At 45.7% G+C, this 55,527-nt stretch carries 59 protein-coding genes and 1 tRNA gene (1 of these 60 only partly in view); 23 read left to right on the top strand and 37 right to left on the bottom strand.

The genetic code is table 11. The features are described from left to right. Positions 1–39 precede the first annotated feature (39 nt). Complete coding sequence (locus CSUNSWCD_RS07405) at positions 40–1,344, top strand: phage portal protein family protein (protein ID WP_009495264.1); 1,305 nt, start codon at positions 40–42, stop codon at positions 1,342–1,344. Between the two features lie 135 nt (positions 1,345–1,479). Then, positions 1,480–2,727 (top strand): phage head morphogenesis protein, encoded by a 1,248-nt coding sequence (locus tag CSUNSWCD_RS07400; protein WP_009495262.1) that lies wholly within the window; start codon positions 1,480–1,482, stop codon positions 2,725–2,727. Here CSUNSWCD_RS07400 and CSUNSWCD_RS11305 read toward each other — a convergent pair. Continuing rightward, a tRNA-Phe gene (locus CSUNSWCD_RS11305) sits at positions 2,726–2,811 on the bottom strand. The genes CSUNSWCD_RS07400 and CSUNSWCD_RS11305 overlap by 2 nt on opposite strands. A gap of 37 nt (positions 2,812–2,848) precedes the next feature. Between CSUNSWCD_RS11305 and CSUNSWCD_RS07395 the strand changes: the two genes are divergently transcribed. Further along, a complete protein-coding gene (locus CSUNSWCD_RS07395) occupies positions 2,849–3,439 on the top strand; it encodes a phage virion morphogenesis family protein (protein WP_009495261.1) in 591 nt (196 codons plus the stop codon). A gap of 101 nt (positions 3,440–3,540) precedes the next feature. Here the strand turns inward: CSUNSWCD_RS07395 and CSUNSWCD_RS07390 are convergent, their stop codons facing one another. From CSUNSWCD_RS07390 to CSUNSWCD_RS07315, 16 genes are all read right to left on the bottom strand, one after another. Then, a complete protein-coding gene (locus tag CSUNSWCD_RS07390; protein ID WP_009495260.1) occupies positions 3,541–3,960 on the bottom strand; it encodes a hypothetical protein in 420 nt (139 codons plus the stop codon). A gap of 12 nt (positions 3,961–3,972) precedes the next feature. Beyond that, on the bottom strand, positions 3,973–4,989 hold the full coding sequence (locus CSUNSWCD_RS07385; protein WP_208853717.1) for an AAA family ATPase: 1,017 nt from the start codon (positions 4,987–4,989) through the stop codon (positions 3,973–3,975). Continuing rightward, positions 4,979–5,164, bottom strand: a complete 186-nt coding sequence (locus CSUNSWCD_RS07380) for an NrdR family transcriptional regulator (protein WP_009495258.1) — start codon at positions 5,162–5,164, stop codon at positions 4,979–4,981. The genes CSUNSWCD_RS07385 and CSUNSWCD_RS07380 overlap by 11 nt, the downstream gene beginning before the upstream one ends. Continuing rightward, the gene (locus CSUNSWCD_RS07375; protein ID WP_009495257.1) at positions 5,161–5,673 is read right to left on the bottom strand and encodes a hypothetical protein; all 513 of its coding nucleotides are present in this window, start codon (positions 5,671–5,673) and stop codon (positions 5,161–5,163) included. The genes CSUNSWCD_RS07380 and CSUNSWCD_RS07375 overlap by 4 nt, the downstream gene beginning before the upstream one ends. 2 nt (positions 5,674–5,675) lie before the next feature. After that, positions 5,676–6,071, bottom strand: coding sequence for a YopX family protein (locus CSUNSWCD_RS07370; RefSeq protein ID WP_009495256.1), 396 nt, complete (start codon positions 6,069–6,071; stop codon positions 5,676–5,678). A 2-nt stretch (positions 6,072–6,073) separates the two neighbouring features. Beyond that, positions 6,074–6,313 (bottom strand): hypothetical protein, encoded by a 240-nt coding sequence (locus tag CSUNSWCD_RS07365; RefSeq protein WP_009495255.1) that lies wholly within the window; start codon positions 6,311–6,313, stop codon positions 6,074–6,076. 1 nt (position 6,314) lies between these two features. Beyond that, entirely contained in the window at positions 6,315–7,448 is a 1,134-nt protein-coding gene (locus CSUNSWCD_RS07360; RefSeq protein ID WP_009495254.1) for a DNA cytosine methyltransferase, read from the bottom strand. Further along, a complete protein-coding gene (locus CSUNSWCD_RS07355) occupies positions 7,445–7,903 on the bottom strand; it encodes a hypothetical protein (protein ID WP_009495253.1) in 459 nt (152 codons plus the stop codon). Before CSUNSWCD_RS07355 ends, CSUNSWCD_RS07360 begins: the two co-directional genes overlap by 4 nt. Beyond that, entirely contained in the window at positions 7,896–8,279 is a 384-nt protein-coding gene (locus CSUNSWCD_RS07350; protein WP_009495252.1) for an ASCH domain-containing protein, read from the bottom strand. Before CSUNSWCD_RS07350 ends, CSUNSWCD_RS07355 begins: the two co-directional genes overlap by 8 nt. A gap of 82 nt (positions 8,280–8,361) precedes the next feature. After that, the gene (locus CSUNSWCD_RS07345) at positions 8,362–8,850 is read right to left on the bottom strand and encodes a host-nuclease inhibitor Gam family protein (protein WP_009495251.1); all 489 of its coding nucleotides are present in this window, start codon (positions 8,848–8,850) and stop codon (positions 8,362–8,364) included. Further along, positions 8,841–9,053 carry a hypothetical protein gene (locus CSUNSWCD_RS07340; RefSeq protein ID WP_034964585.1) on the bottom strand — a complete coding sequence of 71 codons (213 nt, stop codon included), beginning with the start codon at positions 9,051–9,053 and terminating at the stop codon, positions 8,841–8,843. The genes CSUNSWCD_RS07345 and CSUNSWCD_RS07340 overlap by 10 nt, the downstream gene beginning before the upstream one ends. A 110-nt stretch (positions 9,054–9,163) precedes the next feature. Further along, positions 9,164–9,535, bottom strand: a complete 372-nt coding sequence (locus tag CSUNSWCD_RS07335) for a DUF1937 family protein (RefSeq protein ID WP_009495249.1) — start codon at positions 9,533–9,535, stop codon at positions 9,164–9,166. 64 nt (positions 9,536–9,599) lie between these two features. Further along, positions 9,600–9,845, bottom strand: a complete 246-nt coding sequence (locus CSUNSWCD_RS07330) for a hypothetical protein (protein WP_009495248.1) — start codon at positions 9,843–9,845, stop codon at positions 9,600–9,602. Beyond that, positions 9,842–10,720, bottom strand: coding sequence for an AAA family ATPase (locus tag CSUNSWCD_RS07325; RefSeq protein ID WP_009495247.1), 879 nt, complete (start codon positions 10,718–10,720; stop codon positions 9,842–9,844). The genes CSUNSWCD_RS07330 and CSUNSWCD_RS07325 overlap by 4 nt, the downstream gene beginning before the upstream one ends. 121 nt (positions 10,721–10,841) lie before the next feature. Continuing rightward, the gene (locus CSUNSWCD_RS07320; RefSeq protein WP_009495246.1) at positions 10,842–12,962 is read right to left on the bottom strand and encodes a helix-turn-helix domain-containing protein; all 2,121 of its coding nucleotides are present in this window, start codon (positions 12,960–12,962) and stop codon (positions 10,842–10,844) included. Then, positions 12,963–13,187, bottom strand: a complete 225-nt coding sequence (locus CSUNSWCD_RS07315) for a helix-turn-helix domain-containing protein (protein ID WP_009495245.1) — start codon at positions 13,185–13,187, stop codon at positions 12,963–12,965. A 99-nt stretch (positions 13,188–13,286) separates the two neighbouring features. On the opposite strand from CSUNSWCD_RS07315, the gene CSUNSWCD_RS07310 reads away from it, so the two are divergent. Next, entirely contained in the window at positions 13,287–14,123 is an 837-nt protein-coding gene (locus tag CSUNSWCD_RS07310; RefSeq protein ID WP_009495244.1) for a hypothetical protein, read from the top strand. Between the two features lie 278 nt (positions 14,124–14,401). Then, positions 14,402–15,040: a LexA family transcriptional regulator gene (locus CSUNSWCD_RS07305; protein ID WP_034964583.1), complete on the top strand. Its 639-nt coding sequence runs from the start codon at positions 14,402–14,404 to the stop codon at positions 15,038–15,040. Between the two features lie 901 nt (positions 15,041–15,941). On the opposite strand, the gene CSUNSWCD_RS07300 is transcribed toward CSUNSWCD_RS07305, so the two are convergent. From CSUNSWCD_RS07300 to CSUNSWCD_RS07235, 15 genes are read right to left on the bottom strand one after another with little or no spacing between them, the layout of a single operon-like run. Continuing rightward, entirely contained in the window at positions 15,942–17,789 is a 1,848-nt protein-coding gene (locus CSUNSWCD_RS07300; RefSeq protein ID WP_009495242.1) for a peptidoglycan D,D-transpeptidase FtsI family protein, read from the bottom strand. 3 nt (positions 17,790–17,792) lie between these two features. Next, positions 17,793–18,095 (bottom strand): flagellar hook-basal body complex protein FliE, encoded by a 303-nt coding sequence (gene fliE / locus CSUNSWCD_RS07295; RefSeq protein ID WP_009495241.1) that lies wholly within the window; start codon positions 18,093–18,095, stop codon positions 17,793–17,795. Between the two features lie 5 nt (positions 18,096–18,100). Next, on the bottom strand, positions 18,101–18,598 hold the full coding sequence (gene flgC, locus CSUNSWCD_RS07290; RefSeq protein WP_009495240.1) for a flagellar basal body rod protein FlgC: 498 nt from the start codon (positions 18,596–18,598) through the stop codon (positions 18,101–18,103). A 9-nt stretch (positions 18,599–18,607) separates the two neighbouring features. After that, on the bottom strand, positions 18,608–19,045 hold the full coding sequence (gene flgB, locus CSUNSWCD_RS07285; protein WP_002950896.1) for a flagellar basal body rod protein FlgB: 438 nt from the start codon (positions 19,043–19,045) through the stop codon (positions 18,608–18,610). Positions 19,046–19,100: 55 nt separating this feature from the next. Continuing rightward, positions 19,101–19,760 (bottom strand): leucyl/phenylalanyl-tRNA--protein transferase, encoded by a 660-nt coding sequence (gene aat / locus CSUNSWCD_RS07280; protein WP_009495239.1) that lies wholly within the window; start codon positions 19,758–19,760, stop codon positions 19,101–19,103. Between the two features lie 18 nt (positions 19,761–19,778). Then, complete coding sequence (locus tag CSUNSWCD_RS07275) at positions 19,779–21,944, bottom strand: AAA family ATPase (protein ID WP_009495238.1); 2,166 nt, start codon at positions 21,942–21,944, stop codon at positions 19,779–19,781. Positions 21,945–21,987: 43 nt separating this feature from the next. Continuing rightward, the gene (locus CSUNSWCD_RS07270) at positions 21,988–22,299 is read right to left on the bottom strand and encodes an ATP-dependent Clp protease adaptor ClpS (protein ID WP_009495237.1); all 312 of its coding nucleotides are present in this window, start codon (positions 22,297–22,299) and stop codon (positions 21,988–21,990) included. Then, positions 22,289–22,903 carry a TlpA family protein disulfide reductase gene (locus CSUNSWCD_RS07265; protein WP_009495236.1) on the bottom strand — a complete coding sequence of 205 codons (615 nt, stop codon included), beginning with the start codon at positions 22,901–22,903 and terminating at the stop codon, positions 22,289–22,291. The genes CSUNSWCD_RS07270 and CSUNSWCD_RS07265 overlap by 11 nt, the downstream gene beginning before the upstream one ends. Position 22,904: 1 nt before the next feature. Then, positions 22,905–23,117, bottom strand: a complete 213-nt coding sequence (locus CSUNSWCD_RS07260; protein ID WP_009495235.1) for a 2-hydroxymuconate tautomerase family protein — start codon at positions 23,115–23,117, stop codon at positions 22,905–22,907. 9 nt (positions 23,118–23,126) lie between these two features. Then, the gene (gene smpB, locus CSUNSWCD_RS07255) at positions 23,127–23,582 is read right to left on the bottom strand and encodes an SsrA-binding protein SmpB (protein WP_009495234.1); all 456 of its coding nucleotides are present in this window, start codon (positions 23,580–23,582) and stop codon (positions 23,127–23,129) included. 11 nt (positions 23,583–23,593) lie between these two features. Continuing rightward, positions 23,594–24,337 carry a 4-(cytidine 5'-diphospho)-2-C-methyl-D-erythritol kinase gene (locus CSUNSWCD_RS07250; protein WP_009495233.1) on the bottom strand — a complete coding sequence of 248 codons (744 nt, stop codon included), beginning with the start codon at positions 24,335–24,337 and terminating at the stop codon, positions 23,594–23,596. Next, positions 24,337–24,567, bottom strand: coding sequence for a carbon storage regulator CsrA (csrA, locus tag CSUNSWCD_RS07245; protein ID WP_002946591.1), 231 nt, complete (start codon positions 24,565–24,567; stop codon positions 24,337–24,339). Before csrA ends, CSUNSWCD_RS07250 begins: the two co-directional genes overlap by 1 nt. Further along, positions 24,561–25,382, bottom strand: coding sequence for a tRNA pseudouridine(55) synthase TruB (truB, locus tag CSUNSWCD_RS07240; RefSeq protein ID WP_009495232.1), 822 nt, complete (start codon positions 25,380–25,382; stop codon positions 24,561–24,563). The genes csrA and truB overlap by 7 nt, the downstream gene beginning before the upstream one ends. After that, a complete protein-coding gene (locus CSUNSWCD_RS11460) occupies positions 25,379–25,516 on the bottom strand; it encodes a hypothetical protein (protein WP_009495231.1) in 138 nt (45 codons plus the stop codon). The genes truB and CSUNSWCD_RS11460 overlap by 4 nt, the downstream gene beginning before the upstream one ends. Before the next feature lies 1 nt (position 25,517). Beyond that, complete coding sequence (locus tag CSUNSWCD_RS07235) at positions 25,518–27,602, bottom strand: ATP-dependent helicase (RefSeq protein ID WP_009495230.1); 2,085 nt, start codon at positions 27,600–27,602, stop codon at positions 25,518–25,520. A gap of 164 nt (positions 27,603–27,766) precedes the next feature. On the opposite strand from CSUNSWCD_RS07235, the gene CSUNSWCD_RS07230 reads away from it, so the two are divergent. Beyond that, entirely contained in the window at positions 27,767–28,639 is an 873-nt protein-coding gene (locus CSUNSWCD_RS07230; RefSeq protein WP_009495229.1) for a LysR family transcriptional regulator, read from the top strand. Positions 28,640–28,845: 206 nt separating this feature from the next. Here the strand turns inward: CSUNSWCD_RS07230 and CSUNSWCD_RS07225 are convergent, their stop codons facing one another. The 4 genes from CSUNSWCD_RS07225 to sstT all read right to left on the bottom strand — a co-directional run bounded on the left by CSUNSWCD_RS07225 (position 28,846) and on the right by sstT (position 35,757). Then, positions 28,846–31,806 carry a TonB-dependent hemoglobin/transferrin/lactoferrin family receptor gene (locus CSUNSWCD_RS07225; protein ID WP_009495228.1) on the bottom strand — a complete coding sequence of 987 codons (2,961 nt, stop codon included), beginning with the start codon at positions 31,804–31,806 and terminating at the stop codon, positions 28,846–28,848. Positions 31,807–32,102: 296 nt separating this feature from the next. Next, positions 32,103–32,540 carry a hypothetical protein gene (locus tag CSUNSWCD_RS07215; protein WP_034964576.1) on the bottom strand — a complete coding sequence of 146 codons (438 nt, stop codon included), beginning with the start codon at positions 32,538–32,540 and terminating at the stop codon, positions 32,103–32,105. Between the two features lie 175 nt (positions 32,541–32,715). Further along, on the bottom strand, positions 32,716–34,437 hold the full coding sequence (locus CSUNSWCD_RS07210) for a M3 family oligoendopeptidase (RefSeq protein WP_009495225.1): 1,722 nt from the start codon (positions 34,435–34,437) through the stop codon (positions 32,716–32,718). A 15-nt stretch (positions 34,438–34,452) separates the two neighbouring features. Then, entirely contained in the window at positions 34,453–35,757 is a 1,305-nt protein-coding gene (sstT, locus tag CSUNSWCD_RS07205) for a serine/threonine transporter SstT (protein ID WP_009495224.1), read from the bottom strand. Between the two features lie 142 nt (positions 35,758–35,899). On the opposite strand from sstT, the gene metK reads away from it, so the two are divergent. Further along, entirely contained in the window at positions 35,900–37,102 is a 1,203-nt protein-coding gene (gene metK, locus CSUNSWCD_RS07200) for a methionine adenosyltransferase (RefSeq protein WP_009495223.1), read from the top strand. A 264-nt stretch (positions 37,103–37,366) separates the two neighbouring features. Next, positions 37,367–37,834 (top strand): hypothetical protein, encoded by a 468-nt coding sequence (locus tag CSUNSWCD_RS07195; RefSeq protein WP_241091494.1) that lies wholly within the window; start codon positions 37,367–37,369, stop codon positions 37,832–37,834. A gap of 11 nt (positions 37,835–37,845) precedes the next feature. Here CSUNSWCD_RS07195 and CSUNSWCD_RS07190 read toward each other — a convergent pair whose 3' ends face one another. Continuing rightward, positions 37,846–39,147: an apolipoprotein N-acyltransferase gene (locus CSUNSWCD_RS07190; protein WP_009495220.1), complete on the bottom strand. Its 1,302-nt coding sequence runs from the start codon at positions 39,145–39,147 to the stop codon at positions 37,846–37,848. Here CSUNSWCD_RS07190 and yajC point away from each other — a divergent pair. The 15 genes from yajC to cysK form a co-directional block, all read left to right on the top strand. Further along, on the top strand, positions 39,120–39,410 hold the full coding sequence (gene yajC, locus CSUNSWCD_RS07185) for a preprotein translocase subunit YajC (protein ID WP_002953039.1): 291 nt from the start codon (positions 39,120–39,122) through the stop codon (positions 39,408–39,410). The two genes, CSUNSWCD_RS07190 and yajC, sit on opposite strands and share 28 nt — an antisense overlap. Further along, entirely contained in the window at positions 39,403–40,983 is a 1,581-nt protein-coding gene (secD, locus tag CSUNSWCD_RS07180; RefSeq protein ID WP_009495219.1) for a protein translocase subunit SecD, read from the top strand. The genes yajC and secD overlap by 8 nt, the downstream gene beginning before the upstream one ends. Next, complete coding sequence (gene secF, locus CSUNSWCD_RS07175; RefSeq protein WP_009495218.1) at positions 40,984–41,955, top strand: protein translocase subunit SecF; 972 nt, start codon at positions 40,984–40,986, stop codon at positions 41,953–41,955. Between the two features lie 9 nt (positions 41,956–41,964). Then, positions 41,965–42,303 (top strand): DUF6394 family protein, encoded by a 339-nt coding sequence (locus CSUNSWCD_RS07170; protein WP_002946615.1) that lies wholly within the window; start codon positions 41,965–41,967, stop codon positions 42,301–42,303. A gap of 8 nt (positions 42,304–42,311) precedes the next feature. Beyond that, on the top strand, positions 42,312–44,783 hold the full coding sequence (gene leuS / locus CSUNSWCD_RS07165; protein ID WP_009495217.1) for a leucine--tRNA ligase: 2,472 nt from the start codon (positions 42,312–42,314) through the stop codon (positions 44,781–44,783). Between the two features lie 3 nt (positions 44,784–44,786). Continuing rightward, the gene (locus CSUNSWCD_RS07160; protein WP_009495216.1) at positions 44,787–45,320 is read left to right on the top strand and encodes a putative periplasmic lipoprotein; all 534 of its coding nucleotides are present in this window, start codon (positions 44,787–44,789) and stop codon (positions 45,318–45,320) included. After that, entirely contained in the window at positions 45,310–46,845 is a 1,536-nt protein-coding gene (locus CSUNSWCD_RS07155) for a GGDEF domain-containing protein (protein WP_009495215.1), read from the top strand. Before CSUNSWCD_RS07160 ends, CSUNSWCD_RS07155 begins: the two co-directional genes overlap by 11 nt. Then, entirely contained in the window at positions 46,845–47,999 is a 1,155-nt protein-coding gene (locus CSUNSWCD_RS07150) for a folylpolyglutamate synthase/dihydrofolate synthase family protein (protein ID WP_009495214.1), read from the top strand. Before CSUNSWCD_RS07155 ends, CSUNSWCD_RS07150 begins: the two co-directional genes overlap by 1 nt. Continuing rightward, the gene (gene mfd / locus CSUNSWCD_RS07145; RefSeq protein WP_009495213.1) at positions 47,989–50,946 is read left to right on the top strand and encodes a transcription-repair coupling factor; all 2,958 of its coding nucleotides are present in this window, start codon (positions 47,989–47,991) and stop codon (positions 50,944–50,946) included. Before CSUNSWCD_RS07150 ends, mfd begins: the two co-directional genes overlap by 11 nt. After that, positions 50,943–51,704: an ATP-binding protein gene (locus CSUNSWCD_RS07140; protein ID WP_009495212.1), complete on the top strand. Its 762-nt coding sequence runs from the start codon at positions 50,943–50,945 to the stop codon at positions 51,702–51,704. The genes mfd and CSUNSWCD_RS07140 overlap by 4 nt, the downstream gene beginning before the upstream one ends. Next, a complete protein-coding gene (locus CSUNSWCD_RS07135; RefSeq protein WP_009495211.1) occupies positions 51,704–52,519 on the top strand; it encodes a TIGR00282 family metallophosphoesterase in 816 nt (271 codons plus the stop codon). Before CSUNSWCD_RS07140 ends, CSUNSWCD_RS07135 begins: the two co-directional genes overlap by 1 nt. Before the next feature lie 133 nt (positions 52,520–52,652). Beyond that, positions 52,653–53,321 carry a 3-methyladenine DNA glycosylase gene (locus CSUNSWCD_RS07130; RefSeq protein WP_034964602.1) on the top strand — a complete coding sequence of 223 codons (669 nt, stop codon included), beginning with the start codon at positions 52,653–52,655 and terminating at the stop codon, positions 53,319–53,321. Positions 53,322–53,329: 8 nt separating this feature from the next. Then, on the top strand, positions 53,330–54,415 hold the full coding sequence (locus CSUNSWCD_RS07125; RefSeq protein ID WP_009495209.1) for a DegT/DnrJ/EryC1/StrS family aminotransferase: 1,086 nt from the start codon (positions 53,330–53,332) through the stop codon (positions 54,413–54,415). Beyond that, on the top strand, positions 54,408–55,301 hold the full coding sequence (locus tag CSUNSWCD_RS07120) for a Gfo/Idh/MocA family protein (RefSeq protein ID WP_009495208.1): 894 nt from the start codon (positions 54,408–54,410) through the stop codon (positions 55,299–55,301). The genes CSUNSWCD_RS07125 and CSUNSWCD_RS07120 overlap by 8 nt, the downstream gene beginning before the upstream one ends. 101 nt (positions 55,302–55,402) lie before the next feature. Next, positions 55,403–55,527, top strand: partial view of a cysteine synthase A gene (gene cysK / locus CSUNSWCD_RS07115; protein WP_009495207.1) — the start only. The gene runs 787 nt beyond the window's last position; only the first 125 of its 912 coding nucleotides appear in the window; it begins with the start codon at positions 55,403–55,405; its stop codon lies beyond the right edge, outside the window.

Genomic DNA, 55,527 nt, shown 5'->3' with positions numbered 1-55,527 from the left:
AAAACGTTTTAAAACGCAAATTTACGAAAAGGATATAAAGTGAAAAAAACGGACGCGATAAAATATATGCTAGGGTCGCTACGGCCCAGAGGCGATTATTCAAAAACCGATATTCAAAACTATAGCGAGCTTTCAAGCGGCAAGATTAGAGCCGCGCTACTAACCAAAAACCAGCAAGAGATGTTTTCCGTATTTAGCCTGATCGAAGACAAAGATAGCTCCGTGGGCGCCGAGTGCGAAAAAAGAATATCGTCTATCACAAACAAATTCTTTACTCACTCGCTGGGAGAAGACGAGAATGAAAACATAGAAGAGCTCATAAAAGCAAGCGTCGAGGCTAGAGTTTTCGGTTTTAGCTTGATTGAGTTATATTTAAAAGACGACGCGTCGCTTGGTGTGTCTAAAGTGGACCGGGAGTTTATACGATTTGAGGAAAACAAGCCTCATCTAAACGTCAAAGGCAAGGACGTCGTAGCTAAGCCCCCTTTTTATATCTCTATCACGGCAAAGCCCGTATTGCTAAAGGTTTTATGGATAGTCTACGCCAAGCACTACGTGCTAAGCCAGTATCTTAAATTTACCGAGTTTTTAGGGGTGCCGCCTCTTATCGGCAATAGTGCCAGCGGAGACGAAAAGGTTATCTCGCTTATGGCCGAAGCATTTAAAAACTTGCGTAGCGGCTCATACGGGGTATTTGGACCAAACGATACGGTCAAGGTTTTAGAGGGGCGCGGATCTCAGGCCGATTTTATGGAGTTCGTTCGCTACTGCGACGGCGAAATAGCGAAAGTCATAAACGGCTCCGTGCTAAGCTCCAACATTAGCTCGACGGGCAGCTTTGCGATGAGCAAGGTACACGACTATAACCGCAAAGAGATACTCGCCGGCGACGTCAAATTTGCCGCCAGAGAAGTGCAAAATTTTTATAAGACGTTCGGCAAAAAAGCCGATTTAAATATCCAGATAGAAAAGGATAGCGATCTACTCCAGCGCGCGCAGGTGCTATCCATCCTGCATCCTATGGGCTACCAGATGAGCCCAAAAGATATGGCTAAAGAATTCGATCTGCCGGAGCCTGTAAATAATTCAAATTTTAAACTCGAAAAAAACGCTAAAGAAAAGCGGTTGTTTCTTGACGAGATAGATAAGGCGGCTTTTAGCGCAAACACCAAAGACGAAGAGGCCCAGATAGAAAAAGCCATCTTGGATATCGTTAAAAACGCGGATAGTTTCGAGGAAGTTTATGAAAATATGCTGCAAGCTTTTCCCGGCGCGGATATTGACGCTATCGAGGATACGCTCGAGAAGATCATCGCAAACGCGCATATAAAAGGGATGTTGTGAGTAGCAGGCGCGAAGCTAAGTTAAAAATGAACAAAAGGGAACCCGCCGCAAGGCAGGGCTTTAGGGGTTTTGAAAGGGCGAAGCCCTTCATCGCAAGGGCCGGCTTTGCCGGACCGCGAAGTCAAAAGGCATGTTGTGAAATTTGACTTTTATGCCGAGCCTGCAAAGGTAGTCGAATATCTCAGACAAAAGCGCCCCGAAGTGCATTTTGATTACGACGAGATCATGCACGGCGCTCATCATAGGGCGTTTACCGTAGCCAAGATCACGAAGCTGGATTTACTTTCAGACGTTCAAGAAAGCCTAGCGTATGCGGCCGAAAACGGACTTGGGTTTGAGGAGTGGAAGAAAAGTTTGTTGCCCACTCTCGCTAAAAAAGGCTGGCTTGGAAACGTAGACGCCAAGGATCCCAAAACCGGAGAAATCAAACAAATTTACGTCGGATCTCGCAGGCTTAAAAATATCTATAACACCAATATGCGCGTAGCTTACGCCGTGGGCGCATACGAAGAGGCGATGAACTCGGACGCCGAGTTTCTACGCTACACTGCCGTGCTCGATAGCAAAACCAGAGCCTCGCATAGAGCCTTGCACGGCGTTGTCTTGCCTAAAGACCATCCGTTTTGGGATACGCACTATCCGCCAAATGCTTGGAACTGCCGCTGCAAAGCAAGAGCCTACACGAAGCAAGAGCTTAAAAGCAGAGGCTGGAGCGTTACCGAAAATATCCCGAGCGTAGAGCCGCATCCGGACTGGGCGTATAACGTAGGCAAAACGGATAATCTTGATGCGGTATTTGCGGACAAAGTAGAAAAGCTAAAAGACAAAGCCGTTTCAGAGGACTTCTACGAAAATGCCAAGGCTTTTTTGGGCGAACTCGAGCATAAAAGAAATCTATACGTATGGCAAAGCGGGCTTGATGAAGCCGTAGAACAAATCATCGTCAAAGGCGATCCTAAAACACCCATAAATATGGTGCAAGTCGGGCTTTTGAGCGAAGCTATCGCAAATGCCGCAAGTAAAATTTTAGGGCTGGACGTAAATAGCGGCGGCATAATATTAACAAAAAAGCACCTATCGCACGCAAGTCCTAAGCGTAAAGAAGCCTATGCTCACGCCTTTAGAGTAGAGGAGATAAAGCAGATCGTATCGGTGCTAAATGACGAAGCCAAGGCTTACGCGGATCTTCGCGAAAAGCATAAAAATATAATATTCGTTTTTGACGACGACAAGGACGAAACCAAGATAAATTTGATCCCGATAGAAATCAGCAAGATAATCCATAAATTTAAGCAAAGCAACTATGTAATAACACTTGACAAGACACTAAAAAGCGAGTTTGAAAAAGAGTTGAGAGAGGGAACTATAATAAAGATAAAATAGCCAAAGGCGGGAGTCGAACCCGCGATAGCCGCTCCGCCTTTTGGGCGGCACGTTCGTACTACACTCACTGACGCCATCTTTGGCTATTTCTAGACGTATTATACCACAAAAAAGGATAAAGATGCCCGTAGAATTAAAAGGCCTTGAAGAGATCCAAAGAAAGCTTAAAACACTAGAATCCAGTCTGGATGAAGCGGGAATGCGGCGCAAGCTAAACACGATAGGCGGCATGATAAAAAACTCCATAATGGAAAGTTTTGAAAACGAAACGAGTCCATTCGGGCAAAGATGGAAGCCGTTATCGTCGGTTACGGCCTTTGCAAATTTCGGGGGCGGCGGGATAAAAAACGTCAAACGGGGCAGGCAAAACGCCTACTATAAAAACGAAAAAAAGCAAAAGAAGTCTTTTTTAAGCGTATTTGGCGCGGGCGGCAGTAGGAGAATTTTAGTGCTTTCGGGGGCGCTTGCCGGGCATTGGGTCGTAAGAGCTAGCGCAAAGAGCGTTACGGTCTCAAACAATAGCTCAAGCGGCGGATTTGCTTACGGGCTTACGCATCAATTCGGCACCGCCAGAGCCGGCAGGCATAGAAACGTCCATATCCCGGCTCGTCCTTTTTTACCCGTGGACGGTAGCGGAAATTTAGAGCCTAGGCTCGCAAAAGATATCAATGATTATCTAAAAGAGGAAATCATAAAAGAGTTTCAAAGATAGGTGTTCGCAGGTTTAAATTTTAAGATTGCGAACACCTGCGCCGCTTCAAAAGCCCTTTATTTCGAGTTTTTAAAACAAGTGTTCGCATTTTGGTTTGTTTTTTACATGAGCCCTTTGGTAACCCAATTTACCAAAAGACCCGAAGCGATGTCGCCGAGCGCATCAAAACTCATGCTAGTAAGGCTCTCTTTAAGCTTGTCGCCTATGCTTTCGCCCTCTTTTAGCGTTTTAGGTTCGGCCTTTAAGGCTACAAGCCCCTTTAGGCTTAGTCTAGCAAAAGAATATAGGCCGCCGTTTGCCTCGTGTTTTTCGTAATAAACTATAAAACCCTCATCGTATAAGAACTCTATGCACTCGCAAACGAACTCGGCGTCTACGCTCTCAAAGGATTTATCCTTGAGGGCTAGTATTTCGTCTACTCTCAATATGATTTTAGTCGGAAAATTTTTTGCCAAATGCGCCAGTATAAGCCCTATACATATATCAAAATGTTTTAAATTATCCATCCTAAAGCCTTTCATCGTTTCTCCTTATTATATCAGTTTATAGTTCACGCTATTGCCCGCGCCGCTAAATTTATCCCAGTATATGCCGCAAAACCTCTCTAGCGTTCTTTGCGTCGCGCGGTCGCCTTTTGATATGCCAAGAGTTTTATAAATTTTGTTTTGATTAAGGGGGCCGCCCGATAAAATCTCTTTGATATTTTCAGCTCTATCTAGCTCTTTTTGAGAGATTTCTAGACTTGTGGGATCCGTTTGCGTTAAAGCGCATTCGACGCAGCGGATATTAAACGCTGATTTTTCGACGTTTAAACGGCGTTTATAAGGCTCTAGAATAAAATTTAGCTCGCCTTGTTTTGAGGGCATAGTCGTAGCTTCCCACACTTCGTCTACGCTATTTATGAGTGAGCTGCTGCCTCTTATGTTGCCGCCGGCCTTGGTGGCGTGAGCTATCACGATGAGCGTGCCGCCGGCTCTTCTTATACGCTTACAAAAGGTTATGAGTTTATGAATCTTTGCCTCGTCGTATACGTCTTCACCCAGAAAAAACGAGAGGCTATCTAGGATAAAGAGGGCTTTATCGTAGCCTTTTTCCGCGTTATCCTCGATGGATTTAAAAATATCGCTCATCCCGCTTTTAGCATCGTCCATAAGATCTGCGTTTACGTAGGTCATAGACCCGTCAAGCTCCCTTATGACGCGGTCGTATCCTCTATCTTTTATGAGCTGGGCCCCGTTATCGGCATCGAGGTATACGCTCTCAAAGCCCATTTTAGATAGGTGCTTGGCTAGCGCGAAACATAGCCACGTCTTGCCTAGTCCGCTTCTACCCCAAACTATGTTTATGCTTTTTTCTAGCAAAAAGCCGGGGAGTAAAATTTGCCTATCTTCAAGAGCGCAAAGCTCGTCGATACTAGGAGCGTTTAAAAAATCAAATCTATTTTTACTCCGCGGACGAATAAAATCCGTCCTTGCAGCGGGGAGTAACAGCCCTCTCGACCCACCTAAAGCACATCGGGGCGTGTCAGCCCCGCCGTAATTATCGCTCATCGTCTTCCTTTAAAATTTCTTTTACGTATTTTTTTAAGTCGTCGTCTATTTTTACTATCTCCACCGTCACGAACGTGGCTCCGCACTGCGGGCACTTTCGCCACCTCTCGTTTACGGTGCTTTTTATGGTGCTGATCACCTTTGTTTTTTCAAAGGCGCATTTAGGGCAGATCACCGCTTAACCTCTTTATCTTTCTTAAATTTAATTATCTTTTCAAGCCCGGTGATTATCTTTGTGGCGTCCCCTTGCCTTATCTTTGGCAAAAGATCTATTTTAGGCACGAGTACGCGCGTTTGCTTAGCGATAAATTTCATCAAAGAAAACTCGTCCATGTTTAGCTCTGCTGCCTTGGCCGCGATGAGATTAAACTGCTTGCGGCTTATCTTTTTATCCGCCTCGCCGCTTTGTTTTTTGCTTGATTTGTTTGCGTCTATGCGCGCATTTGCGACCAAATTTCGCCCCAAGGTATCGGGTTTAAAATCAAGCCTATCGGGCACGTTGCCAAGCAGTATATCAAGCGCCAAATTTAGCTCGCCGATACTAAGATCCTTTGAGCTTTCGACGCCAAATCTCAGCTCTAGCCAGTCTTGCCACGCGTGATTGCGCTTGATTTCCTTGTATAAGGAGTTAGTGTGTATCCTATAAAGTAGCTGTTTTCTATAGACGTCTTGGTTTTTGGTCATTTTTACTCCCCTCTTAAAAGTTCCGGGTTTTTGTAGATATTGCCGACGACTTCATAGCTAAGCATCGTGGCTTGATTTAGGTGCGGACGTCCAGGCTTTTCTTTTATTGGCCTTGCGATAAAACCAAAGCTTGCGTCGTGCCACTTGATTATGTAGTCGGTTTTATCTTTGTTGCTATGGTGACGGATGATGTCGTCCTCGTAAATTTTTACGTCGTTTCTATCTTTTGAGCCGATGTATTGCATAAGCTTAACTTCGCGAGTATGAAAATATACCCTAAGCGCCCTTTCGTTTTTTCTCTTTATGACCGTTGCCGTTTTAAAAGTAAAATTTATCTCTTCTACGATATACATCTCTCCTTCGATTTTGTCCCAAACCCTATATTCAATCTCTCTCATTTTTACTCCTCGTCGCTTATCTCGTCTAAAATTTGCCTAAATCTGTGCTCGTCGGTTTCGTTGAGCAACTCGGTCAAAAGATCGGCTCTAGCGGCTTCTTCGGTCTGCCACGCGGCTTTTCGGCATTGTGCCAAAGATCTAAATACTTCGCGGCCGCCGTAGTATTCCACGGCTTCATCGACGTGGACGTCAAGGCTACGAAGCGCTTGCGCCGCGGTTTTGTAGAATCTGTGGTATTTCATCTCACGCCCCTAGTTTAAATAGTTTATCTTTGGCTTTTTGAACCCGCCTAAATACCATCTTTATAACATTCACGCTCATAGCGTTGCCCGCTTGTTTGTAGGTTTGCGTATCGCTCGTCACGATCTTAAAGTTTTCGGGGAAACCTTGTAAACGTAGGCACTCGCGCGGAGTAAGTTTTCGTATGCGCTCGGCTTTTAAAAGATTGTTTCGCTCAAAGCCGCTCGAGCTTATCGTAGGGCATGTCTCCAACTCGTATCCTTGATTAAAACCTCTTGCCTTTTGCAATATCTTTGGCGTATGTCCGCCGCCCGTTGCGGTAGTCAGCGTCGGAGCTATTCCGCAGGTATCATATATGCGCCTTATGCTCTCGTTTCCTTTTGCGTCAAGCTCGCCGACGACCTTGATAAAAGTGTCCGTCCTGCGGTGTCCTGGATTCGTTGTTATAGTGGTCGCGATACCTTCATTTCCGCTTCTAGTCTCAAATTTGCCGTTAAATTTTGGATGTTTGCTCTGGAAATACGCAAGGGCCTTGTCGCTAAGAAAATATTTTTCATTGACATCTCGATCGAGATAGTCCGATAATTTGCCGCAGCCCGTCTCGGGCGCATAAGAAAAGGCGTAATATTCGTCTGCGTTCAAAAACCCCACGATATACAACCGTTCTCTATTTTGTGGGATGCCGTAGTCTTTGGTATTTAAAATTTCGGCGTGGCAGTGATAGCCTAGCCCGCGCAAAGCATCTAAAAATCTTTGATAGCTTTTGCCGCCGTTGATTGACAAAAACCCTTTGACATTTTCATAGACAAAAACGCTAGGGCGCGCTTCACTAACCACGCGGTAAAATTGCCATATCAGGTTGCCTCTTTCGCCGTCCTCGCCTGCGCGTTGCCCTGCGATTGAAAAGTCTTGACAAGGACTGCCGCCGATCAAAATATCTATTTGCCCGGCGTAAGCTCTAGCGTCAAGATCGCAAACATCCTCATAAAAAACTATCGGGGCGTCGTGATTGGCCTGGTAGCTTTGACGTGCGAATTTATCTATCTCGCAGGCAAATATCGTTTTTACATTATCAAATACTTCGCGAGCGGCAAACTCGGGCGCGCCGATACCTGAAAAGAGAGTGGCGAGGTTCATATCGCGTCTCCCGCGTATACACTTTTCCCGCTTTCTAGATCGGCGATGATACGCTTTCTTATACGCTCAAAGCCTAGCCTTATGGATGGATCTTTAGCGCGGTTCTCAAAGCTACCGTTACTTAGCTCCTCGTATGGCTTCTTTTCTTCTTGCATGGCTTTAGTATCGCGCGGCAGGCGGTAGATCGCCTCGCAGTCTATCTCGCGAAAGATTATGCCCGCTTCCTTGATCGCGACAAGATTATCAGCCCAAAACTCTCTTAGCTTGGCCTTGATGTTTTCTTTGTTTAGCTCGAAAATTTGCTTTGCGGCGGGGTGGGAAAATACGAAATGCAAATTTATACCGTTTATCTTTGCCCATTTTAAAAGCTTAGCATCGATGATCCCCTCTATGCCGTATTTGGCTAGCCTTTGGACGAGCTGGTATTTTGCGATACCGGGAGCCAGTTCAGGCATTTGTATCCTTTAGATATACGAAATTTCTAGGAGCTGTTTTTACTCCGAAATATCTTATGTTTTGAGGTTTTTTGTATCTGATCGGCTCTTCTAAAAAATACCAAGAAGCATATTTTTTATCCTTAAAATATTCGTCGAATTCTTCTTTGGTAATTCCAGAGCAGTCCAAATAGCAAGCCCACACCGCTTCTTTGTTTTCGCATCTATCGGCTCTTTTTACTTTTACCTCGCCGACTACCTTTTTTATCGGTGCCGTGGCATACAAAAATATCCTATCGTTAGCGACGGACGCTAACGCCTTTCTATATTCTACTCGTTTTGTGCCGTCGAGTATCATGTCTGCAAATTTGGGCTTTACTGATAATAAAATAGCCATTGTTTTTCCTTAAATTTAAACCTTTTAAAAAGCCTTTAATATCGTTTAAAAGGCTTTTTAAAGGGCTTAAAGCCCTTTAAATTTAGACGTTTGCGCTTTGCAAATTCTCTATCTTGGTTTCTATGCGGAAGTTATCCTTTACGACGCGCTTAAGACCTAGTTTAACGAGCTCGGCGTCTCCTAGTTCCACGATAGCGTCTTTGTTTATGGTCTCTTCGTACGTGATGCACTCCTCGAGCTTATAGCTTTTTAGAGCCTTTATGAGCTTTTCTACTTTCTCTTTTATGCGCGGCAAGGACACGCTTTTGCTTAGCTTGTAGCCTATCTTTCCAAAGGTAAATTCTTTGCTGCGCTTTTCTGCAAATTCAGCCTTGTTTTCCTCGCAAAACGCCGTTATTTGACTCTCGATATATTTTTTCTCGTTATCGAGCTTTTCTACTTGCGCCTTTCTTGAGTCTTTTATCTCGTTGCATTTTAGGGTTATCTCGCCGTTTATATCGGCAAGCGCCACCTCAAGCTCGCAAATGCGCTTTAGCGCGCTGTCTACGTCTGTAAATGTTTTTATTTCCATCTTTTGCTCCTTATTTTTGCTTTTCTTCTATTTGCTCTTATTTCTTGGCTTTTGTGCTTTGAGCCGTTTGTTATGAGGCTCCTCGCAAAGGCCGCCTTGCTTCTTCTTGTTTTGGTCGGCGTTAGCGTCGGCGCTCCGCCTAATGTACTCGTATCGTTTAGCGCTAGGCTTATACCCGCTAGCATCGACACGGCTTTCATCATTTTTACTCCTTTCAAATATGCTAAATTTCATCGCAAATTTGAGCTTGCAAACGTATCCGTAGATCGTGCAAACGGGCAAATTTGCCTTGGCTTTTCTTACGATTAGCACCTTACATCCAAAGCACCAGCTCGGCCGAGCCGTTTTTATTAAGCTTTAGCTGGCTTAAGCCTAGCTTTTTGGCGTACTCAAGCTCTGCTGCTATGCCCTTGGAGTCTTTTACGTCCGGATGATCGCAGACGTATATATGATCGCACTCTTCAAGCATCTTTAGCCCAAGTTCTAGGGCTAGCTCTCTTTGAGTGTTTTCGTCAAGCTTACCCGATAGCTCTAGCACCGCGCTTACGGGCTCGTATCCTGCGTGCATTATCTTTATACACTCCTGCCTTGCGATGTTTTGAGCGAGATAATCTCTCATATCGTCTTGGCACTTTAGGGCGCCGTAAGGCGTAGCTACATAGACGCGCTTTTGAATCTCTTTCATTCATTCTCCTTTCTTCAAATTTGACTTTATCGAGCCCTAAAAATAGAGCTCTGTAAAACCAAATTTACGCCGCCGTATCGACGACTCTTAGGCTGGTTTTTTCCATGATCAGCGCGCCGACCTGCCTAAAATAATCCCTCGAGTAGTAGGCCTTTTTGCCCCTTATCATGTCTCTTGCGGCTTGGTAGCCGTTGCCGCGCCTGATGCCCCATACGTTGCCTTTAGCGTTTATTCTCATTTCAAATCCCTTCTCCCTCATCCTACTCATAAACTCCTCCAGCCTTTTTGCTTGCGTCGTTTGCGTTCTCATAGCACGTCCTTTAGTTTTTTAGTATCTCCGCCGTAAAGCTCCAGTAGGTCATCTAGCGCATATTTGACCTCGCGCAGGTTTCTGCACTTTTTCCAAACCATAGCCGCTTCCTCGTTTGAGATCATTACTCCGCTTTTTTCAAAAAGCATTATCACTTCGTTTTCGCCGAAATTACTTAGCGCGTGAGCGGGCTTTCTGATCCTAGTTTCTACTTGCTCGTGAGAGCGGGCTATTTGCAGATCCAGCGCCTCGGTGCCCGCTAGCACGATAGGACATAGAGCGCACTCTTGTATGTGGCGGATCTGCTCCAAGCTCTTTTCGCTTAAGAAATTCGCCTCGTCTATCACGATCACCTTGCCGCCTTTGCTTAGCTGCTCTTTTATGGCTTTCATTAGGTGTTGTTGCGATCTTGAGGTGGGTTTGGCGCCTATACTTTCCGCTAGCTCCTCTAGTATCTCTTTTTTGCTTATGCCGTCGTATGCGGTTATCATCACGCTTTGAGGCATAGCAGCGCATACGGCTCTTAGCGCCGTAGTCTTGCCCGTGCCGCTTTTGGCCGTGATTTTCATCAGGGCCTTTTGGCGCACGGCCTTTATTACGCTAGCTATCACGGTTATCGTGTTGTTAAACGGGATGATGTCGGCTTTCTCGCAAATTTCGTCGTATTTCGAACTGATTTTGAGCTGCTTCGAATTAAAAAACGCCGCTATCTTCTCCTCTACCTCGGCCTTTCTCTCGCTTGAGAGTTTAAAATCTCCCCATCCGTTGATCGCAAGCGTCACGTAGGTATGATTTTTTATACCCAGCACCTCGGCGAGCTTTCTAAAGCTGCCGCCCGATCTTTGATACTCTTCAAACTGCGTTTTTAAGTCCATAAAAACTCCTTAAATTTTTAGTGTTCGCATTTAAAAATAACACATATGCGAACACTTGCACCGCCACAAAAGCCCTATATATCGACCTTTTAAAACAAGTGTTCGCAAATATCTTATTTTTTTATCCCTCTAAGCTCTTGATCGCGTCCGCGGGATCGGGTAGGTAGATGACGTTGTTTCCTACGGAGGCCTCTTGCTCTATCTTGCTCACCACCTTGGCTTCATCCTTTTTAATAACCTCGGCCTTGCCTTTTCTTGCCTCTTTGAGTCTTCTTTCGGCATCGGCCTTATAGTATCCGTCCTTCTCGTTTTGTAGCGAGCGGATATACGCTTTGGTCGGGCGGATAACGCGCTTTTCGTATTCTTTTTGCGCCGCCTTGACCTCTTCGGCGGACATTTTGGCTACGTCTTGATTCACCACGTCGCAGATATACTCTCCGTCTTTATAGACGTGATAGACGCTGGCGTCGTCTATATTTTCGATGGTTTCGAGCCTATCGCCTATTTTTGCGTGCCTAAACACTTCAAGGTCGGTAAATTTAAGCCCGTTTATGCTAAATCCCTCGGCCTGCAAGATTTTTTCTTCGCTTCTTCCGAAAACCCTTTCGTCAAAGCTGAATTCCTCTATCTCTTCGCTTCCTTTGAAGCTCTCGCACCACCTATCCATCATCGTTTGCATCTGATCGCGCGTCATTAGGTTTTTGATGTTGGTTTTAGCTCCGCTTAGCATCGCGGCCTTATCCTCGGCTTGCTTTTCCCTCAGCGCCCTATCGCCTACGTTATGGCCTAAAAAGCCCGGTAAACCCTCGAAGAAATCCTGTATCTCCTTATGACATCTTTCTATCTTTCCTTTTGCCTTGCCGGTAAATTTAGGCGCTTTTGCGTATTGCACCCCAAGGCGCTTTAGCACCCCTTGGAAGTGCTTACCCACATAGTCCTTTCCATGGTCGCCTTTTATGTATCCTGGTCGCCCCATCTCTTTAAGCGCTTTTTTCAAAAGCCGCACGTTGGCATATCCGTTAGGACTGTCGCACAGGTCGTATACGCGCATTTCGCCGCCTACGTCTATGATGCCCACGGCCGTATAGCGCACAGGCTCGCCATTTTCGTCAAGGCACATGAAATCATACGGAGTAGCGTCTACTTGCCACTCCTCGTTTACCTTGAGGTAGTTGCGTTTTATGGATATGTTTGTGTTTAGTCCGTCCCTGCCCGCGCGTAAAAAGGTCCTGACCTCGTAGTCCTTGCTGGCTATATTTGAAGCGTGGCGCAAAAAGGTCGAGCGGCTAATATCGGCGCTAAGAGGCGCGAACATATCAAAATATAGCCCCTTAGATAGCGCGTATCTGCGGCAGTATTCCATCCACCAGCTAGTCTTTTGCGCCGTTCCGATGGACAGTATCGCGTCCTTTATCATTTTTACGTTAGCTTTCGACGTCCCGCCTCTTTTATCTTCCAAGGCCTCGCCGCCTTTTTGGGCAAACTCTTTTTGCCAGCGGTATATGCTCTTTTCTTTTGCCCCGAAAGCCTGCGCCGCGGCCTTTACGCCGTATAGCTTGGCGTAGCCTAGGACTTCTGACTTATCTAGGGCTTTGCGAGCTAGAGCCGCTCTATTATCTTCACTAGAACTATGGTGGCGCAGATCACGATTAGCGACGGCGTCGAGATTTTTATTTTTCCGCCCAGCAGCAAGGTCGCCGCTATGATCCAAACCAATACTTCCACTTTTTAACTCCTCTAGGTTAGAGACCGTATAAACGGCGTTTACTTCCTCATTTCCTTGACTTGCGCCAGTATCCCGAGCACCACTAGCCCCACGGCTCCTATCGCGCCTACTAACAAGATCGTTAGCGATAGCAGCATTATTATCTCGCCCGCTTCCATACTCTTCTCCTTTAACGAACTTTAACGGACGGACGGATGCGTTATTTCCCAAATTTACCCTAAAGGCCTCATCCGCCCGTGAAAATTCGCTAAATTTTACGGCTCTATATCCGCACTCTTGTGCGTTATCTGGCAAGTATACGTCTATATCTTTATCTATTTTTCCGATATTTATCGCCGCATCGACACCGGCGATCTCCACCGCAAACAGTAGCTTCACGCCTCCGCGGCTTCTCGCGCCCGCGCCCTCTATGCGGATGAATGGGTATTTAGCGGAATTACGCCTGGTAGCTTCTTTGAGAGCGCTCAAAGAGACGCAAAAAATCTCAGCAGCCGCGGCAGTTTCGACGTATATCATTTAGCTGGCCTTACTCTCTTCTCGCTCGCTTTTTAGGGCGCTCGGAAGTTCTTTGATTATGCCCTCGGACAAAAGCGCCTCAAACACCTTTCTTGAAGTCGCATGGTTTTTCTCGCCTAGCACCTGACCGTTTATTACCATATAGGTAGTGCGCTCGCTGAGATCGTGTTTTTTTGCCCACTGCCTTATGCTTATGCAGTTATCTTTGAAATACTGCTTTATCATTCGCGCTCCTTTCTTGTTTTTTCATTGTTAAAGTAAAAATTTTAAGTCCTTGCTCGCTATAATGTTTATTAACTATAAGAACCGCAAAAGGAGTTTTTGATGTTTGGTTTTTTAAAATGCCGCGCCAAAGCCGCAAACGATAAGTGCCCTGAAAAATCAGCGATCGATCTGGACATTCGCGATAAGAATTTAGCCGCAAAAAAGATAGAAAACTACGAAAAAAATTTAAAACTAAATCTTGAAGCCAAGCGCAAAGACTTAGATAATATAACTACCTCGATAATCCCGTTTCAGCTTACCCTGATAAGGATGTTTTTATGGCTATCGTTTAGTTCCTTGGGTGCCGTTTTTTACTTCGTAAAACCTGACAGAATAATTAATGTATGTCAAGCGTATTTTTTAGTTCTTATTTCGCTAACCGTTATCTGCACGGCGATCGTCTGCTTGATGGCTATTAAAGAAAGCGCCGATAGACCCACCGCGCACCTTGATAATAACTATTTTCGAGACAATATCAATCAAGACGATTATGAACACGTCAATGGATTGATAGCTATGCTTGACGTCACGACAAAAGCTTTAGACATCGCCGCAAAAAGCATGGCTAAAGCCGGTAAAATGCTAAGACGCGCTATATATCTATCTCTTGCTACATTGTTTTTTATTTTTTCTCTCGCAGTCGTTTCTATATATCCCATGAAAGGAGGTGAAAATATGGCTGAAGAACAAAAAGACGTCAAAGTTAGTACCGATTTAACCAATGATACTCGTCCGGCTTTTAAATCCGTTGCAGAGATTAAGCCGGCCGTATTGCAAGCAAATAATCGCGAAAGCATCAATAACGAGTCTTGGACCGAAGGTGGCGGCTACAATATCACGTCAAGCGACCAAAACCAGACTGATACCGCGACATCCGGCGATAAAGACAAAAAATAGCCTTCTTCTCCGCCCTCTGGCGGAGAACTATTCATCAAACAAAAACGCATAGCTGCATAGTACGAATACTATCCACCAAACAAAATCGTCCATAGGATCTCCCTTTTTACCTTAACAATGAAAATTTAAAGAACTATTTTTCAAACCTTTGAAACTTTTAATCTCAAATGAGATATAATTTTTCGAATGTTTGAAAGTATTATATTCGCTTTTTACGAATAAGTCAATAAAAATATTCTTAAAATACGAATATTTTATCAAAATATAGAGGTGAGCGCATGGCAGCAGGGGAAATATTGGATAGAATTTATGAGATTGTAGGTGTAAAAAACAGAAATCAGCTATCACAAAAAATAGGTAAAACGCCGTCTACAATTGCGGGCTGGATTGAGAGAGATAAGGTGCCCATGGATATTTTGTATAAAATAGCCGACGAATATGATACTTCTATGGATTTCCTGTTGGATGGTATTCGTAAAAACGAATATAATGCCGATGAAGTGGTAAATGGATACTGGATAAAAAAACTAAATCAAAAGGTCGGCGCGGGTACGAGCGTAGACATAACGGAAGTCGACGTTATAGACGAGGATGAGAGGTTTTTTGTTCCTGCCACTTTCTTTAAAACTATAATGAAAAATGAAAAACTACGTATGGCGCAAGTAGACGGCTATTCGATGGTGCCGATGCTTCATCCCGACAACTGGGTTATTTTTGAAAAAATGAAAGAATTTAAGGGCGACGGGCTGTATGTGATTATGTACAACGACAATCTTATGGTTAAAATACTTCAAAAAACGCCGCGCGGAAATCTATATATCAAAAGCACAAACAAAGACTATGAGAGTTTTGAGTTGGACGAAGATACTTGCGGATCTTGCCAAATTGTCGGCAAGGTGATAAAATGTATCATTTAAGATATTTCTACAATGATGATTAATCCAAAAAATCCATTAAGACACATGCTTTTTTAATTAAGACACATTAAGGCACATTTTTTGTGTCTTAATGTGTCTTAATGCCAAAAACTTAAAAAAGACACTCCGAATTTTGCGGTGCGGATACAATGGCTCATAATGGCGTATTTGGGGCGAGGGCTAAAAATTTAACCGTTTTTTGTGCTTTTTTGCTTAAACGATATAACGCCCATTCTATCGCTGCTCTAAACACTTTTTTACGCTTTTCTAACCGCTGTCGCCAAAGTGTATGATTTTTGTCAACTGTTCGCAACCCCTTTCAACACTTTGTCAATTTCATTGAAATGAGAAAAATCTCATCTCAAACCCCCACCACTACGCACTTATCTCGCTCTTTTTTCTTTGACCTAAAATTCTCATTTCATACGATAATTTACAAAATCGCGAGAAATTCTGCGCGCTGTTTTATGCGGCGTTCACGTGCCCATAAAGATTGCCCAAGCGACGGTTATTCGCCCAGTTTGCATGTTTGCGTTTTTATACAAAAATCTTTCAGTTTAATTTATATAATTTGTAAGGATGTGCTTGGATGCGTTGTATGTGATACGAAGTTGCTTTATTGGATTCATTATGGGTAAGAGTAAAATGACGCAAGAGTTGCATTTGTCTAATGTAGTATTAAATTGGGAGTAAATATAGAAATGTGATAAAACTAAAAAATAAAATCATGAAAGTATTTTTGCAGCTACGCTTGATTTTATCATTTGCCGTATTGTGATATTTATCGCTAGGCAAGGCGGCTGTCGGAGGAGGAGGGACGTAAAGATTTGAGCATAGATAAGTATTGAAACGTATTTAAATAGAGTGTATCAATATTAAATGGCATATAAATGCGTGAAAGTTAATTCTTTTTTTGTTTATTTTTGGAATTTGATTTTGTATTTTTTTTCTCTGTATTTTCTGCGGGCGGAGCAGCCTGCTCTAGGGTTGTCAAATTTTCATCCGGTTTTAAAAATCCCTCTTCTACCATCAACTCTATGGCCGCTTTAAATGTCGGTAGCGCACTCTGGGCGCCAAAATAATAATACGGCTTCTTTGGCTCTCTGGCTAAAACTCCTATCGTGTAGCTGTTGCCTTGTGAGTCGTTAACAAATCCAAAAAACGAGCCGTTATAGGTATTTGCATAGCCTCCGGTCGTGGCGATATGCGCAGTGCCTGTTTTGCCGCCGATTTCTAGTCCCTCCACTTTTGCTCTTTTGCCAGTACCGATTTCAACGGTTTTTATTAAAATATGTTTCATTCTTTCGGCTGCTTCTTGGCTTATTGCTTCGACGGGTTTAGGGTCGTTTACGACGAAAAATTTACCGTCTTTATAGAGCGAGTCTACGACCTTTGGCGTTACCATTACGCCTTTGTTATTAAATACGTTATACGCCTTTAAAAGCTGGATAAAAGTCGCCTGCAAACCGTATCCATAGCTGATCGTGGCTTTGTAAATTTGTGAATTTAGCTTGGCTGCTGGCGGCATATTTCCAACTTGCTCGTACGGCATGTCGATGCCTGTTTTTTGCATGAAGCCGAAATTTAAAAGCCCTGAGTAAATTTGAGAACCGTCTAGACGCTGGGCGATCTGTATCATGCCGATATTTGAGCTGTATACGATGATATCCTCAGCCGTGAGAAATGGCTCTGGGTGCGTGTCTTTTATCGTGCGTTTGCCTAGCTGGTAGACGCCGTTGTAGGTGTTTATTCGCTCGAGCGGATTGATTTTATCATTTGCTAAAAGAATGGCGAAAATAAACGGTTTAAATACCGAACCGACCTCGTATGCATACTCGGTTGCCGAGGAGTTTAGCGATTTGTAGTCTTGTTTTCTGATATTTGACGGGCTGTAGCGTGATGTGCTGGCAAGCGCTAGTAGGCCACCAGTTTTTGAGTCCATGACGCCTACTATTATCTCTTTTGCATTTAAAAATTCCTTTTTTTCGTCAATGATTTGCTCTAGCCTAGTTTGAAATTTTAGCGAGGCGTTTAGGATGATATCGTATCCGTCCACGCGGTTAGCTAAATTTGAATCGCTGGTTAAGATGATGTTGTTTCCGATATCTTTCGGGCCTATCAGTTTGGCATCTTGGATCGAGGAGATGTAGTATTCGTAGGCTTTTTCTACGCCTTTTACGCCCTCTGTTTTGGTGATACCGTCTTTTTCGACCTTTTTTACGTAGCCTATCATTGGCGTGAGCGCGTCGGCTGCGACGTATTGTCTACTTTCGCCGCTTTCTATTATGCTCATATTACGCAGTATCGCAGCTCCTGTGCTAGGGTCTTCGTACGGGATAAAGATTTTTTTTCTATACAGCTTTTTTGATAGCTCCTGTAGATACGCCGCGCCCTTGGCATCGATCTTATAGGATAGCGTAACGGCGCCTTTTTGGCTGTTGATGATTTTAGTTACGCGCTTGATATCGTCGCCGCTATATATACAGTAAAGCTTGATAAATAGATCTTTTTTATCGGGGTCGATGTTTCTAGTATCTACCATCACTTTGTAGAGCTTTTGGCTGCCGGTGATACTAAAGCCGTCTTTTGTTATTATGTTGCCGCGTAGGGCCGTGTTTATGTCGCTAGTTTCTAGTTTTGGCAGTCGTCTTTCGATATTTGCGCGGTAAAAGATAACTACCAAAAATATGCAGATGAAAAACAGAATAAACGCAAATAAAGCGATTGTTTTTGATTTTCGCTGATTCAAGGTTTAAATTTGCGTTCTTGAGATTTCTTTGTATGCGCTTAGGGCCTTGTTGCGGATCTCTAGCATGAGTTTCATCGACGTATCGGCCTTGCCGATGGCGATGGCTGCTTGATGTAGATCTTTTACCTCGCCCGTAGCTAGATCGGCGATGGCTTTGTCTGCGTTTATTTGTATCTCGTTTAGCTCTTTTAGCGAGCTATCTAGTACGTCGCCAAAATTTAACTCGCCTTTTTGATTTTGTAGAGTTTTTGCTTCTTTTTTTTCAAACGGTGAAGCGACCGAGCCGATTTTATCTATATTTGTCATAAAATTTAACCTTGTAATAATTCTAACGCGCTTTGAGCGATCGTTTTAGCCGACTGAAATGCCGAAACGTTTGCCTGATAGGCACGCGTGGCTTCGATTAGATCCGCCATTTCGATGACGGGATTGATGTTTGGGTACGCTACGTAGCCCCTCGCGTCGGCGTCTGGGTGAGACGGATCGTATTTTAGCTTAAAATCCTTATCGTCGCGCACTATCTTGTCAACTACGACGCTCATTATAGCAGGTTTTGCGTCTTTTGTATAGAATTTATCGTCTAACGGGTTCTCGTATTCGAGCAAGTTATGTTTTTTCGCCACTTCGTTGTTTAGTACGCTATCAAAATCAACCGCCTTAAATATCACCTCGCGGCGTCTATACGGACCGCCTTCCGCCGTTCGCACAGTATTTGCGTTGGCGATATTGGAGCTAATGACATTCATTCTAAAGCGCTGGGCGCTTAGTCCGTATCCGCTGATATCAAAGTCGCTTAAATAATTGCTCATAATCTATCCTTAAATTTTACTGCTAGCGTCGATCACGTTTTTAAATATCTGGCCGCTTTGCCTCATGGCGCGATCAAGTGCGGTTACCATTATCGCGTTTTTGCTAAGCTCAGTTGTTTCCACGTCTAGATCGACGGTGTTTGCGTCGTTTCGTGCCATGTGTCCGTCGCGTAAAAATATCGTCGCCCCGTTTGACGCCGGAAAATCCACGCGAGGAAAGTGCGCACCGTCTGTTTGCGCGAGTTTTAAAATTTTATTTTCGTCTTTGCCGTAGATCTCTTGCGCTGTTTGCGATAGGGCCGCTTCAAACGCGATATCGCGGGCTTTGTAAAAAGGCGTGTCGATGTTTGCTATGTTGCCAGAAATCATCTGCTGGCGTAAATTTCTGCTTGCCAGCGCGCTTTCTACGAGCGGTTTTGATTTTGAGGTTTGGATGCCTGCGAACATTTTCTTGCCTTTTTCTTTAAATTTTACGAGATAATAAGCAAAAGACGTTCCAAATTTAGGCTAAATTTTTAAATTCGCCAAACCCGCTAGGCTGATTTTTTAGTTCGTTAAATTTGGATAAAAACTCGCTTCGCCTCATCGCTTTTGCGCCCATAAATTTTAGATGATCGTTCATAACCTGGCAGTCGATGAGAAAATCAAACGGCTCTAAAGCGCGGCAAAGCGAGATGAGGGCGACTTTTGACGCGCCGGTTTTTAGACTGATCATACTCTCTCCGCAAAAGACCTTGCCAAAAATTTGCCCGTAAAGTCCGCCCGCCAGCTCGCCGTCCTCATAAACCTCTACGCTATGCGATATGCCCAGACGATGCAAATTTACGTAGGCGCGCACGATATCTCCCGATAGCCATGTGGATTCGCGTTTTTCGCGCTCGCTTTTGCAGATTTTTAGGAAATTTTCAAAGTCGTAATCAAACCGTACTTCAAATTTTTTAAGCGCGGATTTTATGCTTTGTTGCACGTGCACTTCGCCTGGAATCAGCACCGCGCGCGGGTCTGGCGACCACCAGTATATGGGCTCGCCGGGCAAAAACCACGGGAAAATGCCTTTGTCGTAAGCTTGCAAAAGCGCCTGCGCGCTTAGATCGCCGCCGAGGGCTAGAGGGGAGTTTGCTGGGGCTTTTGCGGGGTCGGGAAAGTTATAGATTTTTTGCAAATTTGACCCCGCGACCGCTTATTTTGTGGCTTCAAATTTAAACGCCAGCTCGCCGTTTTTTAGCATGATATTTGCGACGCCGCCGTTTTTTAGCACACCGAAAAGTATCTCGTCGCTAAGCTTGGTCGAGATCTCGTCTTGGACCAGGCGTTTTAGATTTCGCGCGCCGAATTCTTTACTATAACCCTTTTGCCAGAGGTATTTTTTAGCTTCGGCGGAGGCTTTTATGACGACTTTTTTCTCGGCGAGGCTTGAGTTTATCTCGTTAATGATTTTTTGCGCGATGAGGCCTAGCGCGTCCTCGCCAAGGTCGTTAAAATGCACGATTTTATCGATGCGGTTGCGAAACTCAGGGCTGAAAAATCCCTTTACCGCCGAGTCCGCTTTGCCGCTTTCGTCCTTGCTAAAGCCCAGCGTCGGCGCCTCTTTTGAGCCCAAATTTGAGCTCATTATGATGACGGCGTTGCGAAAATCGCTCTTTGCGCCCGTGTTATCCGTGAGGCTCGCGCTGTCAAAAATTTGCAAAAAGACGTTTATCATCTCGTCGCTAGCTTTTTCGATCTCGTCAAATAAAATCACGCTATAAGGGTGCTTTTTAACGGCGTTTGTGAGTATGCCGCCTTCTTCAAACCCGACATACCCCGGAGGCGCGCCGATGAGACGCGAGACGCTATGCTTTTCCATGTATTCGCTCATATCAAACCGCTCGAAATGCACGCCCAAATTTCGCGCTAGAGCCGCGCTTAGCTCGCTTTTACCCACGCCGCTTGAGCCTGTAAATAAAAATACTCCAACGGGCGCGTTTGGCTGCTTTAGCCCTGCATACGAGCGCTTGATCGCCGCTACTAGAGCGTCTATGGCTTCGTCTTGACCGAAGATTTCAGACTTTAGCCTTTGTGCTAGGTTTTTCAAATTTGCCGCGGCGTCTGATTTTAGATTGGTATCTGGGATATTTGCCATCTTGCTCAAAACCGTGCTTAGATCGGACATTTTTACGGTTTTGCTTCTGTTTTGCAGGGCTAGAGCCGCGCCGACCTCGTCGATTAGATCGATGGCGCTATCTGGCAAAAATCTATCGTTTAGATATTTTTTAGCTAGCTCCACGCTTTTAGCTAAAATTTCGTCGCTAAATTTGACGCCGTGAAAGCTCTCGTATTTGGCGCGAAGCCCTTTTAGGATCTCGACGCTCTCGTCTGTGCTCGGCTCTACGACGTCGATTTTAGCAAATCGGCGCGAGAGGGCTTTTTCTTTTTCAAAAAAGCTGCGATACTCTGCGTAAGTCGTCGCTCCGATGCAGCGCAGTGAGCCGTTTGCAAGCGCTGGCTTTAGTAAATTTGACATATCAAGCCCGCCGCCGTTTGTAGCTCCCGCGCCCACGATCGTGTGGATCTCGTCGATAAAAACTATCGCGTCCTCCTGCTCGGCCACCTCGTCCATCACGTCTTTTAGACGTTTTTCAAAGTCGCCGCGGTATTTCGTACCAGCTATCATCGCGCCGATATCTAGTGCGAAAATTTGCGCCTGTTTTAGGCGTTGCGGCACTTCGCCGTTTGCGATTTTTAGCGCAAGCCCCTCTACAACGGCGGTCTTGCCCACGCCCGCTTCGCCTACTAGGATTGGATTATTTTTCTTGCGGCGGCTTAGTGTTTGCATTAGCCTTACTAGCTCGTTTTCTCGCCCGATAATCGGGTCTATTTTGCCCTTGGCGGCTAGTTTGGTTAAATTTGACGAGTATTTGGCAAGGTTTTGGAAGTTTTTGGCGCGAGCCTGCTTGTCGTCTTTTGTTGATTGCTTGATCTTTTGCGGATCGACGTCGTAAAATTCTAAAATTTTAGCCCCGTACGTGTCGCCTCTGGCCGCGATTTTAAAGAGCAAATCCCTGATACCGACGTTTTTATCTTTTAGCTCTGTGTTTAGCTCTTTAAAAATTTGTTCCAAAAGCACCGTCATGCGCGGCTGTTTGTGGTGCGGCACCTGCTCGTTGGTTTGCAGTAGATAGTTTTTTAGATCGCTTTTTAGTCCCTCGACGTCGGTTAGACCCGCGTCGGCTAGGATATCTCTAGTCTCTTCGTTTAAATTTACCAGCACGAAAAGCACGTGCTCGCTGGTTAGATACTCGTGAAAATTCGAGTAGGCAAACTGCCCGGCCTTTTCCAAAAGATAGCTTAAATCCGAGTCAAACATCATTTCCTCCTCTTTGCGCCTTTTGCGCGCCCATTTTTGCGGCCTATTCTTCCTCGACGACGGCCTTTAGCGGGTAGCCCGCGGCGGCGGCGGCTTTTAGCGTTTGGTTTTGTTTGGTTTGGGCGATCTCTTTATTGTAGATGCCCGCCACTCCGCTGCCTTCGTTGTGGATTTTTAACATCACCGTTACCGCGCTTTGGGCTGTATGGTGAAAAATCTCGACCAGCACGCTCACGACGAAATCCATACTCGTAACGTCGTCGTTTAGTAAAACAACCTTAAATTTACGCGGAAATTCCGGTTTTTCCTTTACGTCTATGCCGTGCTCCCGCTCGGTGGCGGTTTTAGCGGGCATTTTTTATTCTCTCAAAATCCTTCGTCATCGCGTCTAGATGGATGCCGCCTAGGTAGTATTTCACGCCGAATTTTCCACTATCTACGTCGGTTAGCTCCTGATATACGCCACCTTTTAGCACCATTTTTATCGGCACGCTCTCGAGTCGCTCGTATTTTATATCCTCTAAAATTTGAGCCGAAAGCTTGTCATTTGTCTTTATGTCGTTTGAGATAAAGTAAAAGGCGTTGTATTTTTGCGCGAAATTTTCTACTACGTACTCGTTCGTGACGTTTTCAAAGTGCGTTAGCCCCACGATCGTAAAATCGTTTAGATTGTCGATCTGAAATTTGGTGAGATCGGGAGCTTCTTTTTGACACGGCGGACAAAACGTGCCGAATATATCAAACATCAAAATTTTATCCTCGTCGCCCTTGATAACAAATCCTCCTTCGACGCGCTTTAGCGTGAGGTCTTTGCCAAACACGCTCTTTAGCGCGATCTCCTCGCCCGTTTTATAGCCCTCTATCTTTACGGGAGCCTTCGCCGTCTCGTCCTCGCCGCAGCCTGCTAGAAATACCACACAGGCCAAAGCCGCCAAAATCGCCTTCATAGTTTTTTTCATATTATTTTCCTTGTTTTGATCTTAGTTCGGTTATGCTTTCGCCGCCAAATCCGTAGTCGTCAGTACTAACTTCCTCTATCACGACGACGGTTCTGCTCGCGTCGCGCTTTAGCGTATCGCCCAGCAGTTTCGTTACGCCGGCTATGAGCGCGCGCTTTTGCTCGGCAGTTACGGCTTCTTTTTCTTTTGTGATTTTTATATTTACGTACGGCACCGATTTTCCTTAAGCATATTTTTTCATCGCCGCGCGCGCTTCTTTGTCGGCTTCTTTGCGTTTTATCGTCTCGCGCTTATCGTGCAGGTTTTTACCTTTTGCTAGCGCAACCCGCGCCTTTACGATGTTTTTATCGTTTAGATAGAGCGCTAAAACCACTAGCGTGAGGCCATCTTGCGTGACTTGACCGAAAATTTTATCTATCTGCTTGCGGTGCATCAGTAGTTTTCTCGGAGCTCGCTCGTCCGGGCGAAACGCCGAGTGCGTCGTGTTTAGATGGCTGATGTGCGCGTTTAGCAAAAACAGCTCGCCCTTTATCACGCGCGCGAAGCTATCTTTTAGATTTGCTCGGCCCGCCCGCAGAGCCTTTACCTCGCTGCCCTTTAGCACGATGCCCGCTTCGAAGGTCTCGATGATGCTAAAGTCAAACAGAGCCTTTTTATTTTTGGCTAAATCCTTACCCATTTTTTACCTTTTTATTTTAAGAAAAACACGCTCGCGCCGCTACCGCTTAGGAAAAAATCCCTAAATTTATCCATCTGCGGATAAATTTTAAAACACGGCGCAAAAAGATCGTTTAGTTTGTGATTTTCGTATCGCTCCAGCAGCTGCGCAGTCGTCATTTCGCGCATTTTTACCGCCAAATTTACATCGATACTATCCATAAAATTTGCCCTAAATTCGCCGTAAACCGCGGGCGTCGAGCAAAATACGTCAGGCGTTAAAATTTCTATGGCGGACACTTCGTCTTTAAACTCGCTTATTATCTCGCCGATACCGCCGACATTTGCCGCCTCGAAATCGCTAGCGAAAAACGCCACGTCCGCTCCGATATTTGCGCCTATTTTCATCAAATTTTCGCGAGTTAGTTTTAGATTTAACTCCTCGTTTGCCATCTTTAAAAACGTAGCCGCGTTTGAGCTGCCTCCGCCCAGACCCGCGCCTAGCGGGATTTGCTTTTTTATCACGATTTTATGCGATACGAAAAACTCGTCCAGCTCGTTTTTAAAGCCCGCTTTTTCAAGCTCAAATTTGGCCTTTAAAACGATATTGTTTTCGATATTTTCGTTATCGCACTCAAGCGTGAAGCCGTCCGCTTTTTCAAAGAAAATTTCGTCGTAAATCTCGCGCCGCAAAACAAAGCGAGAGACGATCTCGTGGTAGTTGCCGCGAGTGCCGACGATCTTTAAAAAGGAGTTGATTTTCGCGTAGCTTTTCATTATTTTACGATTTTATCGCTGAGCTCTTTTAGGCTCGCTTCGCCCGCGCCGTTTAGGGCTTGTTTGTTTTCCGCCGCTACGTCTTCTACTAGCTCCGAGCGCAGGATCATCATATTTTTAGGCGCGTCGATGCCGATTTTTACGCCGCCTTTTGAGATGCCTACAACCGTGATTTTGATATCGTTTCCCAGCATTATGCTTTCGTCTTCTTTTCTTGCGAGTATTAGCATTTTTCGACCTTATTTAGTTTATATGTTACGGTTTCGTCTTTGATTTCAATGATACTAAAAAATTCATCAAAGTTTATTAAATATAGCCCCTCGGCGCCAAATTTTAGCCCCTCGGCGCTCAGTTTTTTGCCCAGCATTACGTCTGCGGGGTCGCCTAGATATTCGTTTCGCGGCAATGAGATAAAATCAAGCGGATTTAAAAATCGCTCGTTTTCGTAAATAAATTTACCTTCGCTCACGCGTTTTAGCGCGCTTAGAGTTGCTTTTACGCCAAGCTTTGCGGCTAAAATTTGAGCATACGAGCGCACGTACGAGCCCTCGCTAACGCTAATGCGAAAGCTCAAAAAAGGATGCATATACGCAGTCAAATTTACATCAAAAACGTTCATCGTTTGGCTTTTTAGCTCAAACTCCTCGCCAGCTCTTGCTAGCTCATAGGCGCGCTTGCCGTCTATGTGCTTGGCGCTAAATTTGGGCGGTACGTAGGCGATCTCGCCTTTTAGCTCGGCTAGCGCCGCTTTTATGTCGGCTAAATTTAACGGCGGACAAAGCTGGATTTCCTCGATGTTTTCGTTGTCTAAGCTAGCGCTAGTTGCACCCAGCCACATGGTCGCTTCGTAAATTTTGGGCGTTTTATCTATGTAGTTAAAAAGCCGCGTGTGATTGCCCAGAGCCACGATGAGGCAACCGCTGGCAAATGGATCAAGCGTGCCGGAAAAGCCCGCTTTTTTGACGCCGTATTTACGCTTTAGCCTGCTTAAAAAATGATTTGAGCTTATGCCAGCTGGCTTGTTTGCGACAAAAAGCGCGTTCATTTAAATTTGACCTTTGGAGGTTGCGTTAAATTTGCGTTGCTTTTTAAATTTAAGCATAGAGCGTCAAATTTGAGCGCATAAATTTGATCAAATTTAACGCCGCATTTGGCGCGACTAGCCTCAAATTTACCCATTTTACACCGCTTTTTCGACGAAGCTAGACATTATCTCACGGCTGATTCCGCCGAAATTTATCGTTAGTTTTAGCTCTTTTTTGATCTTCGTTACCGCCGTCACGCGCCCGATGCCAAAAATTTTATGCTTGACGAGGTCGCCTTTTTTGTATTCGCCGGCGGTCTGCGTTTGCGTCTGGATGATGAGGCTACCGCTGCAAACGCCGGCCTCGCTTAAAAATCTGCTCTTTTCTAGCCTCGTTCGCTGACCTTTGTAAAAGCGCGAATTTACAAAGCTTAGCGTTAGCGTTTTTTTAGCGCGGGTGATGGCGACGTAGGCTAGTCGTCGCTCCTCCTCGATGTCGCTGCCGTCGCCAAGGAGCGGGAAGAACCCTTCCTCAAGCCCGATAACGAAAAGATGCTCGAACTCAAGGCCTTTGCTAGCGTGGATGCTCATGATCGAGATTGCCTCGCCGCCGATATTATCCTGCTCGCTTTGCAGCGCGATCTCGTTTAAAAACTCCTCGATAGAAAAGCTTGGGTTTTGCTTGATTTGATCCTTGATCGTAGCGTAAAACTCGTCTATGTTCGCCACGCGCTCGGCGCCGTCAGGCAAGCTCTCGTAGTATTTTTTGATGCCGAATTTGGCTTCTAGTTTATCCACTAGCTCATAGGGCGAGTCGCACTCTTTTAGCTCTCTTAAATTTGCCGCAAATTCGCCAAGGCTTGAGACGATCTTTTTGCTTAGATCCTTGTCGTTTTCGTCCAGGCTAGATATCGCTTCAAATAGCGAAAATTTATGCTCAAAGGCGATCTTTTCGATCTTTGCGAGGCTTACTTTGCCTAGGCCGCGTTTTGGGCGGTTGATGACGCGCTTTAGCGAGAAGTCGTCGTTTTCGTTCGCGACTAGCCTTAGGTAGCTGATGACGTCCTTGACCTCGGCACGCTCGTAGAATTTAACTCCGCCGACCATTTTGTACGGGATTTTTTCTTTGGTTAGACCTTCTTCGAGCGAGCGGGAGAGGGCGTTTATGCGGTACAAGATTGCGATATCGCTAGCCTGCGCGCCGCTATCAAGCAGCTTTTTGATGCGTTTGGCTACCTTTAGGCTCTCCATCGTTTCGTCGTCTGATTCCATTAGCGCGACGTCCTCGCCGCCTTCTTTGGTACTTTTTAGCTCTTTGCCGAGGCGGTTTCTGTTGTGATCGATGAGCTCGTTTGCTGCGCGTAAAATTTGACTCGTTGAGCGGTAGTTTTGCTCTAGTCTTATGACTTTTGCGTCTTTAAACTGATCTTTGAAATTTAATATATTTTCGATTTTTGCGCCGCGCCAGCCGTAGATACTCTGATCATCGTCGCCAACGACCGCGATATTTTCGTGCGTTAGGCAGAGTTTGCGTAGGAGCTTGTACTGCAAGTCGTTGGTGTCTTGATACTCGTCCACCATCACGTAGGCGTACCTGCGCGAGATCTCGCGCGCTAGAGCGTCGTCCTCGTCTAAAATTTTATAGCTAAGGCAGAGCAGGTCGTCAAAATCCACGAGGTTGTTTGCCGCCAAGTACTCCTCGTAGAGTTTGTAGATATTTGCCAGCTTTGCGTGGTAGCCGTCTTTGAAATTGTGCCCGTTTGCAAACATGCCGCCGTGATTTAGTACCTCTTCTACGCTTAAAAGCGAGTTTTTAAAATTTGAGATCTCGCTAGCTAGCACCGAGGTCGGGATATCGCCCTCAAAGCCTTTTAAGATACGCTTTTTATCGTCCGTGTCGATGATTACGAAGTTGTTTTTGCGCTTTAGGCGGTCGATGTAAAATTTCAAAAACAAAAGCCCGAATTTGTGGAAAGTGCAAAGCAGCGGAGTGAAATTTTTACCTGCGTCGCCTAGCATTTTTAGCGCGCGGGTTCGCATTTCGCTTGCGGCTTTGTTGGTGAAGGTTAGCGTTAAGGTATTTGACGGCGGGATGCCAAGCTTGCTTATGAGATAGGCTAGGCGAGTGGTGATGGTTTTGGTTTTACCGCTGCCGGCCCCGGCTAAAATCAGCATCGCTCCGTCGGTATGCGAGGCCGCCTCGCGCTGGCTTTCGTTGAGTTCGTCTAGTAAATCGGGCATTAAATTTCCTGCTTTATTTATTAAAATGATTAAATTCTAACAAAATAAGCTTAAAAATGGCCGCTGATTTAAATTTGGGTCTGATTAAGAGCGTTTTCAGATATAAATCAATACAATATTAAAAAGATGATTTTATAAGCTGATATAATAATAAGGAGCCCGATATGATCAATGATTTTAGTAAATTTTATACCTTTATGGAGATAGTGAAAGAAAGAAGTTTCTCAAAGGCTTCAAGGGCTCTAGGTATCTCGCAGCCCGCAGTCACCTTGCAGATGAAAAAGCTCGAGGAGATGCTACAAACCACGCTAATAATGCGTAAGAAAAACGGCATCGTCCTAACTCACGAGGGCGAGAAATTTTATAAGCTTTGTACTCAGTTTGAGAGCGCTATGTTTCGCTTTAAAGACGAGTTGGCGCGTATAAAAACGGACAAATTACCGCTAGTAATCGCCACCACGCAGCTCATCGCCGAAGCGGTCATCTCGATACTGCTGGATAAAATCTCGCAAAGCGTAGGCAGCGAGCTAGACATCAGGATAAAGGAGCAAAACGAGCTCATAAACTACCTAAAAGACCGCCGCAGCGACATCGCAATCATCCTTGAGCAGTCGCTTGATAGCAGCTTGCTCGTTAAAAAGCTATTTGACTACGAGCTTATTTTGGTTTCAAATAAAAAAATCGCCGAAAGCGTGAAGCCTGAGGAGCTTATCAAGTTTAAATTTATCAAAGATAGGACGCGAACTTATCTGGATGATATCTTGCAAAAACACGGCGTGGACGCGCATGCGCTTGACGTGGCGTATTCGCTAGACGGCTCGATAATGGTCTGTCGCGCGTTGGCGTCAAACCATGCCGATACGTACGTGGCGTTTTTGCCGAGATTTTTGATCGAAAACGAGCTAAAAAACGGCAGACTATTTGAGATAAATATCGCTAAATTTAAGCTCACTCGCTCGGTCTATGCCGCCGCGTTAAAAGAAAACGAGGAAGTGCTACATAAATTTCTAAAGATCAAGACTAGTTTTAATTTTTAATTCGCTTTAGCGTACGCGCCAAATTTGAGCAAATTTAGCTTTTTGCGGCGCCTAAATTTAAATACTCTCGCGTAAAGCCAAATCGGGAGCAATCTGGGTTTGGCGATTTTTATAACTTCAAATTTACGGTCAAATTTAAAAGTGAAAAATGTATAAAAATAAAATCAAGGAGACGGGCAAAGAGCCCGTCTGAATAAGAATGCGGCTTAAAACGTAAATTCCCAGTTTAGTCTGAAATTTCTTCCCGCAGAGTAGAAGCGGTTGATACCTAGTCCCGTGGTTCTATCGATCATGTTCATGGTGCCAAACGGCCTTATGGAGCGCGCAGCGTCCCAAGTGATGTATTTTTCGTTGGTTAGGTTGTAAACGCCCAGTCTAAACGTCAAATTTTTAATCGGGCGCACGTAAGTTACGACATCTACTAGGGTGTAGGCGTTGCTTCGCCATTTAGAGTGGCTGTTTGTATTGTACGGGTTGCCGTATGGGTCGGTGTCTAGGCGCCAGAACATATTATAGGTGTCTTTTGCTTTTTTAGATGCGACGTTAGTTACGTAGATGTCGGCGCCGAATTTATCCGCCGGGCTTGCGTATCCTAGACCATAGATCGCAGTGGTCGGCTGGATTGCGTTCATCGGTACTTTGCCGTCGTTACCCGTTTGTACTCTGCCTTTTTGCATCGTTAGCTTGTAGCTAGCGTGAAAGCCCTCTAGCGCGTCTGAAATTTGACCAAAATGCAACATAGAGTTTATCTCAAAGCCGCGTACGGTAGCCTTGCTGCGGTTTACGTTGCCGTATAGCGCAAAAGGTATGGTATTTCCGCCGCCGCCCGTGGCATAGCTTTTAGTGCCTAGAGAGATTAGGTCGATAAAGTTATCGTATTTGGTCTCAAAAAAGCTAGTGGTTATAAAGCTTTTATCCTCATGTAGCGTCAATGCAAGCTCTTTTGTTTTAGCTATTTCAGGTTTTAGATCCGGGTTTGGTTGGATGGTAAAATCAGGATGCTTAAACGCTAGATATAGTTCGTCTGTGGTCGGTGCTCTAAAGCCTTTGGAGTATTTTAGCTGCACTCTAAAGTAATCCAGCGGATCGATGTCGGCTCCGATAGCATAAGAGCTATTCGTAAATTTTTTATCCCTAGCGATGTATTTTATATTTGCTAGCGCGTTGTTTGGCGCTTCTTGCTTCCATGCGTCGTGGGCTATTTTCCACTCGTCTCTATCTGCGTAGTCCCACCATTTTGGCTCTGGGCTAGGATTATACGGTACGAAAAGACCTAGCACCATATCGTCCGGGATTTTAGGCGTAGAGCCCGGGATGTAGTTTGGTTTATATTTTATCTTGTCGTAGCGGTAGCCTAAATTTATCCCCAACCAGTCGTTTACGCGCATATCGTCGTTGAGGTATAGTGCGCCTTCTTTTGTTTTAACGGGGATTAAAAACGACGTGAGCGGTTCGGTTCTAGGGCAAAGCGCGTAAAGTAGCGTTAGCGGCGCGTTTTCGCACGTATACGGCGTACCGGTAAAATCCGTACCTAGAGTCTTAGGCGCCCACCATTGGTTGCTTGTGGTATCGTAGCCTTGCTTATTTGTCATGGATTTTTCGGTTTTAGCAAAGCTTAGTCCGTATGCGATATCGTGCTCTACGTCGCCGGTTTTGGCGTATTTATTAAAGTCTAAGTTAAACTGCTTGGTGTTTGTGTCTAGATCTCGCTCTTTCCAGTCGCGGCTTATGTAGCCTTTGCCGTACGGAGTGATGAGATATCCGCTTTCTGAGCTTTGTTTAAACGTCTTACCTGTTCGCGCGTCGGTGTAGCTTTTATCTAGCGGGACGGTTGATTTTATGTATTGCTCGGTGGCGTAGTCGTATTTTAGCACGTCGATATTAGGCTTGGAGCAGTCAAATACGGAGCAGTCCAGCCACGTGTTGCCGACATTTTGACTAATGCTAAAATTTTTCTGATCATGGACGGTTCCTTGGCTATCTACGAGTCTGTTTACCCACATTAGCCCGCCGTACTGCGGATCTACTTCTTGGGTTCTTTGCAAGGTTACTTCGCCGCCATATTTATCGACTACTTTGTTGTTTTTAACCTGAAGTCCGATAGGGTTTGAAATCTCAGGGCAGTTTTCGCCTGCTTGGCAGTGCTCTTCGGTTCTGGCGCGAGATTTGATTTTTTGGTTGGAGTATGTAAATTTCATCGTATCCCACAACGGAGTTTCACTAAAATTTTCATAGGCAAAAGCGCGATTTTTCCTATCCATCATATCGTCGTTGTGTCTTAAGCCCCTGCCGATAACTTCATCTGCGTTACTAGAAAGAGTGAGCGTATAAGAGAGATCGTTGCCTTTAGAGGTATTTTTGTAAGTATCGGACATAAATGTAAATCTATGCTCCTCGTGAGGTTGGAAGCCTAGCTTAATGAGGTTGCTCGTCTTTTTGATGTAGTACGGGTCGGCCTTTTCTCTGGTTCTACCTAGCACGCTGCCGTCATAGTCTTTGTAGCCGTAGTTTTCCGTTTCGTGATGTCTGCGTTTGGTTTGTACGGCCATGATGTCAAACCACTTAAACCTACCGGCTAAGGTATGCGAGTGCATGGTTTGGTTATCGGCTGTGTTGTAACCGCCCTTGTAGCCGTAAAAATAGTCCTTATCCAGCAAAAGATCCCTTGCGTCTTTTGTTTCAAACATCACGGAGCCGCCCAGAGAGCCTGAGCCCGTGCGAACGGAGTCTGCGCCTTTTGAGATGGTGGCTTGTTTTAGCGTTTCAAACTCTACGCCGTTGCGGGTGTTGTTAAAGTTTCCGTATCCTTCAAATAGCTCTTTAAAACCCTGCGAGCTTAGCGTTTGAGCCTGATGTAGGCCGTCTACCGTGATAGCTACGCGGTTTTCTTCCACGCCTCTTATTGCGTAGCCGCTCTGGCCGAAACGCCCGGCCTCCACGGTCGTTATGCCAGTTTCGTATCGCACTAGGTCTTTGTTATCAGAAACTTGCGTTTTAGTCAGTTCTTTGGAGCTTTTTACGCTTTGGCCGACCTTTTTTTGTAGCGGATCGCTTTGCGCCTCCGCTTCGCCGCTAACCGTTACTTCTTTTAGCTCGACTTCGGCTTCTTTTGCATTTAAATTTGACAAAAGAAGCAAAGTGGCAAGAGAAAATTTAAGATGATTCATTTCCGTCCTTATTAACGATAGTTTTGATATTCATTTGCTATAAAGACGAAATGATAATAAATATTTGTTTATACTTTGATTAAAAAATTAGAATTTAGTTTAAAAATTATAAATCAATTTTTTATATTAAGAAATCAGGTGGTTATTATTAGTGAAACCGCTGTAAATAAGATAATATTTTGCTTAAGCAAATTTAGTAAATTTAAGATGAAGCCTGTATCTGTCGAAAAGCAAATGCAAAGCGCAGTAAGCGCTATAAAGCTGCTTATTTGAGCAAAACGGCGGGTAAATTTTGTTCACTTTTTAAACAGATCTTTATTGTTTGGGTTTGACATTAGCGCCGACAACGACTTTTCGAGTTGATTTTTTTGAGATTTGTAAATGGAAAAATTTACCAAAATCGGGCTGTTTTCAACTAAAATTTGCACGATCGCTCCAAGCGGAAAGCTAACGACGCTGGCGAAATTTTCTTTGCCAAATCCCGCCTCAAAGCTTAACTCGTCCGGAGTTAGCTTGGCGCTGCTAAAAGTATAGCCCGCAAGCGTAAAGACAATCACGGGCGCCGTAAAAGTGCTCATAATATACTCCGGCAGCTCGGGGTTAAATTTAACCAGATCAAGGTTGGCCATCGCCGAAAAGGAGCGGTCGTTTTTTAACAGATACTCCACGCACTCAAAAACGTGCTCCTTCATCATCGCCGCAAATCTCTCGTCGTCTAAAATTTCATCAAGCATTTTGCCTCCTTTTGTACATTTTCTCAAATTTACCGCCCATCGCCGCGCCGAATTTAGCTTCAAATAAACGCAAAATTTAGCTTCAAATTTATTGCTGTCCCTGACTCGGTTCTCGGCTAGTCAAATTTGACGCGCTTTTAAATTTACGTTTTAAAGCGCATCAAATTTGCGTTCGCTACGCTTCTTTGCAAAACTCCTCCACTAGCTTACTAACCTCGTTTATGCCGATCTGCCAAAATGCCGCGTCCTCGATATCAAAGCCAAACATCCTGACCAGCTCTTTTGGCGAGCGCGAGCCGCCCGCGCTTAAAAACTCGGTGTAAATTTGCACGAAATTTTCGCATTTGCCGCTTTTATAAAGTCCAAAAATAGCCAGCACCAAAAGCTGTGCGTAAGAGTAGGCGTAGCAGTAAAACGGCGTGTGGATAAAGTGCGGGATATAGCTCCACCAAATTTTATAGTAGTCGTTTAGCGCGACGCTTTTGCCGAACATTTTGGCGCTCTCTTCGAGCCAAATTTTATTTAGCTCCTCGGCGCTGATCTCGCCATCATGCGCGTGAACTCGGCGCTCAAAGGTCGTAAAGTTTATCTGGCGGTAAAGCGTGGCGAAGATATCCTCGATCTTGCCAGCGAGTAGGGCGGTTTTTTCTTTGCCTTTTAGCGTGCTTTTGACGTGATCGAAAACCAGCATCTCGCAAAACACCGATGCCGTTTCTGCCGTAGTTAGCGGCGTGTCGGCGTTTAGAAATCCGACGCTTTCATAGGCCAGATTTTGATGCGCGGCGTGACCTAGCTCGTGCGCTAGCGTGAAAAGATCCCGCCTCTCGTCGGTGTGGTTTAAAAGCACGTATGGGTGGGCTTTTGCGACGCCTGATTGTGAAAAGGCGCCGCCTCGTTTATTTTCGGCCGGATAGACGTCGATCCAACCCTCTTTAAATGCGCGAGTGGCTATCTCGCCGAATTTCGGGCTAAATTTAGAAAAAGTCTCAAGCACGATTTTTTTGCATTCGTCAAATTTGTAAACGCTCTTGCTCTCGCCCAGCGGTGCGTATCTATCGTAGTCGTAGAGCTTTTTAAAGCCTAAAATTTTGCGCTTTTTCTCGTAAAATTTAATCGGCAGATCAAAGCTCGTCTCAGCGGCCTTTATTAGCGCGTCCACGCTGGCTTTGGTCGTTTGGTTTGAGAAATGCCGCGGACTTTCTGGTAGATCAAATTTCCTCAGCTCGCAGCTAGTTTTTAGGCTGGTTTTTATCATATTATAGATGTAGCTAAGCAGATGCTGCTGCGGCGCAAGACCATCTGAAAGGCTCTTTGCGGCTGCTTTTCGCTCGGCCCTGTCGGGGCTGTGAAGCTTGGACAGGATCTCCTCTTCGCCTAGCATCTCGCCTTTAAATTTAAACTTAAGCGCGCTTAGCGTCTCGTCAAAAAGCCGCGAGAAGCCATCCGCGCCCGTGTTTGCCGTGCGCAGTAAAATTTGCTCCTCTTTTAGGCTTAGCTGGTGGGCTTTTTCTTTTGCGATACTATCTAGATAGTAGCCAAGTCTTTGGCTTTTAGCGATGATTTTGTTTTGCCTAGCTTCGTCAAATTCGTTAAATTTAAGCTCAAAAAAGAGCAGATGATTTTGCGCTTTTGAGCTTAGCTCGTCAAATTTGGCGTAAAACGCGCCCTTTGAGGTGTCTTTTGAGAAAACTAGGCTCACATAAATTTGTACGCGAGCGATGTTTTCTAGCAAATTTTCATACTCGTTAAGCGCGGAGAGAAACTCCTCGTCGCTTAAATTTAAGAACTTATCCGAGTATTTCGCCTCAAATTTTTCGCACTCGCTTTGTAACGAAAGAGCCGAAGTCTCCAGCTCTTTTTCATTTTTAAAAAGCGGGGTCAAGTCCCAAACGTTCATTTTGCGGCCTTAAATTTACTCTATGGTCTCTGAGGCTACGGCAGTGAAAAGCACGTCTGAGGCGCTATTTACGGCTGTTTCTACCGAGTCTTGTATCACGCCGATGATAAATCCTACGCCCACAACCTGCATCGCGATGTCATTACCGATACCAAATAGCGCGCAAGCAAGCGGCACGAGTAGTAGCGAACCGCCCGCGACGCCAGAAGCCCCGCACGCGCCAAGGGCCGAGATAAAGCAAAGTAGTAACGCGTCGCCAAAATCAACCGTGATAGACGGGATCGAGTTTACCGCCGCAAGCGCTAAGATACCGATAGTTACGGCTGCGCCGCCCATGTTTATAGTGGCTCCTAGCGGGATAGAGATCGAGTATAGCTCCTCTTTTAGGCCTAGTTTTTTGCAAAGCGCCATATTTACGGGGATATTTGCCGCAGACGAACGAGTGAAAAACGCCGTAACCGCGCTCTCTCTGACGCAAGTCATAACAAGCGGATATGGGTTTTTCTTGGTAACTACAAACACCATCGCAGGGTAGACGACGAAGGATACGAAAGCCATGGAGCCTACTAGAACTAGGATCAGTTTTAGGTAGCCTGCAAGCGCTTCAAAGCCCGTCTCGTGGATGCTGATAGTAACTAGACCAAAGATACCAAATGGCGCCAAGCGGATGATAAATCTAACGATTTTAGTCACGCCGTCGCTAACGTCTTGGAATACTTTTTTGGTTTCTTGCGTGCAAAATCTCATCGCGATACCGCCTCCCACGGCCCAGGTGATGATGCCGATGTAGTTGCCGCTAGAAAGCGCGCTGATAGGGTTTTGAACCATCTTAAAGATGAGGTCTTTTAAAACATCGACGATGCCTTGCGGAGCGCTCATATTTGCACTCTCGACGCCTTTTAGCACAAGCTCCATCGGGAAAAGAAAGCTAGCTACAACCGCTACCACGGCAGCTAGAAAAGTGCCGACTAGGTAAAGCGTAACTACCTTTTGCATGCCTTTTGCGTGGCCGAATTCTTTTACGATAATAGATGCCGCAACTAGTACGAAAACCAGGATCGGAGCGATAGCTTTAAGCGCGCCGACGAAGAGGTTACCCAAAACGGCGATAGAGTTTGCGACCGAATTTGCTACGTCGGTTAGGTCTTTTTTTGCTGCGGCTAATTGAGCTGCGTCGCTCACGCCTTTTGCGATTAGCTCGTTATATGGAGCCGACTGATAGTGCGTCCAAAAGCCGATAACGGCGCCTAGAGCTATGCCGATTAAAATTTGAACGATCAAATTTCCGTCGGCGAACCTTTTTGCTAGTTTGCTAAACATTCTAGTGTCCTTGCCTTAAAATTTAATATTAGTTTAGGATTATAGCCGAATTTGCGTGGAATTTACAAGCTTTGAGCGAGATTAATTTGAATTTTATTATGAAATGTTACAATTGCGAGATTAGTTTTCATAAAGGAAAAGCATGTATTTATTTACTTCTGAGGTTGTGAGCCCGGGTCACCCGGATAAATGCGCCGACATCATCGCCGACAGCATCGTAGATACGATCTTGATGCAAGACCCAAACGGTCGCGTCGCTAGCGAAGTTTTTGTCGCGGGTAAAAACATTATAATAGGCGGCGAGATAAACTCTAAGGTCAAGTTAAGCTTTAAAGACTACGAAGGTATCGTTAAAAACGCATTGGCTAAAATCGGCTACGACGGCAAGTCTAAATTTACGAAAGAGCAGTGCCTACACCCAGACGACGTCGAGATAAAGGTTTGCATAAATCAGCAAAGTGCGGATATAAATCAAGGCGTCGATCAAGAAGGCGGCGAGATCGGCGCTGGAGATCAGGGCATAATGTTTGGCTTTGCTAGCTGCGAAGCAAACGAGTATATGCCAGCAGCCATAACCTACGCCAGGATGCTTTGCGATAAGGTTTATAAATTTGCCAAAGCTAATCCCGATAAGCTGGGCGTCGATATCAAAACTCAGGTTACCGTAGACTATGGCACCAAAGACAACTTTGAAAACTGCAAGCCTCAAAGCATCCATACTATCGTTGTTTCGGCCCCTTGCGTCGAGACGATGAAGATAGAGGAGCTGCGCGCTCTAGTGCAAACTCTCATCGACGACGCTGGTTTGCCAAAGGGTCTTTACGATAAAAGCAAAACGCTCATCTACATCAACCCGACCGGCCGATACGTAAATCACAGCTCGCTTCACGACAGCGGACTAACCGGCCGCAAGCTCATCGTAGATAGCTTTGGCGGATATAGCCCGATAGGCGGCGGCGCGCAAAGCAGCAAGGACTACACGAAAGTCGATCGCAGCGGCCTTTATGCGGCGCGCTGGATAGCTAAAAACATCGTCGCGGCCGGCCTTGCTAAAAAATGCATCGTCCAGCTAAGTTACGCTATCGGTATGGCAAAGCCTACATCTGTCAGCGTCGATACGATGGGTACGCAGATCGCGGGCGTAAACGACGATATGCTGTCAAATTTCGTTAGCGAAAATTTCGCTCTCACTCCGCGCTGGATCACGAATAAATTCGGCCTAGATAAACCTGGCAAGGATACGTTTTTATACGCTAAAGTAGCAGCCAAAGGTCAAGTCGGAAACGCCAAATATCCGTGGGAAAAGCTTGACGCGGTTGATACTTTCAAGGCTTTGATTAAATAAATCCTCAAGCCCGCTAAATTTGAAGCGGGCTTAAATTTACCCTCAAATTTAAGGCTTCGTATGAAATTTCATCCCGCTTTGCGTCTTAAATTTACTTCACAAACGCGCGGCAAAATTTAAAGAGATTTCAAATGCAAACAGAAGCAAGCCAAAACGGCAAAAACAAAACGCTCGGATTCGTTTTGCTCGGGCTTTGCGCTTTTTATTTTCTTTGCGCGCTGGGCATTTTTGTATTGCCTTTTTGACGTGCTGGCTCGTTCCTCTTTGGCACGAGATTTCGTTGAGCTCACGCTTAAAATTTACCCCGCAGTAGAGCGAGCCTTTACTCATACCGATTTTACGCAAAAGGCTGCGTTTTGTATCGCTTATATGGGGATCATCAAGGTCGTCACGCTTGTCGGTTTCGTCGCGGCTTGCTTGCTGTGCGGCAGTAAAGAGAATAAAGCTCGCGCGGTGAAACAAGCAAGAAAAGAAAATCCGGTAACAAGATTTATTGTTTCGATTTTTGCTGCTTTGTTGGCTACATTTTTTATAAATTTGGACTTTAACGGCACTTATATCGGTTATCGCAATCCAAGATACTCGTCTGAATACGAATGGGTGTTGAGGTCTCCCGGCGAATTGTTTTGGCAGATGACGATTGATTTTTGCGTTTTGTGCGGCGTGGCGGCTTTTATTATCTATACGGTAGCGGCTATTTTAGCCGTATTCTACAAACGTAAAAACGCCTAAATTTAGCAAATTTATCTGAAAAATTTATCGAGTAAGCCTTGTTTTGGCGTGATTATCTCAGACGGCGAGCCGTTTACGCTGTGATAGATGGCTTTGCTGTATTTCGTCGCGTAGTATCTGAGTAAAATGCGCTGTAAATTTGGCTCGGTGCTAGGCACGAACCAGCCGTTATTAGTAACCGCGATCATTACGTCAAATTTGCCCTCAAATAGTTCGTCCCGCGTCGCTTCGTAGCAGATCGCGTTTCTGATTTTTACGCCCTCTATCTCGTAGTCGCTAGGAGCGCTCGCCGTTTCAAAATCCTTCGCGCCGCCGAAAAATATCTTATTTATCAAATCTCGCGCAAACGATGGTAGCGGGATCTCCTCGCCAAAAGGCACGAGGATAAATTTATCCAGCCGCCCCATCTTACCGCGGTCAAAGAAAAATGCCGAGTTGTAGTTGGCGCCGTTTTCGCGAGCTAGCGCGCCGGCGACGATAGCGATCTTTTGCGATTTTTCCAGTAGTTCGGAGGTCAAATTTCGCTCGTGCGTCATATAGACGGGGAAGGCGCTCTCGGGCAAAATAACCGCCCTAAATCCCGCACTTATCGCCTCATCTATGATAGCTAAATTTTGATTTATAAATTCGTTTTTTAGCTGCTTTTGCCACTTTAGCTCCTGCGGCACTTCGGTGGTTGTTAGCTTGATCTCAAGAGGCAGAGTTTTAAAATTTGGCGTACCATACTGCACCGCGCATGCTAAAAGCGCGGCAAAAGCGATAAATTTGAGGCGGTTTTTGACGTAAAACAGGCACAAAATCGCGGCGAAAATAAATGCAAGGGCGAGCAAATTTGGCGCAAAAATACCCGGCACAAAAACGGCCTCTAAATTTAGCCAGTTAAAGCCGAATGGATGGATGTTTGAAACTAAAATAAGCAGCAAAGCCTTTAGCCAAATTTGAGCCGGAATGCCTGCTATCAAAAAAAGCGCACCGTAGATGATCCCGATAGCTAAAATTTCAAGCGGGATGAGGTAGCTAAGCTCGTAATAAACGAGGCTAAAGCTGATCCAGTAAAACCACAAAATCCCGATAAAAAATCCCGTCCAAAAAAAGCCGTGTCGGCCAAATTTAAGTAGCAAATAAAAGCCCGCGATCGCAAAAAACGGCGAGATAAACTTTAAAATTTCGCCGCCTAAAAGATCGGCCAGTATAAAATTTGAGATTAAAATCGCGCCGACAAAGGCTTTTATTATAATTTTAGTGCTAAAATAAGGGCTTAAAATTTTTTTTATCAAGGAACCCCATGCAAGAAGGAAATTTCGTAGCTTCATTACTGCCTCTAGTCGTGCTTTTCGCGATATTTTATTTTTTGGTTATCAGACCGCAGCAAAAACAGCAAAAAGCTCATGCCGCGATGCTAGCCGCACTCGAAAAGGGCGACAAGATCATAACTAGCGGCGGACTAATCTGCGAGGTGATAAAACCGGAAGAGGATTTTATCAGAGTTAAGCTTAACGACGACGTAATCGTGCGCGTTTCACGCGAATTCGTCGCGAGAAAAATAGAAAAAACAGAGACGAAAGCAAATGCGTAACGGCAAAATAACGTATAGGCTGATCATCTTTGCTTTGGCTTTGATTTTCGGCATTATCTTTTCCGCGCCGTCTTTTACGGACAAGCTAGGCGGATCTAAAATCAGCCTAGGTCTTGATTTACAGGGTGGACTTCATATGCTCCTTGGCGTCGAGACCGAGGAGGCCGTGCACTCAAAGATCAAATCCATAGCCGCCAGCGTGAACTATTTTGCGAAAAAAGAGGACGTTTTGATCGATAGCTTTAAGATCCGCGAGGATAAGGTGGACTTTGAGCTACTAGACGCAGACGAAGCCGCTAAAATCGATGGCATGCTAAAAGATATCAAGGGTCTTAACGTACAAAAAGAGGGTCTAAAATACTCTGTCGGTCTAACCGACGCCGAGAAGGCCGAAACTATCGAATACGCGATAAACCAAGCGGTCGAAACGATCAGAAACCGCCTCGATCAGTTCGGTCTAGCAGAGCCTACCGTTGCAAGGCAGGGCAAGGATAATATCCTAGTCGAGCTTCCGGGCATCAAAACGGCAGCCGACGAGCAGCGCGCTCGCGATCTCATAGCAAAAGCCGCGCACCTACAGCTAATGGCCGTCGATGAAAAGCGCCAGTCGCAGGCAAACTCTATGAGCGAGGCCGAGGCTGAGAGCTACGGCGACATCATCTATCCAGACGTCAAAAATGCTCAGATAAAATACGTTGTAAAAAACATCCCCGTCCTCGACGGAGCGATGCTAACGGACGCTAGAGTGGCATTTGATCAGCGCACGAACGCGCCTATCATCAGCTTTACTTTAAACGCCGAGGGAGCTAGAATTTTTGGCGATTTTACCGGTGCAAACGTAGGCAAGCGACTAGCTATCGTGCTTGACGGCAAGGTGTACTCAGCTCCTTCGATAAACGAGCGAATCGGCGGCGGAAGCGGTCAGATAAGCGGCGGATTTAGCGTAGAGGAGGCTCACGACGTAGCTATCGCGCTTAGAAGCGGCGCTCTTTTGGCTCCCGTAAAAATGCTAGAAAAGCGAAGCGTAGGACCAAGCCTTGGTGCTGATAGTATAAGACAATCTATGATCGCGCTAGCGTCGGCTTCGGTTTTGGTTGTGCTGTTTATGATAGCTTATTACGGATTTAGCGGTATTTTGGCAAATATCGCACTTGTCGCAAATATCTTAATATTAGTCGCTGTGATGGCGATGTTCGGCGCTGCTCTAACGTTACCGGGAATGGCCGGTATAGTGTTAACCATCGGTATGGCAGTCGATGCCAACGTCATCATAAACGAGCGTATCAGAGAGCTACTGCGCGATGGAGCTAGTATCGCAACTAGCGTGAAAAAGGGCTATGAAAACGCGATGAGCGCTATCATTGATGCAAATTTGACCACGCTTATCACCTCGGTAGTGCTTTACGCCTACGGTACGGGACCTGTCAAGGGCTTTGCCGTGACGATGGGTATAGGTATCATCGCTTCGATGATAACGGCGATCTTAGGTACTCACGGTATGTTTGATACGATTATAAATAAAATAGAAAAAAGCGGCAACACGCGGTTTTGGTTCGGTTATAAAAGGGTATAAATGCAATTTTTCTCAAAGGCACATGTTTATGATTTTATGAGCAAGCGCTACATCGCGCTCGGCATATCTGCTGTACTATTTTTTGGTTCGCTTTTTTTGATGGCGACGAAGGGCTTTAACTACGGCATCGACTTTTCTGGCGGTACGCTCATCCAGGTGAAATACGATAGTGCAGTCTCTTTAGATAAAATTCGCGCAGCTTTGGCAAAAAACGAAGCCTATAAAAACGCGAGCGTTACGGAATTTGGCTCGGCGGAGGAAGTTACGATTAGATTTTCGGGAGCAAGCTCAAATTTAGGTAGCGACGTCGGAGCTAGCGTAGCTGAGCTTTTAAAAGATACGGGCAAATTTGAGATCCGCCGTACGGACGTGGTCGGGCCTAAAGTCGGCGACGAGCTACGCGAAAAGGGAGTGATGGCGCTTGCGATCTCGCTCGTGGGTATTTTGATCTACATCGCGTTTAGATTCGAGTGGAGATTTGCGATGGCGGCGGTTGCTTCGGAGATTCACGACGTCGTGATCACGATGGGCGCGATCAGTTTTTTTGCTATCGACGTAAATTTGGACACTCTCGCGGCGATCCTTACGGTCGTGGGCTACTCGCTAAACGATACGATTATCGTTTTTGACCGTATCAGAGAAAATATCAAAAGCAGCAAGAGTACGCATCTTGATACGATAATAAACGAATCAGTCTCCGCGACGCTAACTAGAACGATACTTACCTCGGGCACCACGCTCATCACGGTCGTCGTGCTATTTTTGTTCGGCGGAGATATGATACACGGATTTTCTTTGGCGTTGATAGTGGGCATAGTCATCGGTACGCTTAGCTCGATATTTGTCGCTGCGCCTATGCTTTTGTGGTTTAAATTTAGCGTGGAGAAATATCGCGCGATGGAAGCGGAAAAGGCGCGCGTACAAAGAGAAAAAGACAAGCAACGCGCGATGTTTGAAAAAGGCACTATATAAGGAGAAGCGATGAACTGGGGCAAGGTTGTTTATATATTTTTCGCGCTTATGAGCCTGACGACAACGGCGGGGTTTTTGTATGATAAAAACGAGATTGCGCTATTTGTAGCGGCGAGCGTAAACGTGATCTCGACGCTGCTAAAAATCGGCGTCAAAAACGTCTTTGCCGCAGAGCTTTTTGCTAGCTCGCTGGTGGCTGATTTGCATCTTATTCCGGCTTTTGTGCTGCTTCAGGTAAACGGCAACGCGCACATGGCGTATTCGCTATCGATCGGCGCCGCGATAGCAAACGTCTTTTCTTTGGCGCTTGTTCTGGTCGAGTCCGGTAAGACGCAAGAAGAATTTTAGGAGTAAAAATGAGTGAAAATTTAAAATACGAGCCGGCGAAAATAGAAAAAAAATGGCAAGAAATTTGGAGTAAAAACGGCGAATTTGAGCCCAAAGACGACTATAGCCTGCCTAAAAAATATATCCTAAGCATGTTTCCGTATCCTAGCGGACGTATCCATATGGGGCACGTTAGAAACTACACCATCGGCGATGCCTTGGCTCGCTACTACCGCAAGCACGGCTACAACGTCCTTCATCCGATCGGCTTTGATAGCTTTGGTATGCCTGCAGAAAATGCAGCGATAAAGCACAAAATCCATCCTAAAATTTGGACTTACGAAAATATAGACTATATGCGCGGCGAGCTTGAGACGCTAGGACTTAGCTTTTCTAAAAAGCGCGAATTTGCGACTTCTGATCCGCTTTATACTAAATTTGAGCAAGAATTTTTCATCAAAATGTATGAAAAAGGGCTGGTTTACCGCAAAAGCGCGGTCGTAAACTGGTGCGAATACGACCAGACCGTGCTTGCCAACGAGCAGGTTGAAGACGGATGCTGCTGGAGATGCGGAAACGCCGTCATCCAGCGCGAGCTACCTGGCTACTACTTAAAGATCACCGATTATGCGCAGGAGCTACTGGACGACCTAAAGTGCCTTGAAGGCAAATGGCCGTCCCAAGTGCTCACGATGCAGGAAAACTGGATCGGCAAGAGCTTTGGCTTAGAGTTTAAATTTGAGCTTGACGAGGAGTCGAAGCAAATTTTAGAAGACGGCGAGCAGATAGAGGGGTTTGGGGTATTTACTACCCGCCCGGATACGATTTACGGCGTTAGCTATGCAGCTCTAGCGCCTGAGCATAAGATCGTAAAGAGGCTACTTGACGGCGGTAAGCTTGAGGTGGCCAAAGCCGAGAGAATCAGAAAAATTTTAAACCAAAGTCCGCGCGAACGCCAAGCTAGCGAAAAAGACGGCCTGTTTTTAGGTATAAACGTCGTGCACCCGCTAACCGGAGAAAAAGTTCCGGTTTGGGTGGCAAATTTCGTCCTAGCAGACTACGGTAGCGGCGCGGTTATGGCGGTGCCGGCTCACGACGAGAGAGACTACGAGTTTGCGAGTAAATTTGACCTGCCGATAAAGTGGGTGGTTAAGCCTGCGCAGGGCGAATTTGAGGGCGGCAAGGCGCTAACGGAATACGGAATATCTATAAATTCGCCGCTCATAAATGGTCTTAGCAGTGAAGAGGCAAAGCTAAAAATCATAGAAAAATTTGAAGCGGATAAGATCGGCAAACGGGTCGTAAATTTTAAAATCCGCGACTGGGGTATCTCTAGGCAGCGCTATTGGGGCGCGCCGATACCGATGGTGCACTGCAAGTGTTGCGGCGTCGTGCCTGAAAAGATCGAAAATCTGCCAGTGACGCTACCTGATGACGTGCAGATAACAGGCGAGGGAAATCCGCTCGATAAACACGAGAGCTGGAAACACGTCAAATGCCCAAAATGCGGCGGCGAGGCCGTTCGCGAGACCGATACGATGGATACGTTTTTTGAGAGCAGCTGGTATTTTGCTAGATACGCGAGCGACGAAAAAACGTGGCAGGAACGCGCATTTGACGCTAAAAGCGTGAATTATTGGATGAATGTGGATCAGTACATCGGTGGTATCGAGCACGCGATCTTGCACCTGCTTTACGCGAGATTTTTCCAAAAGGCCTTACGAGATCTAGGCTACCTCAGAGACGACGAGCCGTTTGAGCGCCTGCTCACTCAAGGCATGGTGCTAAAAGACGGCAAAAAAATGAGCAAAAGCAAGGGCAACGTGGTTGATCCAGATGACATCATACATAAATACGGCGCCGATACGGCGAGGCTTTTTATTCTATTTGCTGCGCCTCCGCAAAAAGAGCTTGAGTGGAACGACAGCGCGGTTGAGGGCGCGTTTAGATTTTTAAACCGCTTGTACGAACGAAGCACGGGTGTAAAAAAATGCACGCAAATCCCGCAGATAGTGCACGCAAATTTGAGCAAAGAAGAAAAATACGCGCGTATGAAAGTTTACGAGGCCCTTAAAAAATCAAACGACGTTTATGAGGAAAATTTTACCTTTAATACCCTAATCGCTGCTTGCATGGAGGCTCTAAACGCGGTAAATGCGCAGGATAATCAGGATGTGACGACAGAAGCGTTTTTCATTATCTTAAATTTGCTCGAGCCTATCGTGCCGCACATTGCAAACGAGCTTAGCGAGCAGTTATTTGGCAGGGCGAATTTTACGAAAATAGAAATTTTAGACGAGGTTTTCGAAAAAGATAGCTTAAATTTGGCTATTACCGTTAACGGCAAAAGGCGCGGCGAATTTGAAGCACCAAGCAGCGCGAGCGATGACGAGGTTTTGGCTCTAGCTAGACAAAGTGCGGCTAAATGGCTAGAAGGAAAAGAAATAATCAAACAAATTTACGTAAACGGCAAACTCGTAAATTTCGTAATAAAAGGCTAAATCGTGAAGATAAAAATTTTACTACTTTTGGCGACTTTCATCTTAGTGGGATGCGGCTATAAGCCCGTCTCAAAGATCACGAACGACATAATGGGCGACCGTGTATACGTAAACGTATTGATAAGCAAAGAAGAGCCTAAAAACAGCGTTTGGATCAAAGATAGCGTACTAGAGGGTATCGTAACAAGGTTGGGCAAACGCATAAGCTACGATAAAAACGAGCCAACCACCATAACCGTCTCGATCAAATCGCTTAATTATCAAGCGTTGCTTTTTGATGAAAACGGCTACGTAACATCATATAAAGCGATACTAACGCTAAATTTCGATACTAAACTAAAAGGCGGTAAGACGTTATCAGTGGCTACTTCCGGTGAGCATGACTTTACGGTTTCGCAAAAGATAAAGGATACGAGATTTGCAGATGGCGTCATTAGCGAAGGAGATAAATATAATGCCATAAAAGAAGCTTCTCAGGAGGCTTTTGATGAATATATCGCCGTGCTTGCGGTAAAAGGGCTAAAAAATGGCGACTAGCGTCAGCCAAGTCATAAAAGAATCAATCCAGACTATGAAAGAGCGCGGGCTCATGCTAACTCCAGATAACTACGCCGAGGTTTTTTGCGAGATAGCGAAAAAAAACGGCGTAATAGTGCCTGATTGCCAGAAGCTTGAAAAATACTCGGCTCGCCTAAACGACGAGCTTAAGGCGCAACTAAAACAAAAAAACGTAAGAAACTTAGATGAGCTTTTTGCTTTTATGGCCGCTAGGCTAAATTCGCCCGGCCTTGCCGAGTATCCAAAACTAATAAATGCGCTCGTAGCTATGAATAAAAAGGTTTTTCAAGCCGTAGCTTCGCTGCATAATAAGAATGCTAAAAATTTAGCCGAAGCAAGCTCGGAAGCTCTAAATAGAAGACTAGATGCGCAAGCTATAGATAGAATAAAAGATAAATGGTTCGATTTTTTAACTGATTACGACGATAGTTTTTTGAAAAGATTGGGCGTTTACGGCGTTAAAAATTTTAGTGACTTAAAAGATATCGTTGCTGAGCTTGAAGATGTTTTGACGAAAGAGCAGGCTTGTGAAAAACTAGTTCCGCTCGTATCGGATATGCTAAGACCTTCTATTACCGATAAAATCGACGGCGAGATAGAAAAAGTAAATAAAATTTTAAAAAGCGATCCAAAGCTTTTAGAAGATTTTACCATTAGAAAAAATATAGAAAATTTGACTAAAAAGCGTATTGAGCTTGATAGGGCTGAAATATCAACAAGGGTCGGAGCGCTAGATAAGGTTTTAGACGGTATAAGCGGGCAAATATCAAGTCTAATTAATAGCTCGTCTAAGAGTTCAAGTCAGATGCAATTTATAAAAAACGATCTAAATTCTATAAATTTGAGTGAAGATAGTTTTGAGGGAATCAGAGATAAATTAAAAAATATCGCCGACACCCTAGATGTAGAGGTTAAGCAACTTGGAGAACAAATGCTAAATGATCAGCAAACTATAAAAGAGTTACAAGCAAAAGTGAGTAAACTAGAAGTAGAGCTAGAAAGCGCAAAAGCCGAGAGCAAAGAGGATTTTTTAACTAAAACCGCGACAAAAAAAGCACTAATGGAAGAGCTTGGGCGGCTGGAGGTTGATTTTTTACAACAAAATGCCGACTACGCCGTGTGTTTTTTTGACATAGATCATTTTAAAAATATAAACGACGTATACGGCCACGACGCCGGCGACGTGATAATAGCAAGCGTAGGAAGGGTGCTTAGGGGCAACTCTAGGGAAGCCGATTTCGTCGCTAGATACGGCGGCGAGGAGTTTGTGGTGTTGTTGCCGGGGTTTGATATGGCGCAGAGTATAGAGTTTGCGGATAAGGTGCGCGATGTGCTAAAAAACTCCAAATTTTTATATAAAGACGAACGTATTAGCGTTACGGTGAGTTGCGGCGTTGCGATACGCAGCCAAAATCAAAGTCAAGCGACCGTATTAGAAGCTTCGGATAAAATGCTATATCAGGCTAAGCAAAACGGCAGAGATCAGGTGATGCCTAAAATTTAATGAAACTAGAATATTTTTTAGAAAACAAACCCCTTTTTTATAAGGAAATCAACCGCGCGCGCATGCCAAGCGCCTTTAAATTCGTGCAGGGCGCGTTTAAAATACCAAAAATCATCCATCTAATCGGCACGAACGGCAAGGGTAGCACGGGACGATTTCTAGCACAGATGCTCGCTCGCGGCCATAGCGTCGGACACTATACGAGCCCGCATATTTTCGAGTTTCGCGAGAGATTTTGGATGAACGGCGCCGTAGCTAGCGCAGATGCGCTCGAAACGGCTCACGAGAGGCTGATTAAAATTTTGCCTGTCGAAGTAGCGCGCTCGCTTTCGTATTTCGAGTACGCGACGCTACTTTGCGCTCCGCTTTTTGAGGGGTGCGACTTTTTCGTCTGCGAGGCTGGCGTTGGGGGAGAATTCGACGCTACGAACGTGTTTGACAAGCGTCTTAGCCTCTTTACTCCGATAGGTTTTGACCACACGGCGCTGCTTGGCGACACGTTAGAGCAGATCGCGACGACTAAATTTAACGCGATGGCGGACGTTGCTTTGATGAACGACGAGATGGGTGAGCTTTGCGTCGGTATCGCTAGACAAATCGCCGCTAAAAAGGGCGTAACGCTCAAATTTGCGTCCGAAAATTTAAGCGACGATGATAAAAATGAGATTAAAATTTACGCGGAAAAATTTGGCTTGCCCGAGTTTTTGCGCTCAAATTTGACTCTCAGTTCTTCAGCGTTTAAGGAGCTTGGGTTTAGCTTAAATTTAGCAAATTTAGGCGCGCTAGATCTAAATGGACGCTGCGAAAAGATCGCGCCAAACGTAACGATCGACGTCGGGCACAACGAGATGGCGGCGCAGGCTCTCGTGAAAAGATTTGAGGGCAAAAAGCTAAATTTGATCTTTAACGCCTTTGCCGATAAGGACATAAAAGCCGTCCTAAAGGCGATCAAGCCGATCGTTAAAAAAACATACATCATCGAGTACGAGGCGCCGGGCCGCGAGCTAGCGACGGCGCAGGTGAAAGAGGCTTTACGCCAGCTTGATATGGAGTTTGCCGACTTTACGGACGTGCGCACGGACGAGGAGTATCTGGCGTTCGGGTCGTTTTACCTCGTGGAAGCCTTCCTAAAAAGGTACCGCGGTGCAAAGTGAGGTTTTTGAGTATTTTTTAAACGGAGGCGATGCGCAGCTGCTTGTCTGTGAGGATGATAAGGAAGCTATCGCGGCTCTTAGCGCGGCGGAATTTGCAGGGCTTAGGGCTTTTAGATTGCCTGATTTTAGAGCGCGAGAGGGCGATGATCTGCGCAGCTTTAGCGCAGAGCTTTTTGAGCTATCCTCCGAGTTATCTAAATTTTACGAATTCGAGGGTAAAAAGGTCCTCATTAGCCCCGTTTGCACGGCGCTAAACAAACTTCCGGGCAAAAAACATTTACAAAAACTAACGCTAAATTTCGGCGACAAAATCGACCCCAAAGAGCTAGCCGAAAAGCTACTGCGCTTTGGCTACGAGGCGGTCGATATCGTGGAGAGCGAGGGCGAGTTTTGCGTGCGCGGCGAGATCATCGACGTTTTTTGCGTCGGCGCGCAGGAGCCAAACCGCATTTTGCTTTTTGACGACGAGATAGAGAGCATTAGACACTACAGCACGCAAACGCAAATTTCAAACAAAACGGAGCTAAAAAGCGTTGAAATTTCGCCTTTTATCGCAGCTCTGGGCGCGGACGAGTTTGAAAAAACATCAGAAAAAATAAAAGATATGCAAACGGACGCACTAATCAGCGACCTAAAGACGCTCGGATTTTGGGCGATAGATGGTTTTATCGACTACACGCGCGAATTTAAAACGGTTTTAATGAAAAAATTTGACGGCTTTGAGCGCGATCTGGGCGAGGTGGCAAATTTGCCCGTGCTGCCCGCAGCGAAAGTTTATAAAGACTTAAGCGTAACTCCAAACGCCGATTTTTTCGAGCTAAATAAAAATAAAAAAATCAAGGTTTTAGCGCGCAACGTTGGTCTTTTTAACGCATTAAATTTGAGCGAATACAAAAACATAGAGTTCGTGCAAACCGAAGCGGCGTTAAATTTAGTCTCGGCAGCCGAGATCATCGTCTCGCTAAATAAATTCGAAAAGAAAAAGCGCGCTAAAAAGCCAAGCTTAGTCATCGACGAGCTAAAGGCGGGCGACTACGTCGTGCACGAGGAGTACGGCATCGGCAAATTTACGGGACTTGAAAAGCTAACGGTGCTAGGCAGGACGCGCGAGTTCGTCGTGATCGTTTATCAAAACGAGGACAAGCTACTACTGCCCGTCGAGCATCTAAATTTGATCGATAGATACGTCGCAAGCAGCGGCAGTATCGCGGTTTTAGACCGCCTGGGCAAGGCAAATTTCGCCAAGATAAAAGAAAAAGTTAGAGCTAAACTTTTTGTTATCGCGTCAAAGATTATTTCACTAGCCGCGCAGCGCGAGCTAATCCGCGGCGAAATCATCGAAAAAGATGACGCGGAGTATCTAAATTTCTTGCAAAACGCGGGCTTTGCCTACACTAGGGATCAGGAGCGCGCCTCAAGTGACATCGCAAACGACCTAAAAAGCGGCAAGGTAATGGATAGGTTGCTCAGCGGCGACGTGGGATTTGGTAAAACGGAAGTTGCGATGAATGCGATATTCAAATGCGTAAAATCGGGCTTTCAAGCGCTATTTTTCGTGCCGACGACGCTTCTTAGCTCGCAGCATTTTAAAAGCCTAAAAGAGCGGCTGGGCAAATTTGACGTTAGCGTCTTTAAGCTTGACCGCTTTACGAGCGCGAGGGAAAAAGCGGTAGCTGTAAAGGCGCTAGAGTCCGGGCAGCCTTGCGTTTGTGTGGGTACGCACTCGCTTTTATCGGTTAAGCCATCAAATTTAGGCCTCATCATCATCGATGAGGAGCATAAATTCGGCGTCAAACAAAAGGAAAAACTAAAAGAAATTTCAAGCGCCTCGCACGTGCTATCTATGAGCGCGACACCGATACCACGTAGCCTAAATATGGCACTTTCAAGCGTCAAGGGCTACTCCGTACTTCAAACTCCGCCAAGCTCGCGCCTAGACGTGCGAACCAGCGTGCGCGAGTGGGACGAAAAGGCGGTAAAAGAGGCCATCATGCGCGAACTGCGCCGCGGCGGGCAAATTTTTTATATCCACAACCACATCGCCACGATGCCTCAGGCAAAAAAGCAAATTTTAGACATCATGCCAAATTTACGCATCCTCACGCTACACTCCAAGATCGACGCCAAAACGACCGAAGAGGAGATGATGAAGTTTGAAAACGGCGAGTACGACGTACTGCTAAGCACCAGCATCGTAGAAAGCGGCATCCACCTGCCAAACGTAAACACCATCATCATCGAGAGCGCGAATAAATTCGGCATCGCAGACCTGCATCAGCTGCGCGGACGCGTCGGCAGGAGCGACAAGCAGGCGTATTGCTACTTCCTCGTCGAAGACAAAAACGCCCTAAGCGCGGACGCTCTAAAACGCCTGGTCGCGCTTGAGAGCAACTCGTTTTTAGGCTCTGGCAGCGTACTAGCCTATCACGATCTAGAAATCAGAGGCGGCGGAAACCTCGTCGGCGAAGCCCAAAGCGGCCATATCGAGGCTATCGGCTACTCGCTCTACATTAAAATGCTCGAAGAAGAGATAAATAAACTGCTAAATAAAGAGAGCTTTGAAAGTGCGAAAATCGACCTGAAACTTAGCATAAACGCATTTTTAAACTCGGAGTTTATCGGTGAGGATAGGTTGCGTCTGGAGCTATATAGGCGGCTTAGCAAGTGCAAAGAGGTGGCCGAGGTTTATGAGATAGAGGGCGAGATAGAGGATAGATTCGGTAAGCCCGACATCTACACCAAGCAGTTTTTAAGCCTCATTATAATTAAAATTCTAGCGATAAAAGCTGGCCTTAAAGCTATCTCAAACGCCGAGCAAAATATTGTGCTAACAGCGCAAAACGGCGAGCAAACCAGGCTAAAATCAAAGAGTAAAGACGATGATGACGTGATAGAAGATATCTTGATCTATCTTAGAAAACTAAACAAAGGACGGGCGGAAAAATGATAGACTGGAATACAACTGCCGCAGCGATTTATAGGCGTAAATTTGGCGCATTAAAAGGCGTGATAGACGTTGATTTTACGCAGCTTGACGGGCTTGTGGGGATCGAAAAGCAAAAAGAAGAGCTCGTAGAAAATACGCGAAATTTTTTAGAGGGCAAGGGCGCAAATCACGCGATACTTTGGGGTGCGCGAGGCTGCGGTAAAAGCAGTCTGGTTAAGGCCGTTTTTACTAAATTTTACCCGGAGGGCTTGCGTCTAATCGAGCTAAAAAACGACGAGCTTGAGATGATACCAGAGATCATTTACGAGATCAGAGATAGCAGCTTTAAATTTATCATTTTTTGCGATGATCTTAGCTTTGAAGCTGGAGACATGAGCTATAAATTTTTAAAACCCGTGCTTGAAGGCTCGATCGAAAAAGCGCCTAAAAATGTGCTAGTTTACGCCACATCAAACCGCCGCCACCTAATCAGCGAACTAAAAAGCGACAACGAGGGTGCGAAAGTCGGCGAGACGGAGCTGCACTATAGCGACGCGGTCGAAGAAAAGATCGCGCTTAGTGATAGATTTGGGCTTTGGCTCAGCTTTTATCAGGGCAGCTTTACGGACTATCTAAAGATCGTGGATTTTTATTTTAAAGATTTCGTGGGCGATAGAGCCATGCTTCACGAGCTAGCTAAGCAATACGCACAGCTTCGCGCTAGCCGCTCGGGACGCACTGCGAGGCAGTTTTATCTAAGCTATAAAGATAAAATTTGATGGCAAATTTAACTAGAGTGGGCTTTGTCGGCGATATCGTCGGACGCGCTGGACGAAGCGCTGTTATACAAAATTTGCCCAAATTTAAGCGTGAGTTTGAGCTTGACTTTATCGTCGCAAATGCCGAAAATGCAAGCGGAGGCTTTGGCCTAACCGCAACCAACGCGCACGAGCTGCTGGGTTGCGGCATCGACGCGATCACGGGCGGCAATCACAGCTTTGATAAAAAAGACGTAGTCGCGCTGATGGACGCTCTGCCTATCATTCGCCCTTACAATCACTTCGCGGGAACTGCAGGGCGCGGAGCGATAAATTTGAGCAAAGACGGCAAGAGTCTAAGCGTGGTAAATTTGATGGGGCACTACGGCTTGCCGCATACGAACAACGCCTTTTTGGAGGCCGAGCGCGCACTAAAGGGGTGCGAGAGCGAAAACATCCTCATAGACTTTCACGCCGAGGCCACGAGCGAGAAAAACGCATTTTTTAGGCTATTTTGCGGGCGAGTGGGAGCCATAGCCGGCACTCACACGCACGTGGGCACCGATGATCTTCAAATTCTAAACGGCACGGCCTACGTGAGCGACGTAGGGCTTAGCGGGGCGTTTGACGGCGTCATCGGTATGGACGCGGAGGCGCCCGTGAAGAGCTTTTTAACGGGGCTTAAGCACTCGTTTAAGGTAAATGAAAAATGCAGGCGAATCTTTCAAATGGTCGTGTTTGAATTTGACGGCGGGCGCTGTGCGGATGCCTTTAAGATCCGCGTGATAGACGGAGTTAGCGAGCCTTTGGTGCAGCGAGCGGTGAAATTTATATAAACGATAGCAAATTTGAGCCGTGCAAACTAACGTCGGCTTTTACTCAAATTTAAGCGCGGCAGCGTTTTGGACGATAAATTTGAGCAAGAGTCGAGCGTCAAATTTACTAATAAACAAAGAAAAAAGGAAAACTATGGATAGCACGCAGCTTTTTTTGGCGCTAAAAAACGCGGGCGTAAAGGCTGATGCAGATGGCCCTCTTTGGTGGCCAAACGCCGGCACCTTCGAGGTCGTGGTCGGCGCCGTTTTGATACAAAATACCAACTGGAAAAACGCAGACAAAGCGCTAAATAATCTAAAAAACGCAAATTTGATGAGCTTGGAGGGCATCGTAAAAACGCACACGGCCGAGCTAGCCTTGCTAATAAAACCTAGCGGCTTTTACAACACCAAGGCAAAACGCCTAAAAACGCTTTGCGACGCGATTTTTAAAAAATTCGGCGATTTTGAAAATTTCAAAGAAAACGTGAGTCGCGAGTGGCTGCTTGGCGTCAAAGGCATCGGCGCGGAGACCTGCGACGCGGCGCTTTGCTATGCGTGCGGACGCGACGTGATGGTCGTAGATAGCTATGCTTTGCGGATTTTGGGCTTTTTGGGGTATGAGTTTGAAAGCTACGACGAGGCGCAGGAGTGGCTAGAAGCCGTAGATAGCGAGCAGATTTGTAAAGCATACGGGCGCGAGCTAGAGATGAATGAAATTTACGCCAAATTTCACGGCAAGATAGTGGAGTTTTGCAAAGTGCACTTTAACGGCAAGAGGCTTGACGAAGCAGGCGAAGAGATACTAAAATCCATAAAATAGGAGCAAAGATGAAGATAAATTTTATAAATTTACAAGCTCAGTATCAAAAATACAAAAACGAAATCGACGAGCAGATCAAAGAGGTGCTAGATAGCTCGGTCTATATCGGCGGCAAGGTCGGCGAGCTGGAGCAAAATCTGGCTAAATTTAGCGGCGCAAAGCACGCTATAGCTTGCAGTAGCGGCACGGACGCGCTGCTACTTGCTTTCATGGCGCTTGATATAAAGCCCGGCGACGAGGTCATCACGACGCCTTTTACCTTTATCGCGACGGCCGAGATGATAGCATTTTTGGGCGCAAAGCCCGTGTTCGTCGATATCGACGAGAGGACGTATAATATTGATCCAAATTTGATCGAAGCAAAGATCACTCTAAGGACCAAGGCTATCGTGCCGGTGTCGCTTTTTGGGCAGGCAGCCGATATGGCGGCGATAAACGCCATCGCGCAAAAGCACGACCTAACCGTCATCGAGGACGCGGCGCAAAGCTTTGGTGCGAGTCAAAACGGCGTAAAATCCTGCAATCTCTCGCGCATCGCTACGACCTCGTTTTTCCCAGCTAAGCCGCTTGGCTGCTACGGCGACGGCGGCGCGATATTTACGAACGACGACGCCCTGAACGAAAAAATGCGCATCCTGCTAAACCACGGCCAGTCCGAGCGCTACATCCACAAATACGTCGGCATAAACGGCAGACTCGACGCCATCCAGGCGGGCATTTTAAACGTCAAGCTAAAATACCTTGATGCCGAAATCGCAAAACGCCAAGAGATCGCGGCACGGTATACTAGCGAGCTAAAGGACGTCGTAGCGCCTTTCGTCGCGGAGGGTAACGTCTCGGCGTGGGCGCAGTACTGTATCCGCGTAAAAGATAGGGCAAAGATGCTAGAAATCTGCGCGCAAAAAGGCGTGCCGACGGGAGTTTATTACCCCGTGCCGCTGCATTTGCAAGAGGTGTTCAAAGGTCTTGGCTATAAGCGGGGGGATTTTGCCGTGAGCGAGGCTGTAGCGCAGGATATAATGGCGCTACCGATGTCGGCCTTTGTAACCAAAGAGGAGCAAGACTACGTCATTGAGGTTATAAATAATGCTTAAATTTGCGCTCATAGGTCTTGGCGTCATGGGCAAAAATCATTACCGCGCGCTGCAAAACGTCGCGGGCGTGCAGATAGTCGCGCTTTGCGAACCGTTTTGCAAGGAAAATTTCGCGCAAAAAATTTATACTGAACTTGACGAGATGCTAGAGAGCGAAAATCTAGACGCCGCGGTCATCGCTACGCCGACCTCGCTACATAAAGAAACGGCCCTAAAATGCATGCAAAAGGGGCTAAATTTGCTCATCGAAAAGCCCGTTTGCGCAAATGCCGCGGACGCTCAAATTTTACTTGAGGAAGCTAAGCGGCGAGATATAAAGGTAGCCGTCGGGCACGTAGAGCGCTTTAATCCCGCAATCACGGCGCTAAAAAAAGAGCTAGCAAACGAGGAAATTTATAGCGTGCAAATAACTAGAAACGCGCCATTTCCGCAGCGAATCACAGATGTTGGGATACTGGCCGACTTAGCGGTGCACGATATAGATCTGATTAGATTTTTAAGTGGCAAAGAGATAAAAAGCGCGGATATAAAAAGCTCGCGCAAAATCCACGCCAAATTTGAAGATAACGCGGTTTTGTCGTTTGAGCTTGAGGGCGAGATAACGGCTCTCATCGCCACTAGCTGGCTCGCGCATAGACGCAAAAGAACGGTCGAGGTCGCGTGCAAAGGGGCGGTTTACGAGGCTGATTTGCTAAATCAGAGCCTCGTTAAATTTAGCGAATTTGACGCAAGCGCGTGCAAAATGCAAAATATATTCGTCAAAAGAGCTGATCCGCTAACAAGCGAGCTAGAGGACTTCGTGCGCCTACTAAGGGGCGAGCAAAGCGCGGGAGCAAGCATAGAGGACAGCCTAAAAACGTTAAAAATCATAGAGAGCGCGAGCTAAATTTTAGGCTGAAATATAAAAGAAAATTTATTTTTTTATATTTTATTTATATTTATGGAAAAAGAAGTTATTATTACACGATTTTTTCAAAAGGAGTCTAAATGATATACGAAAACATCGTCCAAACCATCGGTAAAACCCCGATCGTAAAGATAAACAGCGTGCACGAAGAGGGCATGGCTGAAATTTACGCTAAGCTTGAGTTTTTTAATCCGGGCGGATCGGT

This window comes from Campylobacter showae CSUNSWCD (assembly GCF_000313615.1).
In the GTDB taxonomy this organism is placed as follows: domain Bacteria; phylum Campylobacterota; class Campylobacteria; order Campylobacterales; family Campylobacteraceae; genus Campylobacter_A; species Campylobacter_A showae_A.
The sequence above is the reverse complement of the archived record's forward strand: the minus strand, read 5'-3'. Positions and strand labels throughout refer to the sequence as shown.

What these genes read in the sequence shown, in the direction of transcription:
- CSUNSWCD_RS07120 (WP_009495208.1), top strand. Translation starts at nt 54,408, where the DNA reads ATGCTTAAATTTGCGCTCATAGGTCTTGGCGTCATGGGCAAAAATCAT.
- CSUNSWCD_RS07355 (WP_009495253.1), bottom strand. Translation starts at nt 7,903, where the DNA reads ATGCCTGAACTGGCTCCCGGTATCGCAAAATACCAGCTCGTCCAAAGG.
- CSUNSWCD_RS07215 (WP_034964576.1), bottom strand. Translation starts at nt 32,540, where the DNA reads ATGCTTGATGAAATTTTAGACGACGAGAGATTTGCGGCGATGATGAAG.
- CSUNSWCD_RS07340 (WP_034964585.1), bottom strand. Translation starts at nt 9,053, where the DNA reads ATGATGAAAGCCGTGTCGATGCTAGCGGGTATAAGCCTAGCGCTAAAC.
- CSUNSWCD_RS07320 (WP_009495246.1), bottom strand. Translation starts at nt 12,962, where the DNA reads ATGATATACGTCGAAACTGCCGCGGCTGCTGAGATTTTTTGCGTCTCT.
- CSUNSWCD_RS07135 (WP_009495211.1), top strand. Translation starts at nt 51,704, where the DNA reads ATGGCAAATTTAACTAGAGTGGGCTTTGTCGGCGATATCGTCGGACGC.
- CSUNSWCD_RS07190 (WP_009495220.1), bottom strand. Translation starts at nt 39,147, where the DNA reads ATGAAGCTACGAAATTTCCTTCTTGCATGGGGTTCCTTGATAAAAAAA.
- CSUNSWCD_RS07250 (WP_009495233.1), bottom strand. Translation starts at nt 24,337, where the DNA reads ATGAAAAGCTACGCGAAAATCAACTCCTTTTTAAAGATCGTCGGCACT.
- truB (WP_009495232.1), bottom strand. Translation starts at nt 25,382, where the DNA reads ATGAACGCGCTTTTTGTCGCAAACAAGCCAGCTGGCATAAGCTCAAAT.
- CSUNSWCD_RS07235 (WP_009495230.1), bottom strand. Translation starts at nt 27,602, where the DNA reads ATGCCCGATTTACTAGACGAACTCAACGAAAGCCAGCGCGAGGCGGCC.
- smpB (WP_009495234.1), bottom strand. Translation starts at nt 23,582, where the DNA reads ATGGGTAAGGATTTAGCCAAAAATAAAAAGGCTCTGTTTGACTTTAGC.
- flgB (WP_002950896.1), bottom strand. Translation starts at nt 19,045, where the DNA reads ATGTTCGCAGGCATCCAAACCTCAAAATCAAAACCGCTCGTAGAAAGC.
- CSUNSWCD_RS07155 (WP_009495215.1), top strand. Translation starts at nt 45,310, where the DNA reads ATGGCGACTAGCGTCAGCCAAGTCATAAAAGAATCAATCCAGACTATG.
- CSUNSWCD_RS07330 (WP_009495248.1), bottom strand. Translation starts at nt 9,845, where the DNA reads ATGAGAACGCAAACGACGCAAGCAAAAAGGCTGGAGGAGTTTATGAGT.
- CSUNSWCD_RS07140 (WP_009495212.1), top strand. Translation starts at nt 50,943, where the DNA reads ATGATAGACTGGAATACAACTGCCGCAGCGATTTATAGGCGTAAATTT.
- CSUNSWCD_RS07375 (WP_009495257.1), bottom strand. Translation starts at nt 5,673, where the DNA reads ATGACCAAAAACCAAGACGTCTATAGAAAACAGCTACTTTATAGGATA.
- sstT (WP_009495224.1), bottom strand. Translation starts at nt 35,757, where the DNA reads ATGTTTAGCAAACTAGCAAAAAGGTTCGCCGACGGAAATTTGATCGTT.
- CSUNSWCD_RS07335 (WP_009495249.1), bottom strand. Translation starts at nt 9,535, where the DNA reads ATGAAAGAGATTCAAAAGCGCGTCTATGTAGCTACGCCTTACGGCGCC.
- CSUNSWCD_RS07225 (WP_009495228.1), bottom strand. Translation starts at nt 31,806, where the DNA reads ATGAATCATCTTAAATTTTCTCTTGCCACTTTGCTTCTTTTGTCAAAT.
- CSUNSWCD_RS07345 (WP_009495251.1), bottom strand. Translation starts at nt 8,850, where the DNA reads ATGGAAATAAAAACATTTACAGACGTAGACAGCGCGCTAAAGCGCATT.
- CSUNSWCD_RS07395 (WP_009495261.1), top strand. Translation starts at nt 2,849, where the DNA reads ATGCCCGTAGAATTAAAAGGCCTTGAAGAGATCCAAAGAAAGCTTAAA.
- leuS (WP_009495217.1), top strand. Translation starts at nt 42,312, where the DNA reads ATGAGTGAAAATTTAAAATACGAGCCGGCGAAAATAGAAAAAAAATGG.
- csrA (WP_002946591.1), bottom strand. Translation starts at nt 24,567, where the DNA reads ATGCTAATACTCGCAAGAAAAGAAGACGAAAGCATAATGCTGGGAAAC.
- fliE (WP_009495241.1), bottom strand. Translation starts at nt 18,095, where the DNA reads ATGACAAATATAGATAAAATCGGCTCGGTCGCTTCACCGTTTGAAAAA.
- CSUNSWCD_RS07360 (WP_009495254.1), bottom strand. Translation starts at nt 7,448, where the DNA reads ATGAACCTCGCCACTCTCTTTTCAGGTATCGGCGCGCCCGAGTTTGCC.
- yajC (WP_002953039.1), top strand. Translation starts at nt 39,120, where the DNA reads ATGCAAGAAGGAAATTTCGTAGCTTCATTACTGCCTCTAGTCGTGCTT.
- CSUNSWCD_RS07310 (WP_009495244.1), top strand. Translation starts at nt 13,287, where the DNA reads ATGTTTGGTTTTTTAAAATGCCGCGCCAAAGCCGCAAACGATAAGTGC.
- metK (WP_009495223.1), top strand. Translation starts at nt 35,900, where the DNA reads ATGTATTTATTTACTTCTGAGGTTGTGAGCCCGGGTCACCCGGATAAA.
- CSUNSWCD_RS07130 (WP_034964602.1), top strand. Translation starts at nt 52,653, where the DNA reads ATGGATAGCACGCAGCTTTTTTTGGCGCTAAAAAACGCGGGCGTAAAG.
- flgC (WP_009495240.1), bottom strand. Translation starts at nt 18,598, where the DNA reads ATGAGCAATTATTTAAGCGACTTTGATATCAGCGGATACGGACTAAGC.
- CSUNSWCD_RS07315 (WP_009495245.1), bottom strand. Translation starts at nt 13,187, where the DNA reads ATGATAAAGCAGTATTTCAAAGATAACTGCATAAGCATAAGGCAGTGG.
- CSUNSWCD_RS07325 (WP_009495247.1), bottom strand. Translation starts at nt 10,720, where the DNA reads ATGGACTTAAAAACGCAGTTTGAAGAGTATCAAAGATCGGGCGGCAGC.
- CSUNSWCD_RS07170 (WP_002946615.1), top strand. Translation starts at nt 41,965, where the DNA reads ATGAACTGGGGCAAGGTTGTTTATATATTTTTCGCGCTTATGAGCCTG.
- CSUNSWCD_RS07270 (WP_009495237.1), bottom strand. Translation starts at nt 22,299, where the DNA reads ATGCCCGCTAAAACCGCCACCGAGCGGGAGCACGGCATAGACGTAAAG.
- secF (WP_009495218.1), top strand. Translation starts at nt 40,984, where the DNA reads ATGCAATTTTTCTCAAAGGCACATGTTTATGATTTTATGAGCAAGCGC.
- secD (WP_009495219.1), top strand. Translation starts at nt 39,403, where the DNA reads ATGCGTAACGGCAAAATAACGTATAGGCTGATCATCTTTGCTTTGGCT.
- CSUNSWCD_RS07365 (WP_009495255.1), bottom strand. Translation starts at nt 6,313, where the DNA reads ATGAAATACCACAGATTCTACAAAACCGCGGCGCAAGCGCTTCGTAGC.
- CSUNSWCD_RS07275 (WP_009495238.1), bottom strand. Translation starts at nt 21,944, where the DNA reads ATGTTTGACTCGGATTTAAGCTATCTTTTGGAAAAGGCCGGGCAGTTT.
- CSUNSWCD_RS07305 (WP_034964583.1), top strand. Translation starts at nt 14,402, where the DNA reads ATGGCAGCAGGGGAAATATTGGATAGAATTTATGAGATTGTAGGTGTA.
- CSUNSWCD_RS11460 (WP_009495231.1), bottom strand. Translation starts at nt 25,516, where the DNA reads ATGGGTAAATTTGAGGCTAGTCGCGCCAAATGCGGCGTTAAATTTGAT.
- CSUNSWCD_RS07150 (WP_009495214.1), top strand. Translation starts at nt 46,845, where the DNA reads ATGAAACTAGAATATTTTTTAGAAAACAAACCCCTTTTTTATAAGGAA.
- CSUNSWCD_RS07390 (WP_009495260.1), bottom strand. Translation starts at nt 3,960, where the DNA reads ATGAAAGGCTTTAGGATGGATAATTTAAAACATTTTGATATATGTATA.
- CSUNSWCD_RS07230 (WP_009495229.1), top strand. Translation starts at nt 27,767, where the DNA reads ATGATCAATGATTTTAGTAAATTTTATACCTTTATGGAGATAGTGAAA.
- CSUNSWCD_RS07370 (WP_009495256.1), bottom strand. Translation starts at nt 6,071, where the DNA reads ATGAGAGAGATTGAATATAGGGTTTGGGACAAAATCGAAGGAGAGATG.
- CSUNSWCD_RS07350 (WP_009495252.1), bottom strand. Translation starts at nt 8,279, where the DNA reads ATGGCTATTTTATTATCAGTAAAGCCCAAATTTGCAGACATGATACTC.
- CSUNSWCD_RS07385 (WP_208853717.1), bottom strand. Translation starts at nt 4,989, where the DNA reads ATGAGCGATAATTACGGCGGGGCTGACACGCCCCGATGTGCTTTAGGT.
- CSUNSWCD_RS07210 (WP_009495225.1), bottom strand. Translation starts at nt 34,437, where the DNA reads ATGAACGTTTGGGACTTGACCCCGCTTTTTAAAAATGAAAAAGAGCTG.
- CSUNSWCD_RS07125 (WP_009495209.1), top strand. Translation starts at nt 53,330, where the DNA reads ATGAAGATAAATTTTATAAATTTACAAGCTCAGTATCAAAAATACAAA.
- CSUNSWCD_RS07265 (WP_009495236.1), bottom strand. Translation starts at nt 22,903, where the DNA reads ATGAAAAAAACTATGAAGGCGATTTTGGCGGCTTTGGCCTGTGTGGTA.